The sequence below is a fragment of the Desulfitibacter alkalitolerans DSM 16504 genome, from assembly GCF_000620305.1.
Classification (GTDB): Bacteria; Bacillota; DSM-16504; order Desulfitibacterales; family Desulfitibacteraceae; genus Desulfitibacter; species Desulfitibacter alkalitolerans.
Genome location: NZ_KK211100.1, coordinates 1 through 50,956, shown reverse-complemented (window position 1 = coordinate 50,956; position 50,956 = coordinate 1). Strand labels below are relative to the sequence as shown.

At 37.1% G+C, this 50,956-nt stretch carries 43 protein-coding genes, 7 tRNA genes and 1 other annotated feature; of the genes, 2 read left to right on the top strand and 48 right to left on the bottom strand.

The genetic code is table 11. From position 1 onward, the window contains the following. Positions 1 to 87: 87 nt before the first annotated feature. The 4 genes from K364_RS0105830 to trkA form a co-directional block, all read right to left on the bottom strand. The gene (locus tag K364_RS0105830) at positions 88 to 396 is read right to left on the bottom strand and encodes a hypothetical protein (RefSeq protein ID WP_028307232.1); all 309 of its coding nucleotides are present in this window, start codon (positions 394 to 396) and stop codon (positions 88 to 90) included. Positions 397 to 495: 99 nt separating this feature from the next. Next, a complete protein-coding gene (locus K364_RS22990; RefSeq protein WP_035268243.1) occupies positions 496 to 1,224 on the bottom strand; it encodes an ATP-binding protein in 729 nt (242 codons plus the stop codon). A gap of 16 nt (positions 1,225 to 1,240) precedes the next feature. Next, positions 1,241 to 1,960 (bottom strand): DnaD domain-containing protein, encoded by a 720-nt coding sequence (locus K364_RS0105820; protein ID WP_028307231.1) that lies wholly within the window; start codon positions 1,958 to 1,960, stop codon positions 1,241 to 1,243. 144 nt (positions 1,961 to 2,104) lie between these two features. Further along, positions 2,105 to 3,442, bottom strand: coding sequence for a Trk system potassium transporter TrkA (trkA, locus tag K364_RS22985; RefSeq protein ID WP_035268240.1), 1,338 nt, complete (start codon positions 3,440 to 3,442; stop codon positions 2,105 to 2,107). A gap of 131 nt (positions 3,443 to 3,573) precedes the next feature. Here trkA and K364_RS0105810 point away from each other — a divergent pair, with 131 nt between their 5' ends. Next, complete coding sequence (locus K364_RS0105810) at positions 3,574 to 4,404, top strand: Asp23/Gls24 family envelope stress response protein (RefSeq protein ID WP_028307230.1); 831 nt, start codon at positions 3,574 to 3,576, stop codon at positions 4,402 to 4,404. A 47-nt stretch (positions 4,405 to 4,451) separates the two neighbouring features. Here the strand turns inward: K364_RS0105810 and K364_RS0105805 are convergent, their stop codons facing one another. The 28 genes from K364_RS0105805 to K364_RS0105675 form a co-directional block, all read right to left on the bottom strand. Next, complete coding sequence (locus K364_RS0105805) at positions 4,452 to 5,630, bottom strand: aminotransferase class I/II-fold pyridoxal phosphate-dependent enzyme (protein ID WP_028307229.1); 1,179 nt, start codon at positions 5,628 to 5,630, stop codon at positions 4,452 to 4,454. Further along, positions 5,627 to 6,112 (bottom strand): Lrp/AsnC family transcriptional regulator, encoded by a 486-nt coding sequence (locus K364_RS0105800; RefSeq protein WP_028307228.1) that lies wholly within the window; start codon positions 6,110 to 6,112, stop codon positions 5,627 to 5,629. Before K364_RS0105800 ends, K364_RS0105805 begins: the two co-directional genes overlap by 4 nt. Before the next feature lie 43 nt (positions 6,113 to 6,155). Further along, positions 6,156 to 6,371, bottom strand: a binding site (T-box leader). A 53-nt stretch (positions 6,372 to 6,424) separates the two neighbouring features. Beyond that, positions 6,425 to 7,105, bottom strand: coding sequence for a hypothetical protein (locus K364_RS0105795; protein WP_028307227.1), 681 nt, complete (start codon positions 7,103 to 7,105; stop codon positions 6,425 to 6,427). Between the two features lie 124 nt (positions 7,106 to 7,229). After that, the gene (locus K364_RS0105790; RefSeq protein WP_028307226.1) at positions 7,230 to 8,780 is read right to left on the bottom strand and encodes a methylenetetrahydrofolate reductase C-terminal domain-containing protein; all 1,551 of its coding nucleotides are present in this window, start codon (positions 8,778 to 8,780) and stop codon (positions 7,230 to 7,232) included. A 259-nt stretch (positions 8,781 to 9,039) separates the two neighbouring features. Further along, positions 9,040 to 9,837, bottom strand: coding sequence for a methyltetrahydrofolate cobalamin methyltransferase (locus K364_RS0105785; RefSeq protein ID WP_028307225.1), 798 nt, complete (start codon positions 9,835 to 9,837; stop codon positions 9,040 to 9,042). Between the two features lie 87 nt (positions 9,838 to 9,924). Then, positions 9,925 to 10,887, bottom strand: a complete 963-nt coding sequence (locus K364_RS0105780; RefSeq protein WP_028307224.1) for an acetyl-CoA decarbonylase/synthase complex subunit delta — start codon at positions 10,885 to 10,887, stop codon at positions 9,925 to 9,927. Positions 10,888 to 10,914: 27 nt separating this feature from the next. Next, positions 10,915 to 11,676 (bottom strand): ATP-binding protein, encoded by a 762-nt coding sequence (locus tag K364_RS0105775; RefSeq protein ID WP_028307223.1) that lies wholly within the window; start codon positions 11,674 to 11,676, stop codon positions 10,915 to 10,917. A gap of 18 nt (positions 11,677 to 11,694) precedes the next feature. Beyond that, positions 11,695 to 13,608, bottom strand: a complete 1,914-nt coding sequence (locus K364_RS0105770) for an ASKHA domain-containing protein (protein WP_028307222.1) — start codon at positions 13,606 to 13,608, stop codon at positions 11,695 to 11,697. A gap of 11 nt (positions 13,609 to 13,619) precedes the next feature. Continuing rightward, positions 13,620 to 14,957 (bottom strand): acetyl-CoA decarbonylase/synthase complex subunit gamma, encoded by a 1,338-nt coding sequence (acsC, locus tag K364_RS0105765; RefSeq protein ID WP_028307221.1) that lies wholly within the window; start codon positions 14,955 to 14,957, stop codon positions 13,620 to 13,622. A gap of 88 nt (positions 14,958 to 15,045) precedes the next feature. After that, entirely contained in the window at positions 15,046 to 17,226 is a 2,181-nt protein-coding gene (gene acsB, locus K364_RS0105760) for an acetyl-CoA decarbonylase/synthase complex subunit alpha/beta (protein WP_028307220.1), read from the bottom strand. Positions 17,227 to 17,254: 28 nt separating this feature from the next. Continuing rightward, positions 17,255 to 19,276, bottom strand: coding sequence for an anaerobic carbon-monoxide dehydrogenase catalytic subunit (gene cooS / locus K364_RS0105755; protein WP_028307219.1), 2,022 nt, complete (start codon positions 19,274 to 19,276; stop codon positions 17,255 to 17,257). Positions 19,277 to 19,319: 43 nt separating this feature from the next. Next, the gene (locus tag K364_RS0105750; protein WP_028307218.1) at positions 19,320 to 20,081 is read right to left on the bottom strand and encodes an ATP-binding protein; all 762 of its coding nucleotides are present in this window, start codon (positions 20,079 to 20,081) and stop codon (positions 19,320 to 19,322) included. Between the two features lie 632 nt (positions 20,082 to 20,713). Further along, positions 20,714 to 21,562 carry a DegV family protein gene (locus K364_RS0105745; protein ID WP_028307217.1) on the bottom strand — a complete coding sequence of 283 codons (849 nt, stop codon included), beginning with the start codon at positions 21,560 to 21,562 and terminating at the stop codon, positions 20,714 to 20,716. A 100-nt stretch (positions 21,563 to 21,662) separates the two neighbouring features. Continuing rightward, a tRNA-Gln gene (locus tag K364_RS0105740) sits at positions 21,663 to 21,737 on the bottom strand. 110 nt (positions 21,738 to 21,847) lie between these two features. Continuing rightward, positions 21,848 to 21,922 (bottom strand) — tRNA-Thr (locus tag K364_RS0105735). Between the two features lie 27 nt (positions 21,923 to 21,949). Next, positions 21,950 to 22,024 (bottom strand) — tRNA-Thr (locus tag K364_RS0105730). Between the two features lie 6 nt (positions 22,025 to 22,030). Beyond that, positions 22,031 to 22,107 (bottom strand) — tRNA-Asp (locus K364_RS0105725). A gap of 9 nt (positions 22,108 to 22,116) precedes the next feature. Further along, a tRNA-Val gene (locus K364_RS0105720) sits at positions 22,117 to 22,192 on the bottom strand. Between the two features lie 17 nt (positions 22,193 to 22,209). Continuing rightward, a tRNA-Glu gene (locus tag K364_RS0105715) sits at positions 22,210 to 22,284 on the bottom strand. 7 nt (positions 22,285 to 22,291) lie between these two features. Continuing rightward, positions 22,292 to 22,368 (bottom strand) — tRNA-Pro (locus K364_RS0105710). A 79-nt stretch (positions 22,369 to 22,447) separates the two neighbouring features. After that, positions 22,448 to 22,825: a hypothetical protein gene (locus tag K364_RS0105705; RefSeq protein ID WP_028307216.1), complete on the bottom strand. Its 378-nt coding sequence runs from the start codon at positions 22,823 to 22,825 to the stop codon at positions 22,448 to 22,450. A 38-nt stretch (positions 22,826 to 22,863) separates the two neighbouring features. Then, positions 22,864 to 24,366, bottom strand: a complete 1,503-nt coding sequence (gene malQ / locus K364_RS0105700) for a 4-alpha-glucanotransferase (protein ID WP_028307215.1) — start codon at positions 24,364 to 24,366, stop codon at positions 22,864 to 22,866. A gap of 18 nt (positions 24,367 to 24,384) precedes the next feature. Next, positions 24,385 to 26,340 carry a glycoside hydrolase family 13 protein gene (locus K364_RS0105695; RefSeq protein WP_028307214.1) on the bottom strand — a complete coding sequence of 652 codons (1,956 nt, stop codon included), beginning with the start codon at positions 26,338 to 26,340 and terminating at the stop codon, positions 24,385 to 24,387. 125 nt (positions 26,341 to 26,465) lie between these two features. After that, positions 26,466 to 26,603: a hypothetical protein gene (locus tag K364_RS28045; RefSeq protein ID WP_487249615.1), complete on the bottom strand. Its 138-nt coding sequence runs from the start codon at positions 26,601 to 26,603 to the stop codon at positions 26,466 to 26,468. After that, on the bottom strand, positions 26,590 to 27,579 hold the full coding sequence (gene glgD, locus K364_RS22980; protein ID WP_051533827.1) for a glucose-1-phosphate adenylyltransferase subunit GlgD: 990 nt from the start codon (positions 27,577 to 27,579) through the stop codon (positions 26,590 to 26,592). Before glgD ends, K364_RS28045 begins: the two co-directional genes overlap by 14 nt. 24 nt (positions 27,580 to 27,603) lie before the next feature. Continuing rightward, positions 27,604 to 28,803 carry a glucose-1-phosphate adenylyltransferase gene (locus K364_RS0105685; protein ID WP_028307213.1) on the bottom strand — a complete coding sequence of 400 codons (1,200 nt, stop codon included), beginning with the start codon at positions 28,801 to 28,803 and terminating at the stop codon, positions 27,604 to 27,606. 439 nt (positions 28,804 to 29,242) lie between these two features. Continuing rightward, a complete protein-coding gene (locus K364_RS0105680; protein ID WP_028307212.1) occupies positions 29,243 to 30,388 on the bottom strand; it encodes a THUMP domain-containing class I SAM-dependent RNA methyltransferase in 1,146 nt (381 codons plus the stop codon). 119 nt (positions 30,389 to 30,507) lie between these two features. After that, the gene (locus K364_RS0105675) at positions 30,508 to 30,687 is read right to left on the bottom strand and encodes an H-type small acid-soluble spore protein (protein ID WP_028307211.1); all 180 of its coding nucleotides are present in this window, start codon (positions 30,685 to 30,687) and stop codon (positions 30,508 to 30,510) included. Positions 30,688 to 30,841: 154 nt separating this feature from the next. Here K364_RS0105675 and K364_RS0105670 point away from each other — a divergent pair, with 154 nt between their 5' ends. Beyond that, the gene (locus K364_RS0105670) at positions 30,842 to 31,276 is read left to right on the top strand and encodes an EVE domain-containing protein (protein WP_028307210.1); all 435 of its coding nucleotides are present in this window, start codon (positions 30,842 to 30,844) and stop codon (positions 31,274 to 31,276) included. A gap of 2 nt (positions 31,277 to 31,278) precedes the next feature. On the opposite strand, the gene K364_RS0105665 is transcribed toward K364_RS0105670, so the two are convergent. The 16 genes from K364_RS0105665 to K364_RS0105590 form a co-directional block, all read right to left on the bottom strand. Then, entirely contained in the window at positions 31,279 to 33,282 is a 2,004-nt protein-coding gene (locus K364_RS0105665) for a cell division FtsA domain-containing protein (protein ID WP_028307209.1), read from the bottom strand. Positions 33,283 to 33,582: 300 nt separating this feature from the next. After that, complete coding sequence (gene hemL / locus K364_RS0105660) at positions 33,583 to 34,878, bottom strand: glutamate-1-semialdehyde 2,1-aminomutase (RefSeq protein ID WP_028307208.1); 1,296 nt, start codon at positions 34,876 to 34,878, stop codon at positions 33,583 to 33,585. Between the two features lie 27 nt (positions 34,879 to 34,905). Beyond that, positions 34,906 to 35,382, bottom strand: a complete 477-nt coding sequence (gene ahbB / locus K364_RS0105655) for a siroheme decarboxylase subunit beta (protein ID WP_028307207.1) — start codon at positions 35,380 to 35,382, stop codon at positions 34,906 to 34,908. Next, positions 35,383 to 35,841 (bottom strand): siroheme decarboxylase subunit alpha, encoded by a 459-nt coding sequence (gene ahbA, locus K364_RS0105650; protein WP_028307206.1) that lies wholly within the window; start codon positions 35,839 to 35,841, stop codon positions 35,383 to 35,385. Next, positions 35,842 to 36,834: a putative heme d1 biosynthesis radical SAM protein NirJ2 gene (nirJ2, locus tag K364_RS0105645; RefSeq protein WP_028307205.1), complete on the bottom strand. Its 993-nt coding sequence runs from the start codon at positions 36,832 to 36,834 to the stop codon at positions 35,842 to 35,844. 13 nt (positions 36,835 to 36,847) lie between these two features. Beyond that, entirely contained in the window at positions 36,848 to 37,825 is a 978-nt protein-coding gene (hemB, locus tag K364_RS0105640) for a porphobilinogen synthase (protein ID WP_028307204.1), read from the bottom strand. Positions 37,826 to 37,855: 30 nt separating this feature from the next. Then, positions 37,856 to 39,031 (bottom strand): putative heme d1 biosynthesis radical SAM protein NirJ1, encoded by a 1,176-nt coding sequence (gene nirJ1, locus K364_RS0105635; RefSeq protein WP_028307203.1) that lies wholly within the window; start codon positions 39,029 to 39,031, stop codon positions 37,856 to 37,858. 55 nt (positions 39,032 to 39,086) lie between these two features. Then, entirely contained in the window at positions 39,087 to 40,604 is a 1,518-nt protein-coding gene (gene cobA / locus K364_RS0105630) for a uroporphyrinogen-III C-methyltransferase (protein WP_028307202.1), read from the bottom strand. Next, positions 40,594 to 41,538, bottom strand: a complete 945-nt coding sequence (hemC, locus tag K364_RS0105625; RefSeq protein WP_028307201.1) for a hydroxymethylbilane synthase — start codon at positions 41,536 to 41,538, stop codon at positions 40,594 to 40,596. The genes cobA and hemC overlap by 11 nt, the downstream gene beginning before the upstream one ends. After that, positions 41,444 to 42,874 (bottom strand): glutamyl-tRNA reductase, encoded by a 1,431-nt coding sequence (hemA, locus tag K364_RS22975; RefSeq protein WP_084295540.1) that lies wholly within the window; start codon positions 42,872 to 42,874, stop codon positions 41,444 to 41,446. The genes hemC and hemA overlap by 95 nt, the downstream gene beginning before the upstream one ends. Further along, complete coding sequence (locus K364_RS0105615; RefSeq protein WP_028307200.1) at positions 42,849 to 43,493, bottom strand: precorrin-2 dehydrogenase/sirohydrochlorin ferrochelatase family protein; 645 nt, start codon at positions 43,491 to 43,493, stop codon at positions 42,849 to 42,851. The genes hemA and K364_RS0105615 overlap by 26 nt, the downstream gene beginning before the upstream one ends. Positions 43,494 to 43,538: 45 nt before the next feature. Continuing rightward, on the bottom strand, positions 43,539 to 44,504 hold the full coding sequence (locus K364_RS0105610; protein ID WP_028307199.1) for a polyprenyl synthetase family protein: 966 nt from the start codon (positions 44,502 to 44,504) through the stop codon (positions 43,539 to 43,541). 158 nt (positions 44,505 to 44,662) lie between these two features. Further along, on the bottom strand, positions 44,663 to 45,409 hold the full coding sequence (gene sdhB / locus K364_RS0105605) for a succinate dehydrogenase iron-sulfur subunit (RefSeq protein WP_028307198.1): 747 nt from the start codon (positions 45,407 to 45,409) through the stop codon (positions 44,663 to 44,665). 2 nt (positions 45,410 to 45,411) lie between these two features. Then, entirely contained in the window at positions 45,412 to 47,166 is a 1,755-nt protein-coding gene (sdhA, locus tag K364_RS0105600) for a succinate dehydrogenase flavoprotein subunit (protein ID WP_028307197.1), read from the bottom strand. 13 nt (positions 47,167 to 47,179) lie between these two features. After that, on the bottom strand, positions 47,180 to 47,794 hold the full coding sequence (locus tag K364_RS0105595) for a succinate dehydrogenase/fumarate reductase transmembrane subunit (protein ID WP_028307196.1): 615 nt from the start codon (positions 47,792 to 47,794) through the stop codon (positions 47,180 to 47,182). A 228-nt stretch (positions 47,795 to 48,022) separates the two neighbouring features. Continuing rightward, positions 48,023 to 50,764 carry an Ig-like domain-containing protein gene (locus tag K364_RS0105590; protein ID WP_028307195.1) on the bottom strand — a complete coding sequence of 914 codons (2,742 nt, stop codon included), beginning with the start codon at positions 50,762 to 50,764 and terminating at the stop codon, positions 48,023 to 48,025. Positions 50,765 to 50,956 lie beyond the last annotated feature (192 nt).

Here is a 50,956-nt window from a genome sequence, read left to right as displayed (position 1 = left end):
TTTAGGGTGTCTTACATATAGCTATGATGGTTTATGCTTTCTCCTGCAGGCTAGCTTGTCGAAGTCACTGCAGATTAGCTTGTCGCACTACACATTTATACCCAGGGTGTCTAAGACTTTAATTTGACCGGATCTGGTACCACAACCATGACTACCCATTGAAGCCAAGATATATGGTTTTCCATCTACTTTCTTGATCTCATTTATTAATGTTTCAAGAACAGTATTGATTGATTTTATATTTCTGCTTCCTACAGTGATACCCACCTTATCCTTGGGTTTAATTTTTGATAATAGGCCCTCCTTGTATAACTCTAATTTTAAACTGGAACGCAAATCTAAAAGGCAATCTTTAGGAAATTTAAGTTTTATTTTTATCATTTCCAATGATTTCATTTTTTCCTCCCCATTTTAATAACATGGTTTCAGTAGTTATCATATGCAACAGCCAAGAAAATGGGAATAAAATATGCAAAACCCCAAATATTGGGGTTTTTATGTAATCATATTATTTAAGCTTTGAATATATCTAATATCCTTTGGTACAAGAAGTCTAAAAATATTACATAGGGCAATGATTCTAGAGCATGTTCGATCTCCCAGCAAGTTTTCTAGTTCATTAAGTGACAAATTAGATGTAATCACTGTGGGCAGTTTATGATTTAGTCGATAGTTAAGAAGTGAGTATATTTTATTAAGAGTCCATTGTGTATAATTATGGGCACCTAAATCATCTAGTATCAATATGGGAATATTCCATACTACATCCATCAGGTCTTTTTCCCTAAAGCCTTCATCATTTTTATCAAAGGTAAATCTTAATGCATCCAAAAAATCAGGAACAACAACAAAGAGCACATCATGGTTATTGAGAATTAGCTCCCTTGCTATAGCTGATGCTAAAAAGGTTTTCCCACTACCCACAGGACCACAAAAAAACAAACCTTTTTTAAACTTTTTAGCTTTTATTTCATTAACAAAACCTTTTGCCGCCAGCAGAGCTTTATTGGCCCTTTCTTTATAGGTGGCTTCACCATCAGGGGGTATGGTATTGGGATAATAATCCAGTTTAAAATTACTAAATTTAGCATTATCAAAATTAACGCTTAGGTTGGCTCTTTTTATCTTTAAATCAAGTACCTTTTGTGACCAACAGCTGCAGCGATAGGCTACTCCTTGGTGTAGCACTATTCCCCTGTCATTGCATTTTTTACATTGATACATTTATTAAAAGCACCTCTTAGGTAACATATATTTGAGAGAATTTATCGTGTGGTTTCTGCTTTGGTCTTAGATTTACATTTTTAACTTTTCTTTTTTCCTTAAACTGTTTTTCATAATTATTAATTTCCTCTATGGTTCGTAACTGTAGACTATCCCATGTTTTAAGGATTGAATCAATGTATTTAAAGCTTAAAGCACCTTGTAAAACTGCCCTTTCCAAGGCTTCCAGAATAATATCACTAGAAAATCCATCTGACGTACACCACTGAACAATCTTGCTGCTTTCAATGGGAGATAGATACCTGCCAAATTCCTTTTCAAAAGTGCCATATACACTTTTTAAGTTTTCAGAAGATAACGTATTGCTAGAAGAAGCATTTACTTTGTTGCTTTGCCATACATTAAGCAATTTATCCCATAAGGGTTCAAGAACATAAGAGCTTTTTCCATGGTACTTTTCAGTTGATGAGTGAACTACAGAAATTAACCCCTTTTCAATTAAACGAGCAAGGGTTGCTCTTATTTGGTCGCAGCCAAGGGTCATACTTTTTTGGAGTTCGTCAATGGTAGGATATGTCTGCCCCAGGCATTCCCTAAATCTTAACAACTGCAATACCACTACTAGTTCTACTTCATCCATATCAATATCTGCATAGTGTTTTAAAAGTAACTGGGATATAACTATTGGTTTTTCGTTCAATAAATCCTTTAGACAAAGGCTGGAATTTTCGCTCATACTTTACACACCTCAAAAAAAGATCTTGAAAATATTATAACAGGGTTAGCTAAAAAAGGAAAAATTATTATTACCCTAAAATTAGACCTTGTCCACAATTATGGTCTGATTAACGGTGGTATTTATTGTTTCTTGTTTATCTGCTTATTTTTGCAAGAAAAATTCTTCTACTTTTGCTATTGCTTTTGGCAGGGCAAAAACAATAACCCTATCATGGGGATTAATAATATCCATACCAGTTGGAACTATTACATTATTATCTCTAACAACAGCACCAATAATTGCATCCTTTGGAAAGTTTAAATTCTTTAATGGTTTTCCTGTTACCTTTGAATGGCTTTGTGCTATAAGCTCAATCATTTCTGCTTTTGCGCCACCAATTAAGGAGACAGATACAATATCTCCCTTTCTTATAAATCGTAATATGGCACCTGCAGTTAGGAGTCTGGGGCTAACAGCAACATCTATCCCAACTTTTTCTACAAGGGGAACATACTCAGTCCTTCTTATTTGTGCAATGGTTCTTTTAGCACCAAGATGTTTAGCAATGATAGAAACAAGGAGATTTACCTTATCATCATTGGTAACAGCAACGAAAAAGTCTGCTTGCCCCACCTCTTCCTCTTCCAGTAAGGATATGTCAGAGCCATCTCCTTGTAGAACTAACGTGTTGGAAAGCTTTTGAGATATTTCTTTACAAACCTCAATACTTTTTTCTATTAGTTTAACTGTATAACCTTTTTTTTCTAATAGCTTGGCAAGGTAAAAGCCAATTCTCCCGCCACCTAATATGGTGACATTTTCTGTCTTTATTCTTTCCTTGCCTAATACCTTCTCAATGGCCACCATATTAGTGGTTTCAGCAAGTACAAACACCAGGTCATTGGGCTTTAGTTGATCCTGACCACGGGGAATAATCATTTTTTCATTACGTAGTATTGCAACAATTAGGTTTGGTTTTGGGAATTTTATATCCATTAATCTTTTATAGGCAACAGGTGAGTCTTTAGTAAGCTGTACTTCAACCATCTGAACCTTGCCGTCAGCATAATAGTCAACATTTATTGCCTCTGGTACTTCAGCAAGCTTACCAATCATCTCTGCAGTAACTTGTTCAGGGTTAATCACTAGATCTATTCCAAGGGCGTCAGCAGAAATTTGATTATTATCCACATATTCTGGATTTCTCACCCTGGCAACGGTTTTTTTGACACCCAGTTTTTTTCCGAGCAAACAAGCAACCATATTTAACTCATCATATTCCGTTACTGCAACCAACAGCTGGGCATCACATATTCCTGCCTCATGAAGTATAGATATACTTCCTCCACTGCCAAGAATGGTTTGTACATCCAGATTTTCTTCTACTATTTGCTTTCTCTCGCTATTATTTTCTATCACTACAACATCATGATTAGCATAGCTTAGCATTTGAGCTATACTAAAGCCAACCTTTCCTGCTCCAATAATAATAGTCTTCATAAGTAACACTCCTAAAGAATTCAGGAAAATTAATAATAAATTGCATTTCCAACTGTTTGTATTATAATAGATATAAATCCTGACCGCAATAGCAGGTTCAAGGGTAATGGATTAAGAGTGGGTGATATTCTATGGAAGTAATAGCTTTAGTGGGTCCAAGTGGAAGTGGAAAAAGTCATAGGGCTTTATTAGTAGCTCATGACCATAATATAGATATCATAATTGACGATGGCCTGGCTATTAAAGGTTCCCAAATTTTGGCCGGTATCTCTGCAAAGAAACAGCCTACAAAGGTTGGTGCTATCAAGACAGCCTTGTTTAGTTCACAAGAACATGCGGAGGAGGTCAAAAGGATAATTTCTAGGGAAAAAGCAAAAAAAGTTTTAATTCTTGGCACATCTAATGAAATGGTTTATAGAATAGCAAAAAGATTAAATCTGCCAGCACCTGGAACAATTGTGTATATTAGAGATATCGCAACAGAAAAAGAAATGGAACAAGCTTATAATAGGAGAAGAAAACATGGAACCCATGTTGTGCCTGCTCCAACATTAGCAGTTAAACCCAGATTTTCCGGGCTAATGATACAGCCCTTTAAAGTATTGTTTAATAATACTCTAAAAGATAATAATCCATCAAAGCCCATCCATTTGGAACAAACTGTAGTGCGTCCCACATTTAATTATTTAGGAAGGTTTTATATTAAGGATCCTGTACTCAAGGATATTATTAAATATTCTGTTAAAAAGTCTAGGATTTTTGTAAGGTTAACTAGAATTGACATAGAAACCCATGCAGAGGGAATAATCATTACAATTGAATTAACTGCCAAATATGAAATGTATAGTATTCCCCTGGTCATAAAAAAAATGCAGGAAATTATTTTGGATGACGTGGAATATATGACAGCGATAAATGTATTAAGCATTAATGTTTTAGTGAAATCTCTTTACATAGAATAGATATTGAAATCTAAGAATAAGCGAAGATTACTCTTCGCTTATTCTACTTATCTTCCATTAATTCTTTTCTCAACAAACCTCTCAATTCGCTTCATGGCTTCAACAAGGTTAGCTACAGAAGAAGCATATGAACAACGGATATGCCCTTCTCCACCAAGACCAAATGCAGTACCAGGAACTACAGCTACTTGTTCCTCCCCTAGCAGTTTTTCTGCAAACTCCTCAGAGGTTAAGCCAGTTCTGGTGATATTAGGAAAGATATAAAAGGCTCCTTCTGGTTCGAAAGAATCCAGGCCCATATCCTTAAAAGAATTATAAACTAAACGCCTTCTTTTATCATATTCATGATACATTTGATTAATATAGTCATCACCATTTTTTAGAGATTCGATTGCAGCTTTTTGGCCCATTATTGGGGCACATAGCATGGTATACTGGTGTATTTTTACCATGGCTGCTATCAAAGGCTCAGGACCAAAGGCATAACCAATTCTCCACCCTGTCATAGCCTGGGCTTTGGAAAAACCATTTAAGATAATTGTTCTCTCCTGCATCTGCGGAAGGGTTGCAATGGAGACATGCTGTTTACCATAGGTAAGCTTACTATAAATCTCATCACTTATAACAAGTAAATCATTTTCAATGATTATGTCTCTAATAGCCTCTAAGTCTTCCCTATCCATAATCCCACCAGTAGGATTGTTAGGATAGCAAAATATAATTGCCTTTGTTTTAGGTGTAATGGCTCCCCTTAGTTGATGGGGCTGTAATTTAAAGGCATATTTTTCTTCAGTTTGGATGGGTACAGGTGTGCCTCCGGCAAGGGTTACACATGGTTTGTATGAAACATAAGAAGGTTCACAAACTAATACTTCATCTCCAGGATTAGTTATAGCCCTTACAGCCAGGTCAACCCCTTCACTTGCACCAACTGTTATCAAAATTTGATTTTCTGGACAATAATCCAGAGAATATTCTCTATTTATAAATTTTCTTAGTTCGTTTCGTAACTCAGGTAATCCCTTATTGGAAGTATACATTGTGTATCCCTGGGAAAGGGAGTGGTTACAAGCTTCCCTTACATGCCAGGGTGTTACAAAATCTGGCTCACCTACACCTAAAGATATTACCCCAGGAGTTCCAGCTACCAAATCAAAAAATTTTCTAATCCCCGATGGTGGTATATCCTTTACCCTCTGGCATAAAAATCTACTGCTGTCACTCATGGAGTAATCACCTGCCGTCTATCCTTTTCATTATCCTCTAAAATTACGTCTGCAACTTTATATTTCTTCAATACAAAATGGGTAGTAGTATTTTGAACCCCTTCTATTATGGCAAGTTTTTTGTGAACAAACTCTGCAACCTCTTTTAAACTTTTTCCAACAATCTGCACCGAAAAATCATAAGTACCGGACATTAAAAATACTGATTTAACCTCTGGATATTTGTATATTTTTGCAGCTAATTCATCAAAGCCTACGTCTCTTTGGGGTGTGACCCTAACATCAATAAGAGCAGTAACAACATCATTTTTTCCAGCCTTATCCCAGTTAATTAAAGCTCCATATTGAAGGATAATACCCTCTTGCTCCATGGCAAGAATTTCATTTTTAATGTCATTTTCATTAAGATCTAGCATGGCAGCTATTTGTTTATAATCCAGGCGACCATTTTTCTCTAAGATTTCCAATATTTTATAACGCATTATATTACCATCTCCCTTCAAAATATAAAAGGACTATCTATCGTCAAGGGACGAGAGATAGCCCGCGGTACCACCCTAATAGGTAATTTTATTTTACCCACTTTTTTTTCTTTAACGCGAAAAAAACGTTAAGAACTTACTAAAATTCAGTCCTAATGCTCACAGGTGGCATTCAGCAGTATCTTTTACTGGTTTACACCGTTTTCCAGCTCTCTGTGAAAAGATTTTCTACTTACTTTTTCCTGTTCATTGCATTTTAGTTATTAATTTTAAACTATTATAACAGAGATTCTACTATTTCTCTAGTGTTTTTTATAATTTTATTAACTTTTTTAAGGTAGAAAGTGAATAATTTGGCGGAATCCTTACTATTTTATAACCTTCTTTTTCTGCTATTAAGTCTTTAAAACCTTTTGCTCCATTTAAATCTTCTTTATTGTCCTGAAGCTCAACAACTATTTTCATTTGTGGGATATAGTATTGAAATTTCCTGCCTTTATAAGGTACATCTTTTTCTATAGATATACCTGGAAAAATCCTTTTGATTTGGAAAATAAGCTTATCTGTTTCTTTTTTATTATACACTGGGGCCTCATTAGGGGGATTAATATTTTTCACTTTAATTTCATTTGATATGTCTTCCTCATACACTTCTTCTTCAGGTTGGTTTTCACTCAAGCTAAGGCGATATTTGCTTACGCCTTTTTGAATTAACTCTGCTAGTACATCTTTAAAATCTTCAAAACTTTCTAATATATGATCTCCCGGAAGCTTTTGAAATATTAGCTGATTAAGCATGGATTCTAGATGTTCCTCGTCCTGAATTAGATCATGTATTAATTCTGACAATTCCAAAATAAGATTTTGAGCATCTTCCAAAATGAAGGATTTTTCGTATTCATATGTAAGGCTTGCTTTAATTACATTTTGAATAAGCTGCTCTGTGAGGTTGACTATTTTTATTTCAAGCTCTTTATTTCTTCTTACATTCAATTTTATCACCCTTTTATAAAAATATACTTATAAAACAAGTATTCTAAAGGGGACAAGAATATGCCACTAAGAATGAGAAAACACCAGAGTTAATCTAGTGTTTTCTTAAAAGTTATATTAAATCTTATTTTTCAGGCTTTTTAATTCCAAGACGCTCTGCTGAATGGTCTTTTCCTAAATAAAAGTTTATCCATGATGATGTTTGGTATAGATCCCAGTTACATGGCGCAACATGATAGGAGTCTAGTTGTTTTTCTTCTCCATAATTCTTTAGCCTTGAGTAAGCTTTTACATAAATACATTTTCTCTTATTAGGATGGACTTCACACCAACCATAGTAACTGCCACCACATGCTCCATTACGCTGATTTTTAGGACACTGTGACATGGGACACACATATGCCAGATCTGACAGGGCACAGTCACCACAATCTTTACAGTCATACATCACGACCTTTGCAATGTGCTCAAGCCCATGATAAACCTTTTCCATTGATGAACCATCTACAGATTTTGAAATGCCGCGCATAAGGCCAAAGAAATTTTTTCCTGGCTCAAACATCAGATTGTGAACAACTCTGGAAACTCTATATACACCGCCTACTGGAGTATCAAGGGGTCGGCCCTTTGTATTTGCTAGATTCTCAGTATTTAAACCTGTTTTTGAGTCCTTTTCGTATAAATAAAAACCATCAGGCATTGGGAAATCAAATTCATGAATGTAGTCCATCCAATTGGCACTTAATTCCTCGCCTTTTTCCAAAATATATTCTACCTGCTCAAATTTAATTCCATGGCCACCAATATGAACTCCATCAAAGCCCATACCTTTCATGAACGCATACATTTTTGCAGCTCGCAGCATTCTAGCTTCTACACCCTTATCTGGTGCATTCTTTTCCTCATTTAATTGAGCTAACAGTTTATCAGTTACAACACATCCTGGAAGCTTGTTCTCATTCATTATTTTCGCAGCGCCATAAGGTAATATATATAGGTTTCCAACTATTGGCACGTTTAAATTGTTTAGTCTCATAAACTGAATAACTTCATGAAACTTTCTAGCATCATAGCCAAGGTTTGTAACAACAAATTGAGCTCCACCAGCTATTTTCTTTTTTAATTTAAAATACTGGGCCATAAGCTCAGCTTCATTAGCTTTAAAAGGTGAAACAGCAACTCCTGGGAAAAAGTCACTACTTGCGTGCTTTATAGTGCCCTTAAAGCCTTGAACCTCAAGACCATGGTTCATATCATTAATTAGCTTACAAACATGAATCGGATCCAAGTCAAAAACTGGCTTTGGTCTTCCCTCATAGCCGGAAACAGGATAGTCACCAGTCATAACTAAAAGATTACGAACCCCTGCTCTATCCATAGAATAAAGCTGACTTTCTAACTGGTTACGGTTCTTGTCTTTACATGTGAAATGCACAAGGGGCTCAATGCCTAATTTAAGCATTTCCATTCCAAGTGTATCTGCTAAAATTGCAGGATTACCACCTGGGTTATCGGTAATTGTAATTGCATGGATTCTTCCACTTTTTGCAGCTATTTCGGCAGCCTCCATGGCTACTTCCTGGGCTTTTTCTCTGGCCCCCCTGCCTGGTACTACTTCCCATGTGATTGACATGGTATTCTTGTCTAAAAGTGAATTTTTAAAACGGTTCTCCATTATTCTCAACCCCCAAAGCTTGTATTAGAATATTGCTGTAGTGTAAAAAAAAGATATATTATGAATATTTTAATACTTGAAAATATTACTATAGTGTATTTTAACTGAAAAGTTGACTATAGACAACCATCTTTCCAGGAGGAATTCATGGAATTTCTGGTATTTTATTATTGTAATCATGAGAACTTCTTGAAAAATTTTATTTCTAGGATAAAAAATGGGCTAGGCCTAATGGTCTAACCCATTTTTGGATGGTAAATTAGGAACGATTTCTCGTTTTAAATAATTTAACATAGGAGTCGCAGTAAATATTTTGATTTAGAAGAATTTCTCCAGTTGCTGCAACTTCCATTAAGTCATCGTCATTTGCATCAGCAATAGCCATATCTAAACCACATGCCATGGCCATAGCCAAGTAAACTCTGTTAATTAAGTGTCTGTCAGCACAGTTTTGGGAAACATTAGATAAGCCTAAAACTGTCTTTGGTGCAGGATTTGCTAACATCTTAATTTGCTGTAAGGTTTTTAATACTTCAGGGGCATGATCCTGAGCTACATTTGCTGGTAAAATCAGGGGGTCAATAATTAGGTTTTCCATTGGAAGACCAAACTCATCAGCTGCAGCAACTAATTCCATAGCAAAAGCCAGCCTGGAATCTGAATCCTTTGGAATACCCTTTTTGTCCATTGTTAGACCAATGATTGAAGCATTATATTTAACAGCCAATGGGAAAGAAACTTCAATTTTCTCTCTTTCAGCGGAAGTGGAGTTAATTATTGCAGGCTTTTTGCAAAGCTTTAGGCCTTCTTCAATGGCTTTAAAGTCAGTAGAATCCAAGCATAATGGAAGTTCAGAGGCTTCTTGAGTAACTTCTACCAACCATCTCATTGCACCAACTCTATCAGCAGAACCAGGTCCTACGTTAATGTCTAGATAATGGGCTCCACCTTCTTCTTGTCTTTTTGCCCATTCTTGAACAGATTTAGGATCTTTTTCTTGAATTGCCTTTTTAATGTCTGTAAACATACCGTTAATTCTTTCACCGATAATAAGCATTAAATTGACCTCCTTCATATTAAAAATATAACTTTTGCTGCAGTAAACTTGAGGTACTGCAGCAATATTTTAAATTAAAGTTTCGTTTTATAACTGGTTTGGCGTCATTAATTGAGCAATATTTTTTTTGATTAATTGAACAGATTTTGGATGCCTGATTAATAAGATGTGCACTCCAGCTTGCAATAGAGAAGTAGCTGTAACTGTTTCCCATAGAATACCTCTATCTACTACATTACCCCACTCTGGAACTACAGCATTAGCTTCTTTTGTTTTCCATGATTCATAACCTGCAGTTGCAATGATTGGCATTGCAAGCATTTTGTCTCCCTGTAACGCACCTAATCTAGCCCTTTCAAGAATAGAATATGCATATTCTATTCCATATCCAAGGCCACCAATAGTTGGGTCAATAACTATTCTGTTAGCAGGAAGGTTCATTTCAGTAATTAAAATGTTAAGCTGCTTGCAGATGTTAATATCAAGAGGTGAACGAGCAATTATGTTATGCTTGTGGACCATGCATGCAGCCGTTAATGTTTTGTAATTATCCTGTTCAGCTACACCTAAAAGAAGGTTTTCACCTGCAGCTGCCTCAGCAACAACTGGTAATACCTCATTATCTTTTTCTTCAACTTCGCAGCCTGAAACAATTAATGGTACGCTTACGGTTTCAAGTACTTTTTTTACTATTTCAGCACACTTTTCTGGGGAATGATTGGCTTCGTCAGGATGAGCACCATCTAACTTAAGGTAAATTAAATCTGCTCCAAAGTCCTCTACGCACTTTTGGGCCCACTCTGCAGGATTACCCCATACGTCACTAAGTTCATTTTTTAGGGTTTCACCCCAACGTGGAATCATGTCTTGAACTTCCATAGCTACAACAGGCTTGTTAGGAAATTCACCTTCAAAATGAAGAAATGGAAGTGCAGAATCTCCGCCAACAGTGATAGTGTGAGAACGGGTACCACCTTGTTCCTTGGTGGCGCCAATTGTTACTTCAATAACCTTAGAAGGGTTTCTATCTTTTAATATTGCTACTGCCATAAACTTCTCTCCTTTCCAATGATAAAATTAATTATTAAAAACTGACTTATCGAGAATTTGCTTAATGGATTGAACTGCTTTGCTGTCATCCGGCAAGTCAAATAAAGGTTTTGCTTGCAGATCAAAATCTACAACCTGCTCGTCCATTGGGATATACCCAATAAAATCTAATCCAGTCTTTTCAATCTCAGGCATTAATGTATCCAACTGCTTCTCATTGATGATCTTGGTGATTACAAGATAAACCTTGTCTATTTTGCTTTGAAGTGATTGGATAAGCTCCCGCACCCTGCCTGCAGATCTAATACCTCTAACTGAACTATCACTAATAACAAATAGGTAATTAACCTTTTTAATAGTGCCTCTGCTTATATGCTCTAGCCCAGCTTCATTATCTACTACCACATAATCATAATTTGGAGTTAGTTTATCCATATTACCCTTTAATATATCATTTGGATAACAATAGCATCCAGGACCCTGCGGACCTCCCATAACCAGTAAATCCATATGTTTAGTTTCAATAATAGCCTTTGAGAGCATATATTCAATGAACATATGTTTACTCATACCTTCAGGAACCGCCTTTGGATCCTTGGTCGCCTCTAATATTTCTGAAATGGCCTTATCTACTTTTAAACCTAAAGCCTCGTTAAGGTTAGAATTGGGATCAGCATCTACGGCAAATACGCTTCCCTTATTGGCACTTACTAGATTTCTAATTACCAAGGCTGCAAAAGTGGTTTTACCTGTTCCTCCCTTGCCTGCTACGGCTATTGTTACAGTCATGGTGGATCACCGCCTATTTTATAAATTAGTGTGTAATTCAACTGAAGGAAATAGCTTCAAATCAGTATGAGGTAAGAAAATGGCCTGCATAAACTCATCCATAAAAAGGTTGCCTACTGATAGCTCCAAATATGTCATCATTTTACCAATAATCTCGGCATGATTCCATGCCTCCTTGGATATTAAAGCCAACTCTGCACCTTTTAGAGAGGTGTTCCCAACAAATTCATATTTTTCAATTGGCAGGTCTGGCAATAAGCCTATTCTAACTGCATCGGAAATATTTAAATAGTTACCAAATCCTCCAGCAATCAAAATCTTATCAATCAGCTCAATCTCTAATTGTAATGTTTTCAAAAGACTTTGAATACCGGCAAAAACGGCACCTTTTGATCTTATCAGGTTTTTAATGTCATTTTCAGAAATATATATATCCTTACCAATACCTGATTCTTCTTTCCATACTAGGATGAAAAGCTTATCGTCATGGGTAATTTGTACTCTCCTGGATTCTGTATCCTGGAAGGTACCTGTTCTATCTATTATTCCCACCTGGTGCATTTTAGCTATGCAATCTATTAAACCAGAACCACAAATACCAATTGCCTTAGCAGAATCTATTGTACTAACCTTAACATCAAAGGTATCATTGTCAATTTCTACTCTCTCAATGGCTCCCTTCATAGCCCGTGTCCCATAAGTTATACCGCCACCTTCAAAAGCTGGCCCAGCAGAACATGCACAGCTGATTAGCCAATCTTGATTGCCTAGCACTATTTCTCCATTAGTACCAATATCTATGAAAAGAGTAAGCTCCTCTTTTTTAGATATATTTGTGATGAGTGCTCCTGAGACAATGTCCCCCCCTACATAACTTGCTACAGCAGGAAAACTATATACAAGTCCTTCAGGATGGATCTGCAATCCTAGTTCTTTACCTTTAACTACTGGTGCAAAGGTTGCAGTAGGAACGTATGGCTCCAACCTAATATACTTGGGATGTAGACCTAAAAAAAGATGGGTCATGGTTGTATTGGCAGAGGTAACCATTATTCCTATGTCATCAGGTGAAAGGTTGTTTCTAACTATTAATTTACCTGTTAAATCATTAATGGTTTGAACAACAAGATTTTGCAGCTCCTCTAATCCATTTTGTTCAGAGGAACAATGTATCATTCTAGAAACTACATCATCACCCAGCTTGGCTTGACGATTATATGTTCCTAATTTTTCAATGGACAATCCCTTCTCCATGTCTACTAAGCTGGCTACTACTGTAGTAGTACCAATATCTACTGCAATACCATAACACGGATTTGTATCATGTCCAGGTTCTATTCGAACTATCTCATAATCTCTACCATTATAAGCAACAGTAACTGTAACCTGCCAATTTTCTTTTCTAAGGTTTTCGGCCATTTGGGTCAATACTGGCAGTCCGATTATGGGTTTTTTGATACCAGCTTGTTTAGATAGTTCTGTTTCCAATCTTGATACATCACTAATAATCTCAGTTAGATTTGGAGCATCCATGGTTAGCCGTATTTTTTTGCATAAGGGATCTAGTGTATATCCATTTAATATGGGCAGATCCTTTTCCGCTAAAACACCTTGCTTATCTTCCAGTAAAACTTGATGCTCATCTAATCTAGATTCTGCAGGAATTTCTACAGTTATGTTATCCTCAACATATGCCTTGCAGGCTAGGATAAAGCCAGCATCTCGGTATTTTTCGGGTAATGTACAAGTAAATCTTTCATCGTAGAGGTACTTTCCTTCTACAACCTTTACCTTACATCGTCCACAGGTGCCTTCACTGCCACAAGAACTCTTTATTCCAATACCTGCAGAGTTTGCAGCATGGAGTAAAGATTTACCGGCTTCTGTTTCTGTTATAATTTTATCTGGGAGAAAGGTCACCGTGTATTTCATTTAATCAGCTCCTACGCAAATTGACTCTTGGCAAAAGATGGTATACCTGAAGCTTCTCTTGGCCCAACGATAACTTTCCATCCGGATGCATCCTCAAGCTTACCACTTATAACAGCAACCAGGCCTGGAATAACAACGTTTCTATGTTTTACCTGATCTTCAATACCTATTTTCTTAAGAACTGCAGCGATTTGCTCAGGTTCGTATTTGCCTGCTGAATATGCAGTTAATACTGAAGTTCCATCAGTATTGATTGGAATAATATATGAAGGAATCTTACTGGATTCAACTTCACCTTGTACTGTGTAGAAGGATAATGAAAAATTAGTTGTGATATAAACAGGTGAATTTTCATTAACTTCACCCACAGCATAGACTTTTTCCTGAACTTGAATTGGAACCTGTGGGTCTGTATATAGGTTCTGTCTCCAGGACATTAATGGAACCATATGAGCTGGATCGGCTGTATTCATTACAACCAGGCTTGCATATCTACCTGTTAATGAAACTGCCTCAACAACTTCCTCTAAAGGCTCAGCAGACTGAGTAAACGCCATGACAGGGTAACCAAATGGTCTGAATTTTTTCTTAATAGCCTGACGACGAATCTGTACAAAGTTAGCAATGGTTTGGGATAGATCTCTGCTGCCTGGATCTAAAACCAGCTGCTTATGTCCTAAGTTAACTATTTTTTGAACCAGGTCAGCTAAAGCATCCAAGCCTTCTGCATACACAGCTAGAGGAACATTTTTTTCCTTAGCTAAACTAGTCATTTCTTCGTAGTTTTCTTCTGTAGCTGCGTAAACCAGAGGCTTCTTATCAGCTGCTATATCAAGCGCCTTTCCAATAGCAGAGACATTTTTAGACATTAAAACTAATGGCATATCTGTAATGCTATTAGCTACCTCAACAGCCTTTACAAATGCGTCTGCATTACCTGATTCATTATCAATGGCTACAAACTGTGCTTTATAGTGCATACCAACTCTTTCAATTACCAAGCTGTTAATAGCCTTAATCTTTTCGTTAATTTCTTCTTCTGACAAGTTGTCACTAACCTTTATGGCAAATGCAGTTTCGTGGTAAAACTTCTTATCATGACGGAATAGTTCTGTTTCGTCACCCATTTCCACAACATAATCCCCAGTACCAACTTTTACTAAAGCGATTGGGGGAGCTGATGCTGATTCTAATGCTTCCCTTGCTGCATCACTTACATATGGACAAGCATCCAATGCTGCTTTACCACTTGCGAGATTCATGGCAAATGCTAGGCAAGTTGGAGGTCCACATTCTCCACAGTTCTTTTTTGGAAGTTGTTTGTAAATTTCCAAACCTGTTAAGCCCATAAACTGATCCCCTTTCTAAATTAAAGTTGCATAATTAATATGTTTTTATTGTGGTTGGGTGCCGTTAAAAACAGCACCCAAAAATTAATTACATTAAAGGTTCCATGGTTAATGCTGGATGTCCTTTTTCCTCGAGAAAGGGAAGTATTTCATCAACAGTAGTTCCGATTGTCTCATCTGCAATTTTGTCGATAAAATCTTCTCCAAGGCCTTCTTCAACACTTCTTTTGACAAAGTCATCCCTTAGGAATTCTTTTAAAGCTTTTGGCATCCACACAATTCTTGCAATACCACCGTCAGCGGTAATAAATTTTCTACTAACTATATAACTCTTGCCAATGCCCATGAAACCAGGTGTTTGAACCCCTCCACCAATCATACCAGCTAGTGTGGAGAAGGTCATGCCACAGGGAGTATCACCACTATGCTCACGCATTGTAAGCATTATACCATTTGCTTCAGGTACAATTGCCATGATGGCTTCAAAGCAGCCGCATGAGGTCATTGGTTTTTCCATTAAGGTATACATACAAACACTTTCTATTGATCTGTTAGATGTAGTGAAAATGAAATCATTACAACTCTTCCATTCGCCTGTAACATCATTAATAGCTTCACCTTTAGGTATAGGTTGGTTAGGGCCTGTGCTGTTAATTTCATAAGATGCTCTGCCGTCTAACCAGCTAACAGCTCCACATAGACCTACCCTTTCAGGAGTAACTATACATACGTGGTTAGGAGCAAAGGATTGACATAAGGTGCAGGAGTAAAATTCTTGAACCTTATCGTCAGTTAAACCTCTCATTCTATCGTCTCTTTCCCTGTATTTTGCCCTGGCAATCTGAACTTTTTCTTCAACAGCGGCAGGATCCGTAATTATTGTAACTTGAACCCTGTCAACAATGGCTGGGAATTCACTCTTAAATTTGGTTATTAATATATCTCCATAATGCTTGAATTTGATTCCTTTAGCTTTTGCATCTTTACTGACTCTTAACCAGTTAATATCTCTTTGAGCTGTATGCCATAACCCTTCACCGTAGTTGATGAAGTCATGGATTCTTCTTTCAAGAACACTTTCAAAGTCTGTTTGCATTTTACGCCCATAAATATCTATCATTAAACCAAAGGGGATTCTTGAACCTTCTTCTATTTCATCAAGTTCAGGACCAATAACTTCAATTTTCCCATCCTCTATTTCATTTTCACCAACGGAACAAACTAATTCAAATGAAGTTGTTTTACCGCCGCCCATTTCAACGTACATGTCAGCTTTACGAATTGTTTCACCTTTGAAGGCTGGGCCAAAGTTAACTGGCAAATCAATTTTAGCCTTAACGATCTTAATTCCTCTAACTTCCAAGGCAGTCTGGATCATTTTACTGTAATCTGGTTGAGAAATATACCAGTCTTTTATCTGCTCGTCTTCAGCAAGGGGTTGATCAGTAATTACTGGGAAGCCTAGGAAGATACATCCCATCTCAGCAGATGTTTTTACTTCATCTCTTTCACCAAGGTGAAGGATGAAAGCCTTAACTCTTCTGTGTTGGTAATCTCTGTGTTCTTCTCTCAAGCCAGGTGCTATTCCGCCGAAAGCCATACCTGCCCTTAAAGCAAAGTTGGCTGCGTGAACAACTTGAGTAAAGTTTCCTAACGGGAATGCAATATAGTCAATACCAAGTTTAACATCTTGTTCTAATAACTGTTCAATTACCTCGTCACTAAGGAATATCATCAAGCCGTTGCTCATTAAGTCAGCAACTAGTGTTTTTGCAGCCTCGCTGTCTTTAGCTCTTCCTAAGATTACGGCAACACCTGGAATTGACCAGTCAACCATTTTAATACCATATTTTCTAATTACAGGGTCTCCCAAGAAACCAGTCCAGGGATCCACGTTCATATTTTCTTTTCTTAAATAACGTACTGTTTCAATGATTTCAGCTGCATATAAAACTGCCTCACCTGCTAATCTTGCATTTTCAAAGGTAAGGGGCTCGTATATTTGACCCCTTAACCTGTTAAGGATAGGTGGAAGTTCACCTAGTTTTGTTACTTCTTCACCGCTTAAAGATCTAATAACAGGCAGATAATAAGCTGTATCTGGATAACCTATTTCCTGGTTAGCTCCAAAATCGGCTATAGCTTTATTTAATAATATTTCAGCATAGCTTGTAGCAATTACCGCACCATTATATACTTGCTGAAATAATTTCTTTGGCTCCTGACCTTCAGTAATAACACCTTCATAAATTTGGTCAAAATTAGACATTATATAATCCCCCTTTCAAGAAGTAGTTTTAATAACCCTGGCAAAGGCTTGTTTCAAATTTTTCTGCTGTCTGCTTATGAACTCCAAGCTTCCAAGTACGATATTCTAATGCATTCAGAATTTTCTTGGCAGCAACATTTCCATCTACTTCAAATATGAAGTATCCACCAAATACATCAGATGCAATTTGAGTGGCAACACCATATACAAGGTCACTACCTTCAATTGGAGGCAATACACCAACATGAACAGGAATACCTAGCGCCAGCCAATAACAACCAATAGCAACTGCCTTTTCGCTCATTGCTTCAGGAGCTGAAACTACAAAGGGAAGCTTGGGCATGTCAATTCCCATTAAAGTTGCTAATTCATTTGCTAGCCTTGCACCCCTTGAATAGTCAACACAAGAACCGGTATGAAACATTAATGGAAGTTTCTCGTCCAATTTATCTCCAGCAGCTTCATTTAAGCGGTTGAGGAACTTCTTAAGTCCTTCTCCAGCGTATTGCTCAGCTGCTTCAGATGTTAATAGACCATACTTGGCAAATGTTTGAGCTGAACAGCCACCACAAATTACAAGTACATCATTTTTCACCAATTCCATGGCAATTTTTAAATGAGTATCGTCTTGCATTACCTTTAAGTTGTTACATCCAATTAGATAAGCAATACCCTTGATTTCACCAGAATCTAATGCATCTGCAAGGACTTGTAATGGTTCTTCAGGGTTGACACATCCAAAAATCTCTTTTAAGGCTTCCATACTAAAACCGGCAGTTACCTTGTTTTTAATCTGTGGAATATCAACCTGTTTTCCTTGTCTTTCCTTAAAAGTATCAATGGCTAATCTAATGATAGCCTTTGCAGATTCTACAGCATGCTCTTCATCAAAAGCAAAGTGATATGAACCTGGTATCTTGGAAATAGGCATGGTTGTAACAATTTTAGTATCAAAACACTCAGAAACAGCCCTTAAACCAGGCATAATACACTGAACGTCAACCACCATAACGTCCACAGCCCCTGTCATAATGGCTAATTCCTGGGAAGCGAAGTTACTTGCAATTTGTACGCCTTCTCTAACCAATACCTCATTACCAGTACAGCAAATTCCTGACAAGCCAATACCTGTTGCACCGGCTTTTTTGGCTTCAGCTTCCATTTCCCTGGCAGCCTTAACAACCATCTGGCTTAACAATGGGTTGTGACCATGGACAACAATATTAACCTTATCTTTTTCAAGTACAGCAAGGTTGGCTTCAGTAACAACAGGCCTTGGAGTACCAAACAAAATATCAGTAAGGTCTGTTGAAAGTGAACAACCATTTAAGTCTGACAATGCAGTTTTTAATCCACCAAAGATAATATTAACTGGATCAGTATCTACACCAATATGAGTCTGGTGCAACAGACCGGTGATAGAACCATCTATGCTGCTTGGCATAATATTTGTAGCATTGAATTTTGCTTTTCTACCTTCAGTAATAAAAGTATTGATCCATGTAAGTGGTTCATCTGTGTATCTACCAAAGTCAGTTAAAGCAGCTATAGCTACTTCCTTTGTAACTTCCTCTATTGATTTTCCTTCAATATCAAGGCCGACTTTTTTGGCAACTGACATTAACTTGTCGGCATCAGCTATTTTGTAGTCAGGTGCGTGGCCTTCGGCGCTGTGTAACAATACCTTTGCAATATGTCTGCCATGGTCTGAGTGAGCGGACGTTCCAGCTGCTATCAATCTGACTATGTTTCTAGCAACAATTGTGTAAGCATTGGCACCACAAATGCCCTTGCTTTCTGGACCGTCACCATCTTTGATTCTACATGGTCCCATGGCACAAACTCTACAACAAATACCTTCATAGCCAAACTTACACTGTGGCTGCTGGGCTACGACCCTGTCGTATGCAGTATCCACTCCAATTTGTTTTGCTTTTTCGAGCATTTCTAATGCAGCTGGGTCTACTGAACGTTCTCTTAATTTACGTTCTGGTACCCTTGGAGCATCAGAAGGCCTACAATTGTGACATAAATCCCTAAATCTTGGCATACTTATACCTCCCTGATATAAATTTATTATAAAAATTGATAAATCAGCTGTTTCTGGCCAGGATCTCTTCTCCAATAGCTTTAATGTTAATACTGGCTGCGCTGCTCATTTCAAGGGGGTGGGTTCCCATTGCACGTTCTAAAACTTCTTCGTTATACTCAATAAAGCCCAATAATTCATTTGGCGGCAAGGTGCTTTTTAAAAATTCCTTTTCTTTTTCTGTTCTAATCTTGTTGCCTATAAAGTTGATGTTTTTTACACCAAGTTCCTGGGCAAGTTTTTTAACAGTTAGTGCTGTATTAACACTAACCTTACTGGCTTCTGTGACAATTAACATTAAATCTACTCCACCAGATGTTCCCCTAGTTAAATGTTCTATACCTGCTCCCATATCTAAAAGCACAATCTCTTTTTGTTTCACAAGTAATGAGTTAACCAAGGCATTTAAGACTGTATTTTCTCTACAGTAACAGGCTGAACCACCTTGCTTTACTGCACCCATTTTAAGAAAGAAAAGGTTATCCTTTTGGATTACGTACTCTTCTAGAATATCCTCTACTTGAGGATCTAGTGGAAAATATGCTCCGCCGCCACCGCTTTTTTTGGATATAACTTCACGCATTTCAACAATAGGTTTTAAGCCATCTACTGAATCGTCGTCTATACCTAAGACTGTGCCTAAACTAACATCAGGATCAGCATCAACAGCAAAGACTTTATACCCCTTGCCAAGAAAAAAACTTATTAAACTAGCAGATATTGTTGTTTTTCCAACTCCACCTTTACCAGAAACTGCGATTTTCATTATTACTACACCCCATCTTTCTACTTCATCTTGGATAATTTCAATAGTGTTAAGAATAATTCTAAATTAAGTTAGTGTATTATTTGTCTTATTGGTTAGTAAAGATGTATTTAGCTATACTTAATAAATTTGCAGCTATACTATACGCACACACCCCTTTATTAGTTATTTTAATAGCAAGGATTAACATTATTAATCCTATCGCCCTACTTATTCTGCATAAATACTATTTTTCCCTTAAAAAAACTTAAGGTAGTCAAATATGCCATAGAACGGATAGTATTTTACCTACTTTCGAAATATACTAATATTGTAGCTATTCTACAAAAGTCATAAAAATCCTTGTACCAACTAAAATTACCTTGTACCATGGTTTATTCCTTTTTTTGATATATATATAAGTTAAAGATATAGGTCTTATTCCATAAAGGTTAATTTCTTGATAAAAGCTTGTGTAATTTATCACATATTCTTATGTGCATTATATCACAAACTTATATATTTAAAGCAAAAAAAGCCTTAAGAAAACATAATATGTTTCTGAACAATATGACAAATACCCTATTGTGGCATGTAAAATAAAGCAGAAAATAAGGAGAGTAAAAACCTGCATGAGGCAGGTTTTATTCTCCTTATTTTGGCCTAAATGTTAATCCCAATCCGCCAGGCCCTACATGGGAACCAATAACTGGTCCACAGCTAGAGGTTTCATATTCAACCTCAGGCCATTTTTCCTTTAAAAGCATTTCTAATTCACGAAGTCCTTGTTCATTATGTACTTGGATAATGCTTATCTTAATATTGTTTATGCCACCATTTTCATTAGCCACTGTTTCTACTTCTTGAATAATTCGTTGCAGGGCTTTTTTATGTGTTCTAACCTTATCAAATAATCCAACTTCACCACGTATATATAAAATTGGCTTTATTTGAAGAATGGTTCCAAGGATTGAACCAGCTTTTCCTATCCTTCCACCTTTATGCAGGTATTTTAAATTATCTACCATAAATAAAAGCCTATTAGAATTCTTGATATAATTAAGTTTATTTATGATTTCCTCTCTTGAATGGCCTGATGAAGCCATTTCCGCAGCAGTTAAAACCATATCTTCCAAAGCAGCAGCAGTAGTGGCTGAATCAAAAATACTAATATTGTCTGAGCCAATCTCGGAAGCTGCAGTACTTGCTGAATGCATGGTGCCACTAATTAATTCAGATATATGTATGGATATTATTTCATCATATTCATTTAAAATTTCAGTATATGCTTTGTGAAAATCACCAATTGATGGTTGTGATGTGGTAGGAAAGCCTTTAGACTTTTTAAGTTGAGTAAAAAACTCTTCATGAGATTTAGTGTCTTCTTTAAAATTTTCATTGTCTAATGTTACGCTTAAAGGGACTATTTTTATACTATACTTATCAATATCCTGTTTCTTCAAATATGCAGTTGAGTCAGTAACAATTTTTATTTTTGGCATAAACTTGTCCTCCCCTCTTTAAAATGTATTATATCACAGTGATAATAAGAAACACCATATCTTTATGTGATATGGTGAGAGGTATTCATGACAAAATATGTGGCTGGGGTGGCAGGATTTGAACCTACGAGTGGCGATTCCAAAGACCGCTGCCTTACCACTTGGCTACACCCCATTAGATTAGTTGTTTATATATTGCTTATTATTGTATCTTTGTATATTATTTTATACATGTTTAATGAAATAAAAAAAACAGCTGTACTTTGCTGTTTTGATAACTTGCTCTGGAGCCGACGATGGGATTTGAACCCGCAACCTGCTGATTACAAGTCAGCTGCTCTACCATTGAGCTACGTCGGCATATTTGTTGTAAGATTTTTTTAAGAGTGGAGCCGACGATGGGATTTGAACCCGCAACCTGCTGATTACAAGTCAGCTGCTCTACCGTTGAGCTACGTCGGCTTAAAATGGCGGAGCTGACGGGAGTCGAACCCGCGATCCCCGGCGTGACAGGCCGGTATGTTAGACCACTACACCACAGCTCCAAATTTATATGGTGGGCGATGACGGGCTTGAACCGCCGACATCCTGCTTGTAAGGCAGGCGCTCTCCCAACTGAGCTAATCACCCATAAAAATGTCAAAAAATGGTGACCCGTAGGGGACTCGAACCCCTGTTACCGGCGTGAAAGGCCGGTGTCTTAACCGCTTGACCAACGGGCCTAGAAACTGGTCGGGGCGGAGGGATTTGAACCCCCGGCCCCATGGTCCCAAACCATGTGCGCTACCAAACTGCGCTACGCCCCGATAACGACAAGAGTAATTATAACAAGTATAAATACCTAAGTCAATAGTTTTGAGTAAATATTTTTGAAGCCTCAAAATCCTAATTTAAAAATTTTTTTATGTATTCATTTAGTATGCTTTCCCTATTTGTTCCAATTGAATATATAATATCCTGGCCATGTATTTGGTCAATTATCTCAAATATTATTTTTTTCCCCCAATTCCTTTCACGTGGATAATCAGGGTATTGTGCAATTGAAGGATCAGGTGTTAAACGAATATGTAATTTTGTTTCTGCCAGCATTATAAGAAATTCTTCTTGATGGTCAGTTTTGAATATTATGTAGTCATTTTCATATTCATAATCTGAAATTAAAATTTCTTGCAATAGTCTTACATCTGTTTTAAAAATGTATAAAAGTACTTTTTCCTTTCTTTTAAAGCAAAAGTCACAAAAATTTACAAGATGCTTAAGCATATATTCACCTTCTTAAAAATCATGAAAATAGAAAAGTACTATTGAATGTATTTTTGTGAAAGTATTTTTAATCGGGTAATAATTATATCATTAATTTGCTCTTTTTTAAACCTCCAGCTCCAATTGTCATCCCCTACTGTACCAGGAAAGTTCATGCGAGCAGTACTATCTAAACTTAAAACATCCTGAAATGGAATAATAACGTACTTTCCCTTGGATTTAAATGCCAGTTCAATAAGTTCCCAGCTTATATGACTATCATCTTCTTTAAAATTAATGCTGCAGTATTGGCTTAAGTTCTTTATTGCTTTAGGTTTTTCCCTAAGACAATTCCTATACCATCCAAGGGTTGTGTCATTATCGTGGGTTCCAGTATAAACGGCCATGTTATAAGTTCCCAGGGCTTTCTCTATTGCCTCTTTCCCATCTTCAAATGCAAATTGAAGAACCTGCATTCCTGGGTAGTTAAATCTATTTCTTAGCCTATGTACATCTGGTGTTATAAAGCCAAGGTCCTCTGCAATTACAGGTAATGGACCAAGATGCTTTTCAATGGTTGAGAAAAAATTTGCTCCAGGTCCCTTAATCCATTTGCCATTTACTGCTGTGTCTTCTGTAGCTGGTATCTGCCAGTATGCTTCAAATCCCCTGAAATGGTCAATACGTATTAGATCCACGAGTTTTAAAAGACTTCTGAACCTTTCTTGCCACCAGAAATAATCATCCTGAGCCATAACAGGCCATCTGTATAAGGGGTTACCCCAGTATTGACCATTTTTACTAAAATAATCTGGGGGCACTCCAGCAACATGATTTGGATTTCCCTCATTATTTAAATCAAAAAGCTGGGGATTTGACCACACATCACTGCTATCATAGGACACAAAAATGGGTAAATCACCAATAATCTTTATGCCCAGTAAATTCGCGTGGTTCTTTAATTGTTTCCATTGCTGAAAAAACTTGTACTGAAGAAAAAAATGATAATTTATTTCCTCTTTTAATAAATTGGAATAATAGCCTATACCCTGATGCTCTCTTAATGCAAGGGTTTTATCCCATTGATTCCATGCAGATCCATTAAAATAATTCTTTGCAGACATAAACAAAGCATAGTTATTTAGCCATAATTTGTTTTCCTCTAAAAACACAAAGTAATCATCTGGTTTTGGCAGCTCGTTAAATCTACTAAAAGCCTTGCGAAATAGTTCACCTTTTAACATATTAACCCTTGCAAAATCAATTTTATTTGAATCAAGCTGCGAAGGATAATCAATTAATATGCTGTCAGGTAGCAGGCCTTCTTCTATTAAAAGCTCAATATTGATAAGAAGAGGGTTTCCAGCAAATGCAGAATAGGATTGATAGGGAGAATTGCCATAACCAACAGGTCCTATAGGTAAAATCTGCCATATGTTCAGGTTACAGTTTTTTAAGAATTCCAAGAATAAATAAGATTCCTTTCCTAAATCTCCTATACCATAGGGTGATGGTAAAGATGTGGGATGTAAAAGGATTCCGGCTTTTCTTAATTTGCCCATGTTTATTATTGCCTCCTGTCAACTTAGCAGTAACACTTTTCCTTCAAGGGGCAGCATAGTTAATTGCAGTTTCCCCTCCTCAGTGTTAATTATATTATTAGAATTTAGTAAATCAGTTATTGGTCCACCAAAATATATATTGTTGTTGAGACTAATATTAATGCTGTGGCCAGTTTCTTTACTCCTATTAAAAATCACAAGTAAACTATTATTGATTTTTGATTGATTAAAGACATCCAGACCCTTATCAATAACCCTAATGAACCCATAAATATCATGTTCCATAATAATTGAAAACCATTTACCAGTTTTTAAAGCATCAAATTCATGGCGCAGTGAGATGATTTTTTTATACCAGTCCAGCAGGTCATGGTTTTCAAAACCCCATGGGTAGGTTTTTCGACACAATGGGTCCCCATAGCCTTCCATTCCAACCTCATCACCATAATATATGCATGGCATTCCTGGAAAGGTCATTTGAAAGAGGGATAATAATTTCATACGTGATATTGCCAGATTCATTTGATCTGGAGTTAATTGTAATTTGTATTTTTCCTCAAAGGACAGGTGCTCTTCAGGGGGCATTTCTCCAACCAGTGTTAATGCCCTGGCCACATCATGACTTCCTATTAAATTCATTGCCGAGTAAAAATGATGTAAGGGATAGTTTTCATAAAGGCTCATTAATCGGCAGTGAAGTGTGTGTGCATTAATGCTGCCAAGCACAAAATCTAACAGGGCTTGTCTAAAGGGATAATTTGTAACCGAGTCCAGCTCATCACCAAGAAGATATTCACGTTTGTTTCCATAACTGATTTTGTTTGAGGCATCCTCCCATACCTCACCGAGCAAAATTGCCTCTGAATCTTCCTGCTTAACTGCTTTTCTTAACATTTTTATAAATTCACCAGGGAGCTCATCAACCACGTCTAAACGCCATCCCATAGAACCATGCTTAACCCAATATCTGCTTACACTATCCACATCATGGATAATAAAATCTTGATAACCAGGCTCCATCTCGTTTACATTAGGCAAACTATCTACACCCCACCAGCTTTCATATTTGTTAGGGTACTCTTGAAATTTATACCATCTATAGTAGGGTGAATCCTTCGACTGATAAGCGCCCAGGCCAGGGTATTTACCGTCTTTATTAAAGTATATGCTGTCACTTCCAGTATGACTAAAGACTCCATCCAGGATAATGTATATTCCATATTCCCGTGCCCTGGCACAAAGTTCTCTAAAAAGCTCGTTACTACCAAACATTGAATCAATCTTCTTATAGTCTCCAGTATCATATTTATGATTACTGGAAGATTCGAAAATTGGGTTTAAGTAAATTGCGGTTATTCCAAGGTCTTTTAGATAGGGTAGTTTTTTCAAAATTCCAAGGAGGTTGCCTCCAAAAAAATCCCAACGAACTACATTTCCCTTTTCAATGTCTCTTATATATATGGGGGTATTTTTCCAATGGGAGTGTATTAAAGAGTTTTCCTTGGGATTTTCAATTGTGTTGTGGTCATTTCCATTAAAAAAGCGATCTACAAATATTTGATACATTACTGCATCTTTTAACCAACTTGGGGTTGATAAATCCTTTTTGTGTACTGTGATTTGGTATGATTTAGGGGATCTGGAGTATGCTTCGCCTATACCACCTAACATATTATTATTATTACCGTAATAAAATGATTTCCCATCAATCACAACATGAAAGTAATACCACATGAGACATGGAAAAGAAGAGGCATTAACTTCTCCTTCATATATATATTGATTGCTGCTCTCATCCATTAATATCATTGGATAGCTTTGTTTATTATTATTGACAATGAAAAGCAGCTCCACATTCTGGGGATAGCTTCTTGAGTGAACCCTTAGTCTGATTTTAATTTTTGTATCACAGGAAACTGCTCCAAAGGGGTACCTATAATATTCATCATGAGAATTATGGTACAAGAAATCCATTAAACTTCACCTCAAAAAAAAGTTTATAGTAATTTAGAGATTTAACAATAATAATGTTAGATTTTCCAAATCTCGCTTGCATATTCAGATATTGTAAAAACACTTTTCATGTTTTCTCATGTTTTCTATACTACATTCTTTTTGCCAATATAGATTGGGTGTTTGCTATCACCAATAAGTATCTTTTCATTTGATATACAAACGTTTTTGTCAAGTATTACATTATGAATATAAGCCTTCTCTCTTATCTCAGATCTTGGCAACAAAATACAATTTTTTTACGGTAGAATTCTTAAAGACCCTTGCACCCCTGAATAAGATACTATTTTCAACTTGCCCTTCAATAATACAGCCACTCGCTATTAAAGAGTTTAGAACCTTGGAGCTTTGGGTATATTTTGTTGGAGGCTCATTTTTTACTTTTGTATAAATTGGTCCTGATTCAAAGAAAAGCTCCGTCCAGATTTCAGGATTTAACAGAGCCATATTATGGTGGTAATAACTAGTCAAAGAAGTGACCTTTCCAAAATAACCTGTATAGCGATAGGCATAAACATTTAGGTTTTTGATGTTTTTAATTATTCCATCCTTTGTTAAATCGGACTGACCCTTTGATACACAGGTATCAGTTATGTCCATTAAAAGTTCTTTTTTCATGAGATATATTTCCATGGATATTTTTTTGCTTTTCTTCTTTCTTGACGGATTTACCTTAATATCAATTACCCTGTTAGCAGCATCAATCTCTAGAGTGGTACTATTTGCAGGATCAATTTGGGGATATTCACTATAAATAATTGTTACATCTGCGTTATTATCCATGTGGAATTTAAAAAACTTATTAAAAGTTGTATTAAAAATGGTATTGCTGCCGCCTATTAATACATACTTCTCAGTACTTCCATGAAAGTAGTCTAGATGCTTATAAAAATATTCTAGATTTCCCATAGGTGTTCCTGAAAAACTACTGCAGTCTGTTGGCAGTATAAACAATCCGTTTCTTTTTCTGTGCAAGTCCCAGTCCTTTCCTGATCTTAAGTGATCTAATAGAGAACGAGATTTTTCACCTATAAATAAACCAACATTTTGTATTCCTGAGTTAACCATATTTGACAAAATAAAATCAATCAACCGATAACGTCCTCCATAAGGAACCGCTGCAACCACCCTGTCAGCTGTTATATCCTGCAGGTATTTAAAATTTTCTGGGGCAGTTATAATGCCCATTAAATCTTTCATATTTTATCAACTCCCTCATAAAGGTCATCTAACTTTTTTGGTACATTCAAATTTTGATATATATGCCTTTTCTCCAATAACGGTAATGCCTGAATTGTCAAATTCTATAGGACTATCACTGCAGCCAACAATATCCTGCCATTTGATTATGGTATCATGGCCTATTATAGTGTCTTCACCAATTATTGCTTTCTCAATGCGAACATTTTTGCCAATTTTAACATTGGGCATGATAATAGAGTCTTTTATCTCAGAGCTTTCCCCAATTATTACACCTGTAGAGATTACTGAATGACTTACCTTGCCGTAAATCAGACATCCTTCATTAATAAGGGATTGATTAATAACAGCCTTATCTCCAATATAATGAGGTGGATAGGCTAGATTAGCCGAGTATATTTTCCATTTGTTGTCATAAAGATCCAGGGATGGTTGGTCTGACAATAAATCCATATTAGCTTCCCATAAACTCTCTATGGTTCCTACATCCTTCCAATACCTGTCAAATGGAAATGCAAAGAGTCTATTACCTGCCTTAATCATTTTTGGTATAATATCCTTTCCAAAGTCATGGCTGGAGTTTGGATCACAATCGTCATTGACTAAGTTGTTTTTTAGTAATTTCCAATTAAAAATATATACTCCCATGGAAGCTAAATCACTTTTGGGAACCTTGGGCTTTTCCTCAAATTCAATTATTTGACCATTTTCATCTGTGTTCATTATTCCAAAACGGGGTGCATCTTCCAGGGATACTTTTAAAACTGCAATGGTTGCATCGGCATTATTTTCTTTATGAAATTCCATCATTAATGAGTAGTCCATCTTATAGATGTGGTCGCCTGACAGTATAAGCACATATTCCGGATCGAACATATCAATGAAATCCATATTTTGGTATATTGCATTTGCAGTACCTTTATACCACTCCCTGCTTTCATCCCTGGCATAGGGAGGTAAAAGACTAACTCCATCATTTCTTCGATCTAGATCCCATGGGGAGCCAATTCCAATGTAAGTGTTTAGAATTAAAGGCTGGTACTGGGTAAGCACGCCAACACTAGTAATTCCTGAGTTTGAACAATTACTTAAAGTAAAATCAATAATTCTATATTTACCACCAAATGAAAGGGCTGGTTTGGCAATTTTTTTTGTCAAGATGCCAAGTCTGCTGCCCTGACCTCCAGCCAGGATCATGGATACACATTCTTTCCTTGAGTACATTTACCTCTCCCCCTTAATGGAATTTTTAACCCAACTCTCTATATCTATGTCTATGCAAAGCATAAAATTACATAAAATAATTATTACTGCAGCGAAAGGTTACTCTTTTCTTTACATTCCTACATTATTGGGGCAACGCCATAGGGACGGTTCCATTGTCTTCCCTTCGGACCTTCGTTGCACTACGGTGACGCTCGAACCGTCCCCATGGCTCCGTTAATTGCTAAATTTCGCTGTAGTATTATTAAGCATTGCAGTTTATCTGTTCATAAATACCAGCTGCCAATAAAAGGATTTATAGACACCTAATAGTAATATTGGCGATAAGTGCGTTTAATCCTCTAACATATAATGTAAAAATATAGTGTATTCTGTGAATAATAATAAAAACAAGGAGTTTTATAAAAAACCTTGTTTTTATGTTTAAACCTTATTACATTTACTGTTGGTAATTTCTTTTTGAAGGTCTTGCCCCATAATATTGATAGTAGTCAACTTTAATTTTCCCATTATAGAGCTTTCTTTTTTTACTGGCTTTTTTTCCAAAAAACTTTTCGAATTCAGGATGGGAGGTTAAGATATAATATGACCAGGTGTCTAGCTGGTTAAATACTTTCCCCATTTCCCTGTATAATTTTTCCACATCGGGCAAGTCCCCTAGTCGTTCACCATAAGGTGGATTACAAATAATTTTACCAAATTTTTTCCTGCTGCTTAAATCTGATAGGTTTAACTGTTGGAAATGAATGTCCTGATCCAATTTAAATTTAGCTGCATTTATTCTGGCAAGCTTAATGGACGGGCCATGAAGATCTGTACCTATTATATCTAGCTTTTGTCTTTTAATATTATCATATGCTTCCTCCCTGGCCTTTTTCCAAGCACTCTTGGGTACATTCGGCCAGTTATCTGCTGTAAAATCCCTGTAAATTCCTGGAGCTATGTTTTGCCCAATTAATGCAGCCTCTATTGGAATGGTGCCCGAACCGCACAGGGGGTCTATTAAGGTGGTGTCTGGATACCATTTTGAAAGAATAACTAGAGCTGCTGCTAGAGTTTCTCTTAACGGTGCTGTACTGGTTAATTCTCGGTAACCTCTCTTATGTAGTCCTGGACCACTTGTATCTATAGTTAAAGTAGCAACATCCTTTAAGAGAGCAACTTCAATTTTATACAAGGGACCTTTTTCTTCAAACCATTGTATTTTATATTTTCTTTTCATACTTTCTACAACGGCCTTTTTTACAATAGCTTGACAATCAGATACGCTGAAAAGTGTGGATTTAACCGATTTGCCATCCACAGGAAACTGGGCATTGGCGGGTATAATCTCAGGCCATGGGAGTGCTTTAGTCTTTTCGAATAATTCATCAAAGGTGGTTGCTTTAAACTCTCCTACCTTTAAACGTATTCTATCTGCTGTTCTGAGCATGATGTTTGCTCTGCATAGACTTAGTTCATCCCCTGGAAAGGTAACTCTTGCATTTTCAATAGTTAGATTTTCGTACCCAAGGCTTTTTAGTTCACCAGCAACTATAGATTCTAATCCAAATGTTGCAGTAGCAATTAAATTAAGAGTTGACACAAATCACGCAGCCTCCTATTCTATAATAAATAATAAGATAGTATAAAAACAAGGTAGGTTACAACCTACCTTGAAAATGATAATCTATTATTACATACTGTAAGATTATAACATACCTATCAGCTATTCTCTATAAGTTCATTCACATGAACATCAATTCTTTTGTTTGAAGCTCCTAAAGTTACTTTTGCTGTTTGTTGATCAGGATTCAAGCTGTTTATCCAAACCGGCTCTCCCTCATAAAGGACTTCAATTGTTCTAGAAGAGTTTAGTATTTCTTCTGCCCTTGAGTATTGCATTTAAGATCACTCCTTGAAAGAAAGTTTTTTATTATTGTGACACTAAATAAGTAGCCTTATGCAAAATGCAGCTTTATTAAGTTTCTTTTAAATTCCTTAGAATGGGCAGAATATAAATACTATCATATATCATATAAAATGGAGGTAGTGAATTTTGAATTATTGGCTGTTAAAAACTGAACCAGAAGATTACAGCTGGGATGATTTAGTTAAGGACAACAAAGCTCAGTGGGATGGTGTAAAGGGTTACCAGGCATTGAAGAACATTGCTAAAATGCAAAAAGGTGATAGGGCATTTATATACCATACTGGTAAAGAAAGAAGCATTATTGGTACTGCTGAGATAGTCTCTGAACATTTTCCAGATCCAAAGGAAAATGACAATAAACTATTGGTATTTTATGTTGCACCTATTTCAAAACTAAACAAACCAGTGACCCTGGAAAAAATAAAAAAATTAGCAGCCCAAGCTGAAGGTGGTGAAGTATCACCCTGGCAGAATTGGGAACTTATACGCCAACCTCGTTTATCCATTATCCCGGTAAGTCATGAACAGTGGACTAAGGTTATAGAATTATCTAACCAATAGGGCTATTCCCAAAAAATTTCAACCTCATCTCCACTTTCTATGTAGGATGTATAAGCAGCCTTTTCATTATTAACTTTTAGAACTAGTTTATTTTTGTCAATTGGTGGTGTGGGTGAAAAATCAATTGCTTTAAAAATATCCAACAACATTAAAGGTGCATTTGTCTTATCTAAAAATACTTGTTCTCCATTTACTGATATCTGAATCTTACTAGTAGTTGATAATGGACCATTGATTTCCTGGTTCTCATAACTATCTGCTTCACTTTTATAAACAATAGTAATTTCATCATGATTGTGTACTTCTGTTTCAAGAGAGGCATCCTTAGAATTAACATATATTTGCTGGATTGCTTCTTTTTCAATTTCCAGATAATGTAAAACATCCGTGATTGTATCTATATTGTTTACATAAATCACTGCTTTGTCTATTAAAGGTGCATTTAGCTTAACCTTAATTCCGTTTTGATAAATAATAGGCTTTAGATACCTTTTTTGCCCATTAATAAGTAAAGTTTTTTCAAGGTTATCTGGAAGAATATCCTTAATAATCCCCTTGGCGTCTTCACCTGGTTGTGCCGGTATAAATATAATATTGTCACCGTTTTGTACCAGATCATCAAGGCCAGCCAGTTTTTCGTTAATTTTAATTTGAGGATCAATTCCCTTTTTTCCTTTTAAAATCATTATCTTATTATTGAATTCAATGGTTATTCCGGCCCCCGGTTTTGCATAAATTTCAGAGCTTTTTACGCCACTAGCCATTAAAGCATCCAAGACAGTTAACTTTTCTCTGCCGAAGATTCTTATCATTTCACCATTAATGCGTAAAAACTCAAAGCTATTTCGCATTCCAAGAGATTGGGTTAGTGCGATACCAAGGGGTGTTATGGCCATTGGGCCATTAAGTTTATTATTAGCACCAATTATATTGTCTATGATCTCCCTGCCTCTTATGGCAACCCTTTCCCTGGGAAGACCAATCTCTTCTGCTATTCTTTCCGGAAGTAAGGGAGTTAGGCTTCCGCCGCCAATTAGTATGACAGCTTGAGGAGTTTTCCCATTTAGCGATATTATTTCATGGGAAATTTTCTTTGCCAAAATTTCTATGTTTTCAAAGATTAAATCTAGGATTTCCCTTGAGCTCATTTCCAGCGTCATTCCAAGAATATCTTTATATATTATATTGGTATCTGTATTTAATCTCTTCTTAATATCTTCTGCAGTATTAAAGTCAACCAATAGTTTTTCCGATACTGCCTCTGTTATCATGTCACCAGCACAAGGAACCATAGCATAGGAGCTTATGGCGCCATTAATAGATACGGCAATATCAGAGGTGCCGGCACCAATGTCGACTAATGCAATATTTAGTCGCCTCATACCTTCAGATATTACAATACTGCTGGCTGCTATTGGCTCAAGAGTCATATTTTTTATGACTAAATCAGCTCCAGTAATAACTGAATTTAAAGAATCAACAACAATTCGAGGTAGAAATGTTGCTATTATATCAACTCCTATTTGATTGCCGCGTTGGCCAACCAGGTTTTTTATTTCCTGAAAATCCAGGTAATATTTGATAACTGAATATCCAACACAGTAATAATTATTGTCCTGCTGGCAGGTGCTTTCTTTAATTAGCTTTTCTGCTTCTAAAACACCTGCCATTACCAGAGAATAGACACTATTGTCAGTTATAATTTCTCCAGGCAACAGGTTTTTAGTTATTGAAGCCTTTTGGGTATACAATGCCCTTCCTGCAGCGGCTACTGAAACTTCTGAAAGGCTGCTTTTAACCTTCTTTTCCAGTTTTGTTTTTACTTTTTTAACAACCTCAGTTACTGCAGGTATATCATGAATCTGCCCATCAAGCATGGCACGAGTATTATGCTCTTCAATTTCAGCCGCTAATATATGAAATTTCTCATTTCTTTCTTCAAGAACAGCACCTATTACAGTACGAGTTCCCACGTCTAATGAGAAATAAAGTTTTTTATCTCTCAATTTGTTCACCTCTTCATTAAAAAACTTATTAAACTATATTTCACTAACTTTCGACAATACATATGCTTTTCCTTTAATTATTGAAGATTTTTATTGTAAAAACTAAAGAACCCGAGGTAATACCCCAGGCTCCTTAGCTCAAGGAGGTCTATGAAGAAGTGAGTGTGCCTTTCTATTATTTCCATTAACATGATAAATATAACAGTTATTTTTAAAATATTCCTTGAGTGTATATAAAACGAAATGCTCGGATTATCACCGAGCATTATAACTCTAGCTTAAATTAAGATTATGTTAAGATTATGCCCTTGCTGCTGCCTTAAAAGCTTTAAAGGCAGCTCCAATGGTTTTTTCAATCTCCCTGTCATCATGAACTAAAGACATGAAACCTGCCTCAAATTGAGATGGGGCTATATATACACCCTCTTCAAGGAGAGTTTTAAAGAAAGCAACAAACTTATCAATATTAGAGGTTGCCGCACTTTGGAATCCAGTAACCTCCTGGTCAGTAAAAAATGCTGAAAACATACTACCTACTCGTGTAAAGTAGACTTCTGCTCCTGCCGTTGTGGCAGCTTCTTCCATTCCGGCAGCAAGCCTGGCAGACATTGTTTCTAGCTTATCATAGATTCCAGGTCGCTGAAGAATTTGCAAGCTAGTGTATCCTGCGGTCATTGCCAGGGGGTTCCCAGATAGGGTTCCGGCTTGATAAACAGGACCCACTGGAGATACCTTTTCCATAATCTCCTTCTTGCCGCCATATGCACCTACAGGCAGACCCCCGCCAATAATCTTTCCTAGACAGGTAAGATCTGGTGTAATGCCGTAAAGAGCCTGGGCACCCCCCAGAGATACACGGAATCCTGTCATTACCTCGTCAAATATCAACAAAATGCCATACTTTTCAGTAAGCTTACGAACCCCCTCAAGATATCCCTCAGCTGGTGGAATACACCCCATGTTGCCAGGCACAGGCTCTAATATCACTGCTGCAATATTTTCGCCCTCCTGTTCAAAAATCTTTGCTAATGTTTCCAGGTCATTAAAGGGTGCTGTTATTGTATTCTGGGCAGTATTATTTGGAACACCTGGGCTGGTTGGCACACCATGGGTCAGGGCACCAGAGCCTGCTTTTATTAATAAAAAGTCAGCATGACCATGATAGCATCCCTCAAACTTAACTATCTTATCTCTGCCAGTATAGCCTCGTGCTAATCTTAAGGCACTCATTGTTGCCTCTGTCCCAGAGTTCACCATTCTAACCATTTCTATAGAAGGTACACAGTCAATAATTAGCTTGGCCATTCTGGTTTCCAACTCTGTAGGTGCACCAAAACTAGTTCCAATTTCTAAACAATGCTGCAGTGCAGCTTTAATCTCAGGATGACAGTGGCCCAAAATTAAGGGTCCCCAGGAGGCCACATAATCTATGTAGCTATTTCCATCTTCATCATAAATATATGGGCCATTTCCCCTGGCAATGAAAGGTGGATCCATTCTAACTGATTTAAAAGCGCGAACTGGGCTGTTAACACCACCTGGTATGTATTTTTGTGCCTCATCAAACATTTCCTTAGAGCGGGATAGATTAAGCAATTTAATAACCCCTTTCTTATAAATTAATTATTCTTCAAGAAAATACTTCATGCTTGTTTTTTTAAGCTCTCGAGAGCTGAAGAGGAGTTGGTAGGGATAATGTTCCCCTATTTCCTTGGAGATTTTTTTGGCCATTTCCTCACATTCCTGTCTGGTAGGAAAATGAATCATGGCAAAAATACTAAAGGGCCAATCTCTTTTTGTTGGTCTTTGATAGCAGTGAGTAACTTGAGGGAAGGCGGCAATTGCCTTGCCCACTCTTTCACAGTCTTCCTCTGGAACCTCCCAGACAATCATTGCATTGGCTTCAATGCCCATTTCCCTGTGTCTTAGAGCTGCTCCTATTCTGCGTATGTAACCCTTTTCCTTCATGGTTTTAATCCTGCCTAAAAGTTCTTCCTCTGTAATGCCTATCTTTGCTGCTATTTTTTTATAGGGTTTACTAACAAGGGGAAGGTTATTTTGCAGCTCCTTTACTATCTTAATGTCTACCATGGAGAGCATCTACTTTTCCCCCTTTACAGAGAATTTTACCTTAATTTTAAAGAACCTCCTGGCAGGAAGCTGCATTAGCTCATTTATTCCACTTTGTAAAATTATTTCACTACAAATCTTATCAATGTGTTCCTTGGAAGGTGCAATAAGAGTAAACCACATGTTGTATTTGTGTTCTCTAAGATAGTTGTGGGTAACACCGGGATAAGAGTTGACAATCTCTGCCACATGTTCAATCTGATCCTTGGGTACCTTCATTGCACAAAGGGTGCTTTTATATCCCAGTTTTCGCGAATCAAAAATTGCACCGAGTCTGCGTATGATTCCCTGATCTTGTAGTTTGCTAATTCTATCTATTATCTCTTCTTCCGAAACCCCTAAAGACATGGCCAGGTCCTTGTAGGGTTCTGGTGAAATTGGGAATCCATCCTGAATAATTTCTAATAACCTGTGATTAATACTATCCATTTAAATACCAGTCCTCCCGTGATATAAACACCAGGGTTCCTCTGCCATAAAGCTCCCGTGATAAAAGTATGCTCTAGCACGGCATCCGCCGCATACCTTTTTAAATTCACATTCACCACATCCACCACTGTAATTCATGGTTCTTAGCTCTTTAAAAATATCACTTTCCTCCCAGATAAGATTAAAAGGCTTATCTTTTACATTACCAACAGCTATATTCAAATAAGCACAAGGCTGCACATCTCCCCTGGGGCTGATAATACAATAGGATGTTCCTGCCAGGCAGCCCCTTCCGAACCTTACCTTTTGCCCTTTTTGCCTGGCTATTCTCATGAATTGGGGTGCACATGTAGGCTTTATTTCTATATCTACTTTATCAGCCTTATCTTGTATTCTATTTAGAAGTTCTTCATATTCTCTAGCTCTTAGGCTTTCCTGTTCAATATTAACTGCCCTTCCTGTTGGTACCAGGAAAAAGATGTGATGGGCAACAGCTCCAATTTCTACGGCGAAATCAGTTAATGCTTCTATCTCATCTTTATTCCAATCCATTACTGTTGTGTGGATTTGAAAAGGCAAACCAACTTCTTTGCAGTTCTGCATGCCCCTAACAGCCTCTGTCCAGGCTCCTTCATATTTACGAAGCTTGTCATGCTTTTGGGAATCCATACTGTCAAGGCTTATGCCAATTCCCATTGCTCCTGCATCCTTTAATTTTTTTGCAAGGTCTTTAGTTATAAGGGTACCATTAGTACCAAACACAGGACGTAAACCAAGGTCTGCTGCATATTTTACTAACTCTACTATGTCACGTCTCATTAGAGGCTCACCGCCGCTAAAGATCATTATCTTAAAGCCAGCCTGGGAGATTTCATCCAGCATTTTCTTGGCCTCCTGGGTAGATAATTCCATGTCTGCCTTGGCACCTGCATCCCTATAGCAGTGATCACAAAACATGTTGCATTGATTTGTAGAATTCCAGGACACTATCATGTTTTAGCCTCCTTTATTTACAGTCATTCAGCCAACGTGCTGCATCCTTAGCATGGTATGTTAATATAATATCTGCTCCAGCTCGTTTCATGCCCATGAGGGTTTCTAGAACAGTTCCCTTTTCATCAATCCATCCCTGGGCAGAGGCAGCCTTTACCATGGCATACTCTCCACTAACATTATAAGCACCAACAGGATAATTGAAATTCTCTTTAACACTTTTAATAATATCCATATATGCCAGGGCTGGCTTGACCATTACAATATCTGCTCCCTCTTGTATATCAAGTTCAACTTCCTTTAATGCCTCTCTAACATTGGTCGGGTCCATTTGATAGCTTTTCCTGTCTCCAAACTGTGGTGCAGAACCAGCTGCGTCTCTAAAGGGGCCATAAAACTTGGAAGCATATTTGGCAGCATATGACATAATGGGAATCATTTCAAAACCATTGGCATCAAGCTCCTTGCGAATGGCTCCCACCCTACCGTCCATCATATCAGAGGGAGCAACCATATCAGCACCGGCCTGACATTGTGATAGAGCTATCTTTGCTAGATAGCCCAAGGTAGGGTCATTTAGAACATTTCCCTGGCTGACAATACCGCAGTGTCCATGATCAGTAAACTCACACATACAAACATCTGTTATAACAAGTAAATTAGGAAACTCTTTCTTTAGAGACATTACTGCCCTTTGAACTATGCCATCATCTGCATAAGCCTCTAGTCCCCTGGGATCCTTTGATTTTGGGATTCCAAAAATAATTACAGCTGGGATGCCCAACTCAACAGCCTCTTCAGCTTCATATAAGAGCATATCAACTGATAATTGATGTATACCAGGCATTGATTTTATTGAATTCTTCACACTTTTCCCATGGGTTACAAAGACAGGCAATACCAAGTCACAAACTGATAGTGAGGTCTCCCTGACCATTTTTCGCAAAATTGAATTTTCCCTTAGTCTACGTGGTCTAACAGTTGGAAACATAATGCTTCCCCCTTTATAGCTTTTTAAAAATTATTCCAGTCCTAACTCCTGATCTGTCAAATAACATGCAGGGTCTGTTTCCCAAAAATCCCCTGTTACGGCCTCTGCACGTGCTCTAAAATTACCATTGCACATATCTACTTTTGGACAAATACCACACCTACCCTTTAAAAGAGACTTTCTGTTTTTTAAACCGCCTAAAATAGGATGGGAAACATCTGTCCAAATGTCAGCAAATTTTCTTTCCTTGACGTTGCCAAAGGTATGATTTTGGGTAAATTGATCACAATGAACATTACCAGCCCAATCAACCTGTCCAATGGCTATTCCAGAACGATTTCCACCATTAGTCTTTAATAGTTCTGCTACCCGTTCTGCTTGACCCCTATCAATTTTTTTTAATTGTTCATATATATATATGCCATCACAATGGTTGTCTACTGTGAGAATTTCCTTTTCTATACCTTTATTGTGAAAATCATTAGTCCAATGGATGATTTTATCCATGACCTGTCTTGTTTCTTCATGGGTTATATCCTCATTTATCATTTCATTTCCTCTGCCAGAGTAAACCAAATGATAAAAACATATACGGGGGATATTCTCTTCTTCTACAAGTTTAAATATATCATCAAGATCCTTAAAGTTATGCTTGTTAATGGTGAAACGAAGCCCTACCTTCTGCCCCACAGATAGACAATTTCTTATACCTCTTAAAGCTTTTGCGAAGGCACCCTTTTGACCCCTGAAACGGTCGTTGTTTTCTCCAATTCCATCTAGACTTATACCTACATAGCTAATGCCTATTTCTTTAAAGCTTTGTGCCATTTGGGGCGTTATGAGGGTTCCATTTGTGGAAATAGTAGAACGTATTCCCTTGTCCTTTGCATAAGCCGCTAATTCTAGCAAATCATCTCGAACAAGAGGTTCTCCCCCTGAAAAGAGAATAACTGGTACATTAAATTCTGCCAGGTCATCTATGAATTTCTTTCCTTCAGCTGTAGTCAGCTCATCAGGGTATTTTTTATTCTCTGAAGAAGAATAACAGTGAATACAGTTTAAATTGCAGGTGCGTGTACAATTCCAAACAACTACCGGACCCATTCCATGTGTTGTACCATGTTGAGCTCCCTTTGCTTCCTTTACATATCTTAATTTATCACCATAATATTCATTATTTAGCAGTAATTTAGTTACACTAATCAAGGAAATCCCCCCTAGCTCTGCTGGGGCCAATTTTTAAACCCCTGTAAGTTATATACTATGATACTAGAATTGCTTGTAAAAGTCCATCCAGGGTGTACTCTGTTGCTTCAATGTCTATGCTTAATCCTAATTCAACAGCGGTTCTGGTGGTAATTGGACCTATGGATGCCAGCTTTATCCCCTCTAATAGCTCGGGCAGTTCATTTTTGTCGAACATACTTACAAAGTTTTTAACTGTTGAGGAGCTTGTAAAGGTTATTATAGTTATTTTTTTATCTGTAAGCAAATCTCTAACACTATTTACCTTTCCATTTCCCTTGACTGTTTTATATGCAATGACCTCATGGACATCTGCCCCCATGGCTTTTAAAGATTCCGGCAGAATCTTGCGGGCAATATCAGCCCTGGGAAGGAGAATTTTTTTGCCTTTAAGATCCTCACCCTGCATTCTTTCTATTATAGCTTCCGCTCTATATTCTCCTGGCACATAATCAACAAATAATCCATATTTTTCGAGCTCTTCTTTGGTTTTAGGGCCAATGGCACATATCCTAACACCTTTTAATTGGCGAAAATCCATCTTTTTAGATAATAATCGTTCATAGAAGGATTGTACTCCATTTACACTGGTGAATATAATCCAATCAAAGTCTTCTATAGCAGCTATTGCCTTATCTAGAGGTGTGTAGTCATCTGGTTGTATAATATCTATTGTAGGAAACTCTATTGGTTCCCCACCAAGGTCTTGAATCATCTTGGAAAAAATACTAGCTTGATCTCTAGAACGTGTAACCAATATACGCTGTCCCCATAAAGGCTTTTTTTCTACCCATTTTAGTTCCTCACGCAGGGAAACGACCTCGCCAACAATTATAATGGCAGGATTTTTAAATTTATTTTCTTCAGCCTCCTTAACTATATCTTTTAGTGCTGCTGTTAAAGTTACTTGTTCTGGAAGAGTTCCCCAGCGGATAAGGGCAACTGGTGTGTCAGGTGATCTGCCATTTTCCATGAGCTTTTCTACTATTTTAGGAAGGTTGGCCATTCCCATTAAAAATACCAAAGTACCAATACCAGTACTAATTTTTGTCCAATCAATATCAGTATCTTCTTTTGCAGGATCTTCATTTCCTGTAATAAAGGCTACATTAGAGGTTAAGCCCCTGTGTGTTACCGGTATTCCAGCATAAGCTGGAACAGCAATTGCAGAGGTAATGCCTGGCACTATCTCAAAGGGGATCTTGTTTTTAACAAGCTCAAGGGCCTCTTCACCACCTCTCCCAAAAACAAAGGGATCTCCTCCTTTTAATCTGGTTACTATTTTATTCTCAGAGGCCTTTGCAACTAGTAAACTATTAATTTCTTCTTGACTCAGGGTGTGTCTTTCTGGAGATTTTCCAACATAAATTAATTGAGTATTTTTCGATGCATAGTTTAGCAAGCTTGGATTAACAAGCCTATCGTATACAAGAACATCAGCTTTTTTTATACATTCCATTCCTTTTATAGTAAGCAGACCTGGATCTCCTGGACCAGCACCAACTAAATATACATAAGCTCTATTATTTTTCACTTGCATCAGTCTCCTGTCTAACTTGTTTTAGAATTTCCCCAGCGCCCTTTGCTAGTAATCGTTGTGCCAACTGTATTCCAAGCTCCTCACTCATACTATTACATCCGTGTATTTTGTCTTTTATTAAGATACTCCCGTCCAGGCTGGCTACCATGGCTTCCAAGGTAATTGAGTTTTCATGGACCTTTCCAATTGCACCTATGGGAATCTGGCATCCCCCTTCAAGGTAAGCTAAAAGAGATCTTTCAGCTAATATCTCATATGAAGATGGTTCATGGTGCAAGGGAGATATTACCTGTTGAGTATCCTGGTCATTTTCCCTTATTTCTATACCCAGGGCCCCCTGGCCCACAGCTGGTAAGGAAATGTCCAAGGGAATGTATTGGGATATTTTATCCTGCCAGCCCATACGGATAACTCCGGCTGCTGCTAATATAATTGCAGCAAAATCCTCTTCAACCATTTTACGTAGCCTTGTATTTAAATTGCCTCGTAAATCCTCCAGCTTAAGATCATTTCTATAATGTAGAATCTGGGCCCTACGTCTCAAGCTGCTGGTGCCTATTTTTGCTCCCACGGGAAGGGTATCTAAAGTATATCCATTGGGAGAAATTAAAATGTCCTGGGGATTTTCTCTTTTAGTAATACACCCTATTTTGCAGCCCTGGGGTAAACGAGTTGGTATGTCCTTTAAACTATGCACGGCCAGGTCAATTTCACCCTGTAAAAGGGCCACTTCCAGCTCTTTTGTAAAGAGACCTTTATCACCAATTTTGGATAAAGCTACATCAAGAATTTTATCCCCCTGGGTTTTAATGTATTTTATTGAAAAAATTCTATCAGGATTGAGCTCCTTCAGCCTTTCTAGCACCCAATTTGTTTGCCAAACAGCAAGGTGACTGTCCCTTGTTCCTAAAACAATCTCTTTCTTCAACTTCATCACCATCTTTTTCATGTTTAGTGTGGTCAAAACTATAAACAGCAGTTTCTAGAGCTTTTTGACCTTCAATATCTAAATTAAAAAGGTTCTGACATATTTCTGAATATAAATGTCCTTGCCCTGATGCTGCCTGATCCTTGAGAACCATAATTGGATCGTGAATAAGCTGTTTTATTATAGAGTTTACCATACTTCCTAGTACTTTTTCTTCCCTCTGCGTAAAGCCATCTAATCTATTTCTTGCCCTTTCAAATTCTTTATATTTTATTCTTTCAGCTTTTTTCTGTAAAGCTACAATGGTAGGAACAACAAAAAGGGAGTTCAGCCATTTAAAGAAATTATCCAATTCCTCCTCAATAATCTCTTCAGCAGCTTGTGCTTTGAGTTTTCTTTCTTCCAGATTTTTATCAACTACATTTTTCATGGCATCAATATCATACAGCTTTACCCCATGAATAGATCCTACAGAAGGCTCAATATCTCTGGGAACGGCTATATCAATCAAGAGAATGGTTTTGTTTTTTCTCTTTTCCATTACTAAAGCCATGTTTTGTGCAGTTATTATATGGTGACGTGCTGCCGTAGCGCTAATTACAATATCGGCATGAACCATATAGTTAAATAACTCATCAAACTTTACTGCCCTGCCCTTAAATTCCTCGGCCATGGCTGCTGCTTTATCAAAGGACCTGTTAGATACCATTATGGTAGATACACCATTAGATAGAAGGTGTTTAGCAGTTAAACGACTCATTTCTCCAGCACCAAGAACCAGAACAGTTCTTTCTGACAAATTCTCAAAGATTTGCTTTGCAAGCTCAACTGCTACATAGCTTATAGAAACTGCATTATGATCTATCTGAGTTTCAGTTCTTACCCGCTTGCCCACAGAAATGGCATGCTGAAAGAATGAATTTAGTATGTTATTGGTGGTTTTATTTTTTAAAGCTTCTTCGTAAGCTTCCTTAATCTGGCCTAATATCTGAGTTTCTCCTAAAACCATAGAATCTAAACCTGACACAACTCTAAAAAGATGGCGTACACCGTCATATAGGGTTTTGACATAAAGATACTGTCCTAGTTCATTTTTGTTAAAATTGCAGCAGGTAGACATAAAATCCTTAACACTATTAAGCCCCTTTTCTATATCGTATACAGTGGCGTAGATTTCAGTTCTGTTACACGTGGCCAATATAATGCAACCGTTAATGTCCTTTTTAGAATGAAGTTCTTCTAAGGCTTTAGGCATTTGTGTTTTTGTAAAAGTAAGCTTTTCCCTGATTTCTACAGGAGCTGTTCTGTGGTTAAGTCCCACTATAAGGATATACATTTAAGGTCCTCTCCTTTATCAAACCATCCTCGTGCAGTTTAATTAGCTCATATATATCAATCTCCAGCAGCTGGGTTAGCATTTCCTTACGTTTTAAAGGGTCCTTTATTTCTATCTTTGCCCAATCTCTAATTTCACCCAGGATATCCAGATATTTTGCATATTTCTCATCAAACTGGCTTAATAGTTCCCTGCCTATTTTTGAAGCAAGGGCAGGGCTTTTCCCGCCAGTAGAAACGGCTATAGAAAGATCTCCCCTGCGAACTACTGAAGGGACGAAAAAACTGCTGTTTTCCGGATCGTCCACTACATTTATTAAGATATTTTTGCTATTGCATAATGAAGCTATTCTAGAGTTAAGATTTCTATTATTTGTAGCGCTTATTACTAGGAACATATTTTTAAGGTCATTTTCTTGGAATTCTCTTGCAACAAGGCTTAGTTTTGGATGACCCTTTAAAGAAAGGATACCCCCTGTAAACTCAGGACTAACTACTGTTACATTTGCTCTGCTTTCCAAAAGACCATTGATTTTCCTTTCGCTTACATTACCTGCTCCTACTACCAGGCAGTTTTTATTATTTAATTTGATATTTATTGTATATAATGATTCTGCCATATATTATACTTCACCTCTAGAACTGCTAAACTAAACAGTATACTATTAATAACTTCTAGCGTATATATAATCTGCCATTAAATCAAAGGTTTCTCTACAATCCACTGGAGGCAGCTTTACAAGTTCATTTTTTGCTTTGTCTACATATTTTCTTGCAATGGAAAAGGAGTATTCAATTCCTCCTGAATTTTTTATAATGTCAATGGTTTCTTTAACTTCTTTTTCATTCTTATCTTTTGTCCGAAGCAAGTCCGCTAATCTACCCTTGTAGTGATGTTTTTGCAAAGCATGGATAGCCGGCAGTGTAATAATACCCTGTCTGATGTCACCACCAATTGGTTTGCCTAGCTCGGCTTCATCAGCAATCATATCCAAGATATCGTCTGTTATTTGAAAGGCCATACCCAAATAATGACCATATCTGGAAAGACTTTTAACCATATAATCTGGTGCCCCAACTGCAATTGCTCCAAGTTGGCAGCTTGCAGAAATTAATAAGGCGGTTTTTCTCTTTATTTTATAAAAATAATCTCGTATTGTTTGATTAACATTGTAGGCAGTAGCCAGTTGCTGTATTTCACCTTGACACATCTGTACACTTACCTTTGCCAACACAGAAGGTATTCGCTTATCGGCATAGTCAGAGATTAGGATCAGGGATTTACTAAATAAATAATCGCCTGTATGCAAAGAAATCCTGTCTCCCCATTCTGCTTTTACAGTTGGTCTGCCTCTTCTTGTTAAGGAGGCATCTACCACATCGTCATGAACTAATGTTGCCATGTGAATCATTTCCAAAGCGACTGCCAGTGGCAGTAATTTTTCTAATGAGTATTTATGAAATTTACCTGAAAGTAATGCAAAAGCTGGTCTAAGCCTTTTTCCGCCTGCAAGTAATAAATGACTGCTAGTTTTGGTCAGTAAAGGACTTGGAGTTTGTACAAACCGTTCCATTTCCTTTTCAACTATATATAAATCTTCACGTATATCTTCAAACAAGTCAAATCTCAGCAAAAAATGTCACCACCACAAAATCTTATACTAAGATAGTTTACCATATTATTCTTAAACAACAAAGTTTTTATCTAAAAAAAGCACCCTTTTAGGTGCTTTTTCAATTTACACACTACTATATATTTAAATGGGCTTCCCTTAGGTTTTCCAATTTTTTATTTCTTAAACCATTTGTCCAGGGAATGGATTATTGTTTCCCTGTTTAATCTGGCAATTGAAGAGGTTAAGGGAATTTCCTTTGGGCAGACCTGAGCGCAATTTTGTGAATTGCCACAATCAGCCAGGCCGCCCTTTGTCATTATTGATGCTAATCTCTTTGATTTAGTCATTTTACCGAGGGGCATTTCATTAAATAATCTGACCTGATTTAAAGCAGCAGGTCCAATAAATGCTGACTTTGTATTAACATTAGGGCATGCCTCTAAACAACAGCCGCATGACATGCAAAGAGAAAGCTTATATGCTTCTACCCTAACGGACTCCTCAAACCTTGGCCCTGGACCAAGATTGAAAGAACCGTCAATTTCCACCCAGGCTTTTACTTTTTTAAAGTTTTCTAATATAGAATCTCTGTTGACCATAAGATCTCTAACAATTGGAAATTTACTTAATGGTTCAAGAACGATTGGCTGTTCTAATGCATCTATTAGAGCTGAACAGGCCTGTCTGGGAGTACCATTAACTATCATGCTGCATGCACCACAAACCTCTTCTAAACAGTTGCAATCCCACACTACAGGGGTTGTTGCTTTTCCTTCTTTAGTAACAGGCTTCTTTCTTAGTTCCATGAGAGTAGAAACTACATTCATATTTGGGCTGTACGTTACTAGAAATTCTTCCCAGAAGCTTGGTGCATCAGGACTATTTTGTCTTTTTATTTTTAATTGAATGTATTTGGACATTATTATTTACCTCCCTCAACCACATCATAACGTCTTTGTCGGGGTTCAATAATAGAGGTATCCACTGCCTCATACCTAAACTTTGGACCATCTGGGGAATAACCAGCAACTGTGGTTTTCAACCAGGCTTGATCATTTCTATCAGGAAACTCTTCTTTATAATGAGAGCCCCTACTCTCATCACGGAGTAAAGCTCCCTTGGCAACTACCAATGCTAATTCAAGCATATTAGCTAAATCTCGTACAAAGAACGCAGTCTGGTTACCCCAATGAGAGTTGTCAATAACGTTAATGTTATTATAGCGTTCTTTTAATTCAGTTAATTGCTCAACGGCCATGGCAAGCTTCTTGTTGGTACGCACAACTCCTACATTAGTACTCATGACTTCGCCTAATTCAACATGAAACTCATAAGGGTTTTCTTTACCCTGCATTTTAATAATTCTATCATGAATGTCTTGTTGGTATTTCTGTTCACTACTAAATACACTTTGTGGAATATCTGTACTTGCCTTACCAAGTCCTTTAATATAATCTAATATTTTGGGTCCTGCCACAATACCACTATAAGTTGCAGATAATAGGGAGTTTGCGCCCAGGCGATTTGCGCCATGATACATGTAATCACACTCTCCAGCAGCAAATAGGCCAGGAATTCTAGTCATGTGGTTCCAGTCAACATGAATGCCACCCATAAAGTAGTGGGGAGCAGGATAGATTTTCATTGGTTTTTGGCATGGGTCCTCTCCACTGAATTTACGATAAATTTCTAAGATGCCACCTAGCCTGTTTTCTAAAAAATCTGGGTCTTTGTGAGTCAGATCTAGATATACCTGATTTTTACCTTCAATGCCCAGTCCCATTTCTTCACATACCTTATAAATTGCTCTGGAGGCAATATCTCTAGGAACCAGGTTGCCATATGCTGGATACCACTCCTCTAAAAAGTACCATGGTTTTCCGTCTTTGTATGTCCAGACACGGGCACCTTCTCCCCTTGAAGCCTCGGACATTAGGCGGTATTTGTCATCACCTAACATGGCAGTAGGGTGAAATTGAACAAACTCTCCATTGGCATATTCAACTCCCTGCTTAAATACTGCTCCAGCAGCACTTCCAGTACATATGGTGGAATTGGTTGAACGGCCATAAATCATGCCAGCCCCCCCTGTTGCAAGGCAGACTGCATCAGCAGCAAAGGTATGGATGGACATATCATTCATATTTTGTGCCACAATACCGCGACAAAACTCAGTATTATCTATAACAGCTGAAAGAAACTGCCAGCCTTCAAATTTTTTTACTAGTCCCATATCTTCATATCTTCGAACCTGAGAATCAAGGCCATATAATAACTGTTGGCCTGTGGTTGCACCAGCAAAAACAGTTCTTTTCTTTTTTACCCCGCCAAAAAGCCGCAAATCTAAAAGACCTTCCTGGGTTCGGCTAAATACTACACCCATTCTCTCCATGGAATAAATAAGGCCCGGAGCTTCATCACACATTTGTTTAACTGGAGGTTGATTTGCCAGGAAATCTCCACCATATATAGTATCATAAAAGTGTTCCCAGGTTGAATCGTCTTCACCTTTAGTATTTAGAGCTGCATTTACACCTCCCTGGGCACAAAGAGAGTGAGATCTACGAACATGACACAGGGAGAATAAATCTACAGAAACTCCCTTTTCAGCCAATTTTAAGGTCGTCATTAATCCTGCCAAGCCGCCGCCTATAACAATTACCTTGTGTTTACTCATCATTTCACCCCTTTTATATAAATGCCAGCAGGGAACCAAGTCCCACCAATGTTAAAATTAAAAAAATTCCGTTGCCAAGCCAGGCAGCATATTTTTGGGAATGGGGTCCTGCAGTAATACCCCAACTGATTAAAAAGGTTGTAATGCCATTCCCAAAATGATACATACTAGCCACTACTCCCACAACATAGAACCAGAAAACCATGGGGTCAGCTAAGTGATAGCTTACTGCCTGATAATTAATATCAAATCCATAGACTACATGACCTATCCGTAATGCCCATACATGATAGATTACAAAAATCAAAGTAATTATTGCAGTGATTCTCTGCAGATAGAATGCCCAGTTTCTATAATATTTGTACTGCAGCACATTATTTTTAGCAAGATAGACAATATAAATACCAAATAGGCCATGAAACAATAAAGGTATTACAATAAAAGCCATCTCCAAAAATATAAGCATTGGCAAGCTTTGTAATAATGCTACAGTACTATCATAGACATCAGAACCATATCGTGCAGTTGAGTTTACTATGGTGTGCTCAATCAGGAATATTCCCAGGGGAAATATGCCTGAAAAGGAATGCAGCCTTCTTAAAAAATACTCATTTTGATACCAAGTCAAATAAGACCCTCCTCCTATATAATGATTTATAGTTACTAAATTAGAATTGCTTTATAACTTTTCTGTATATGGTAGATTAAACCCTTTTTCTTTTACCGAAAAAATTCCCCCATTCATGCCATAAATCCTACCAATGACAGAGTAGACTAGTATGCAGAGCAATTCTTTTAAATAAAGAAAGCGATGGAGACTAACCACCGCTTGATATTTTAGATTTAAAAGCATTTTTTATTCAATTATTACTGTTTTAGTCACGTCATCCCAGCCTACCCTCATGCCTAGAGCTTCAGCTGCAAACCTTACCGGTATCATAGTTCTTCCGTCAACAAGTTCCGGTTTAACATCCATAATTAATGCTGATCCATTCCTAAAAGCTCTAATGTCTCCAATGAATAATTCAATCTTATTGCCATCCTTTTCTCCCCAAACCTTAAGCCTTTTTGAATTTGAAAAATCAAATCCAACATTGGCATCTATAGCCTCAAAAAGTGCTCTAAAGGGAAGAAAGGTCCTGCCATTTTTTACATAAGGCCTTGCATCTGTGAAATTAACATATTTGCTGGCAACCTTTAGTTCAGGTGAAGAAGCAGTACCATATCTAATGGGTTCAGCCTCGGTAGTAAATTTCCAGTTTAGAGCTTTTAAAGAGGTTCCCTTATCATCCTTTAGGCCATTGGTTAAATATACAGTATAGGTTGTACTTGGACTTAGTTTAGCCTGGGGTTTGATAGTCAGTTTTTTATCAGCACTTGTATATGTCAAAGTAACTGGTATATATGCATTGTTGATATTGTCTCTTAAATATACATTTGCAGTATTAAGGGTGCTCTGATTAAGATTACCAGAGAAAATAACTGTTATGCTTCCATCAACCTTGAAGTTAACTGTATTATTTACAGGAGTATTATAGATTACCTCAAAAGGTTGAGTTTCCTTGGTTTTAAAGCTCCAGTTAACTGCGGTTAATGAATTGCCGCTAGTGTCCCTGACCTTGTTTGTAACATAAACTGTATATTCAGTATTATAGTCAAGAGATGAAGCTGGCTTTAGTGTTACAGTTCTTCTTGATGAATTATAGCTTAAAGCAGCAGTGATATTTCTTGTCGTATTAGCCTTTCTTAGGTATATGTTTGCAGTGGTTAAAGTTGATTGATTCATATTCTGGGAGAATCTAATGCTAATCTCTGTATCAACATCAACATCCTTTGCATTTGCTAAAGGACTACGCTCTGTTATTACAACAGGATCCTCTTCTTTTGTAGTAAACTTCCAATTGGTTGCGGTAAGTCTATTTCCGTTAGTGTCCCTAAGATTATTTGTTAGATAAACAATGTAGTCTGAATCATAGTCTAAATTGCTGCTTGGTGTTATTGTTACAGTTCTGGTGGAACTGGTGTATTTTAAATCTGCAGATATGTTTCTGGTTGAACCGGACTTTCTTAAATAAATATTTGAGCTTGTTATTGTTGAAGTCTGAAGAGGTTGAGAAAATTTAACTGTAATTTCCCCATCTACTGGATGGTTGGTAGAATTGGGCTTTGGACTTCTGTCAACAATGGCAAGAGCATCTTCAGCCTTTGTTTTAAACGCCCAGTTTGTTGTTATAATGTTATTTCCATTGATATCTCTAAGGTTATTGGATATATAAACAATATAATCTGCATTGTATGCAAGGGGACTATTGGGAGTTATGGTAACTGTTCTGGTAGAATCCGTATATTTTAGCACTGCAGATATATTTGAGCTTGAGCCGCTTCTTCTTAAATATATATTACTTGGGCTTACTGTTGATGAGTTAAGCCTATTATTAAAGGTTATTGAAATTACATCATCAACATCTACATTTGCTGCATCTGCTTGAGGATATCTGCTAGAAATAGTCAAGAGACTGCCAGCTTCAGTGGTAAAATTCCAGGTAGCTCCAGCCAGAGCTTTACCATTCACATCCTTAATTGCATTATTGACAATTTCCACGGTATAAACTCTATTATAATTTAAATTTTGTGTCGGTGTTAGTATTATTTCACCTTTTCCATTTTGATTAATACGGTCTATGGTCACAGGGACAGTTGTATTTCCCTGCTTCAAGGATATAGAACTGGCGTTTACAGTAGGCAAATCTAGTTCTTTACTTATAGTGATCTTTACATTAGCATTTATCTTTACACCAGCTGCACCAGAGGCTGGTGTACGGCTAGATATTATTGGAGGGGCATTTGGATCAGCGGCTACAGAAAAGTCCCAGGATGTGGCTGGCAGGGAGTTTCCTGCAGAGTCCTTTACCGAGTTAGCTTCGATTACAACTGTATATGTATTACTATAGTCCAGTGATTTATTAATTTTAATAATATTTGAATTAGAAGAATGTACTACATTTGATTCTGCTGTTACTTTTGCATTAGTAGTTTTATTTTTAATATATATACCAGAATTTACAATACTAACGGATTCATTAAATTCAAATTCAACACTGTTGGGCGGTGATGTTAGTATTTCTCCAATTCCAGGGGAACGAGAAGTTATGGTTGGTGGAGAATTATCGTAATCACCAATTATATATGTAAAGCTTATTGAACTTAAGACATCCAAGGTGTCTGTTTGATAAATAGTTATACTAATTGTATACGTTTTATTTGGAAGCAGTATAGTATTGTGCTGCAAGGTTGCACTAGCTATTTCTTGCTCCAGGCTGCTGTCAAAGCCTGGTGCTTTAACTTCAATTCCAGCTTTATATTCAGATGCTGGTGCTCCATTAAAAGTAACTATTATGTTTAGACTTAGATCATTGACTGCACCTTTGTTGATAGTAGAGTTGTTAATGCTGCCGGGTGAATAGTTTGTTCCATTGATCTTAATAGTTGAAATGGTAGGTGAATTTGCAAAAGCTGCCGGAGAAAACATTAAAATAAAAAATGCTATTAAGACTGATAATACTATTCGTGCTGTCCTTTTTCCTTCTTTATTATTCATTAACTTCCCTTCTTCCTTAGAATTTAGATATCTAAGTATTAGACGTTGGCAGTGAGGAAAATGTTTCATTAAATAATAAATATTTCTTTATACAAAGACAGTAGTGTTGCATAAAAATTTTCTAACATTGTCAAACCCAGAAAATAGCAATAATTAACTATGGATAATTAAGCTAAATATGTTTAAATTTAA

Bases quoted from the DNA above. Each gene is read 5' to 3' on its own strand.
- acsC (WP_028307221.1), bottom strand. From the start codon at position 14,957: ATGGGCTTAACAGGTTTGGAAATTTACAAACAACTTCCAAAAAAGAAC.
- glgD (WP_051533827.1), bottom strand. From the start codon at position 27,579: ATGAAAGATTTAATGGGCATTATAACTGCCCCAGAAAATTTTAAATAC.
- nirJ2 (WP_028307205.1), bottom strand. From the start codon at position 36,834: ATGATAGTGTCCTGGAATTCTACAAATCAATGCAACATGTTTTGTGAT.
- K364_RS0105830 (WP_028307232.1), bottom strand. From the start codon at position 396: ATGAAATCATTGGAAATGATAAAAATAAAACTTAAATTTCCTAAAGAT.
- K364_RS0105685 (WP_028307213.1), bottom strand. From the start codon at position 28,803: ATGTACTCAAGGAAAGAATGTGTATCCATGATCCTGGCTGGAGGTCAG.
- K364_RS0105615 (WP_028307200.1), bottom strand. From the start codon at position 43,493: ATGGCAGAATCATTATATACAATAAATATCAAATTAAATAATAAAAAC.
- ahbB (WP_028307207.1), bottom strand. From the start codon at position 35,382: ATGCTCTCCATGGTAGACATTAAGATAGTAAAGGAGCTGCAAAATAAC.
- K364_RS0105750 (WP_028307218.1), bottom strand. From the start codon at position 20,081: ATGAAAATCGCAGTTTCTGGTAAAGGTGGAGTTGGAAAAACAACAATA.
- malQ (WP_028307215.1), bottom strand. From the start codon at position 24,366: ATGGGCAAATTAAGAAAAGCCGGAATCCTTTTACATCCCACATCTTTA.
- K364_RS0105675 (WP_028307211.1), bottom strand. From the start codon at position 30,687: ATGCAATACTCAAGGGCAGAAGAAATACTAAACTCTTCTAGAACAATT.
- hemA (WP_084295540.1), bottom strand. From the start codon at position 42,874: ATGTATATCCTTATAGTGGGACTTAACCACAGAACAGCTCCTGTAGAA.
- K364_RS0105790 (WP_028307226.1), bottom strand. From the start codon at position 8,780: ATGGAGAACCGTTTTAAAAATTCACTTTTAGACAAGAATACCATGTCA.
- K364_RS0105770 (WP_028307222.1), bottom strand. From the start codon at position 13,608: ATGAAATACACGGTGACCTTTCTCCCAGATAAAATTATAACAGAAACA.
- sdhA (WP_028307197.1), bottom strand. From the start codon at position 47,166: ATGAGTAAACACAAGGTAATTGTTATAGGCGGCGGCTTGGCAGGATTA.
- K364_RS0105745 (WP_028307217.1), bottom strand. From the start codon at position 21,562: ATGCCAAAAATAAAAATTGTTACTGACTCAACTGCATATTTGAAGAAA.
- cooS (WP_028307219.1), bottom strand. From the start codon at position 19,276: ATGCCAAGATTTAGGGATTTATGTCACAATTGTAGGCCTTCTGATGCT.
- K364_RS0105705 (WP_028307216.1), bottom strand. From the start codon at position 22,825: ATGCTTAAGCATCTTGTAAATTTTTGTGACTTTTGCTTTAAAAGAAAG.
- K364_RS22990 (WP_035268243.1), bottom strand. From the start codon at position 1,224: ATGTATCAATGTAAAAAATGCAATGACAGGGGAATAGTGCTACACCAA.
- K364_RS0105695 (WP_028307214.1), bottom strand. From the start codon at position 26,340: ATGGATTTCTTGTACCATAATTCTCATGATGAATATTATAGGTACCCC.
- sdhB (WP_028307198.1), bottom strand. From the start codon at position 45,409: ATGTCCAAATACATTCAATTAAAAATAAAAAGACAAAATAGTCCTGAT.
- ahbA (WP_028307206.1), bottom strand. From the start codon at position 35,841: ATGGATAGTATTAATCACAGGTTATTAGAAATTATTCAGGATGGATTC.
- K364_RS0105805 (WP_028307229.1), bottom strand. From the start codon at position 5,630: ATGAGTGACAGCAGTAGATTTTTATGCCAGAGGGTAAAGGATATACCA.
- K364_RS0105810 (WP_028307230.1), top strand. From the start codon at position 3,574: ATGGAAGTAATAGCTTTAGTGGGTCCAAGTGGAAGTGGAAAAAGTCAT.
- K364_RS0105800 (WP_028307228.1), bottom strand. From the start codon at position 6,112: ATGCGTTATAAAATATTGGAAATCTTAGAGAAAAATGGTCGCCTGGAT.
- hemB (WP_028307204.1), bottom strand. From the start codon at position 37,825: ATGTTTCCAACTGTTAGACCACGTAGACTAAGGGAAAATTCAATTTTG.
- K364_RS0105820 (WP_028307231.1), bottom strand. From the start codon at position 1,960: ATGAGCGAAAATTCCAGCCTTTGTCTAAAGGATTTATTGAACGAAAAA.
- K364_RS0105780 (WP_028307224.1), bottom strand. From the start codon at position 10,887: ATGGCAGTAGCAATATTAAAAGATAGAAACCCTTCTAAGGTTATTGAA.
- K364_RS0105590 (WP_028307195.1), bottom strand. From the start codon at position 50,764: ATGAATAATAAAGAAGGAAAAAGGACAGCACGAATAGTATTATCAGTC.
- trkA (WP_035268240.1), bottom strand. From the start codon at position 3,442: ATGAAGACTATTATTATTGGAGCAGGAAAGGTTGGCTTTAGTATAGCT.
- acsB (WP_028307220.1), bottom strand. From the start codon at position 17,226: ATGTCTAATTTTGACCAAATTTATGAAGGTGTTATTACTGAAGGTCAG.
- K364_RS0105785 (WP_028307225.1), bottom strand. From the start codon at position 9,837: ATGCTTATTATCGGTGAAAGAATTAACGGTATGTTTACAGACATTAAA.
- K364_RS0105775 (WP_028307223.1), bottom strand. From the start codon at position 11,676: ATGACTGTAACAATAGCCGTAGCAGGCAAGGGAGGAACAGGTAAAACC.